The 43,790-nt window shown below is 65.5% G+C and carries 42 protein-coding genes and 1 tRNA gene (1 of these 43 cut by a window edge); 19 read left to right on the top strand and 24 right to left on the bottom strand.

The window, feature by feature from the left end; translation table 11 throughout:
- Positions 1-26 precede the first annotated feature (26 nt).
- The 4 genes from hutU to hutI are packed head-to-tail and all read right to left on the bottom strand — an operon-like array spanning position 27 to position 5,303.
- Complete coding sequence (gene hutU / locus AC5O77_RS10445) at positions 27-1,694, bottom strand: urocanate hydratase (RefSeq protein WP_478056878.1); 1,668 nt, start codon at positions 1,692-1,694, stop codon at positions 27-29.
- Positions 1,691-2,545 carry an N-formylglutamate deformylase gene (gene hutG, locus AC5O77_RS10440; RefSeq protein ID WP_478056877.1) on the bottom strand — a complete coding sequence of 285 codons (855 nt, stop codon included), beginning with the start codon at positions 2,543-2,545 and terminating at the stop codon, positions 1,691-1,693. The genes hutU and hutG overlap by 4 nt, the downstream gene beginning before the upstream one ends.
- Positions 2,542-4,083, bottom strand: coding sequence for a histidine ammonia-lyase (gene hutH, locus AC5O77_RS10435; protein WP_478056876.1), 1,542 nt, complete (start codon positions 4,081-4,083; stop codon positions 2,542-2,544). The genes hutG and hutH overlap by 4 nt, the downstream gene beginning before the upstream one ends.
- Positions 4,080-5,303, bottom strand: coding sequence for an imidazolonepropionase (gene hutI / locus AC5O77_RS10430; protein ID WP_478056875.1), 1,224 nt, complete (start codon positions 5,301-5,303; stop codon positions 4,080-4,082). Before hutI ends, hutH begins: the two co-directional genes overlap by 4 nt.
- Before the next feature lie 67 nt (positions 5,304-5,370).
- Here hutI and AC5O77_RS10425 point away from each other — a divergent pair, with 67 nt between their 5' ends.
- The 4 genes from AC5O77_RS10425 to AC5O77_RS10410 all read left to right on the top strand — a co-directional run bounded on the left by AC5O77_RS10425 (position 5,371) and on the right by AC5O77_RS10410 (position 8,155).
- Positions 5,371-6,741, top strand: coding sequence for a formimidoylglutamate deiminase (locus AC5O77_RS10425; protein ID WP_478056874.1), 1,371 nt, complete (start codon positions 5,371-5,373; stop codon positions 6,739-6,741).
- Positions 6,742-6,769: 28 nt separating this feature from the next.
- Entirely contained in the window at positions 6,770-7,498 is a 729-nt protein-coding gene (gene hutC, locus AC5O77_RS10420) for a histidine utilization transcriptional repressor HutC (RefSeq protein ID WP_253144304.1), read from the top strand.
- A gap of 73 nt (positions 7,499-7,571) precedes the next feature.
- The gene (locus tag AC5O77_RS10415) at positions 7,572-7,754 is read left to right on the top strand and encodes a type II toxin-antitoxin system HicA family toxin (RefSeq protein WP_107433137.1); all 183 of its coding nucleotides are present in this window, start codon (positions 7,572-7,574) and stop codon (positions 7,752-7,754) included.
- Positions 7,755-7,762: 8 nt separating this feature from the next.
- The gene (locus AC5O77_RS10410) at positions 7,763-8,155 is read left to right on the top strand and encodes a type II toxin-antitoxin system HicB family antitoxin (RefSeq protein WP_049399649.1); all 393 of its coding nucleotides are present in this window, start codon (positions 7,763-7,765) and stop codon (positions 8,153-8,155) included.
- A 110-nt stretch (positions 8,156-8,265) separates the two neighbouring features.
- Here the strand turns inward: AC5O77_RS10410 and AC5O77_RS10405 are convergent, their stop codons facing one another.
- The 3 genes from AC5O77_RS10405 to AC5O77_RS10395 form a co-directional block, all read right to left on the bottom strand.
- The gene (locus AC5O77_RS10405; protein ID WP_478056873.1) at positions 8,266-9,276 is read right to left on the bottom strand and encodes a restriction endonuclease; all 1,011 of its coding nucleotides are present in this window, start codon (positions 9,274-9,276) and stop codon (positions 8,266-8,268) included.
- A gap of 236 nt (positions 9,277-9,512) precedes the next feature.
- Positions 9,513-10,004, bottom strand: a complete 492-nt coding sequence (locus tag AC5O77_RS10400) for a phasin family protein (RefSeq protein WP_285302585.1) — start codon at positions 10,002-10,004, stop codon at positions 9,513-9,515.
- A gap of 80 nt (positions 10,005-10,084) precedes the next feature.
- A complete protein-coding gene (locus AC5O77_RS10395; protein ID WP_478056872.1) occupies positions 10,085-10,360 on the bottom strand; it encodes a polyhydroxyalkanoic acid system family protein in 276 nt (91 codons plus the stop codon).
- 125 nt (positions 10,361-10,485) lie between these two features.
- On the opposite strand from AC5O77_RS10395, the gene AC5O77_RS10390 reads away from it, so the two are divergent.
- The 4 genes from AC5O77_RS10390 to aroA all read left to right on the top strand — a co-directional run bounded on the left by AC5O77_RS10390 (position 10,486) and on the right by aroA (position 15,207).
- The gene (locus tag AC5O77_RS10390; RefSeq protein WP_478056871.1) at positions 10,486-11,292 is read left to right on the top strand and encodes an FHA domain-containing protein; all 807 of its coding nucleotides are present in this window, start codon (positions 10,486-10,488) and stop codon (positions 11,290-11,292) included.
- Positions 11,293-11,486: 194 nt separating this feature from the next.
- Complete coding sequence (gene serC / locus AC5O77_RS10385) at positions 11,487-12,572, top strand: 3-phosphoserine/phosphohydroxythreonine transaminase (RefSeq protein WP_478056870.1); 1,086 nt, start codon at positions 11,487-11,489, stop codon at positions 12,570-12,572.
- A gap of 51 nt (positions 12,573-12,623) precedes the next feature.
- Positions 12,624-13,823, top strand: coding sequence for a prephenate dehydratase (gene pheA, locus AC5O77_RS10380; protein WP_014037689.1), 1,200 nt, complete (start codon positions 12,624-12,626; stop codon positions 13,821-13,823).
- A 76-nt stretch (positions 13,824-13,899) separates the two neighbouring features.
- Positions 13,900-15,207, top strand: a complete 1,308-nt coding sequence (aroA, locus tag AC5O77_RS10375) for a 3-phosphoshikimate 1-carboxyvinyltransferase (protein ID WP_317217443.1) — start codon at positions 13,900-13,902, stop codon at positions 15,205-15,207.
- A gap of 158 nt (positions 15,208-15,365) precedes the next feature.
- On the opposite strand, the gene AC5O77_RS10370 is transcribed toward aroA, so the two are convergent.
- Positions 15,366-15,938, bottom strand: coding sequence for an energy transducer TonB (locus tag AC5O77_RS10370; RefSeq protein ID WP_478056869.1), 573 nt, complete (start codon positions 15,936-15,938; stop codon positions 15,366-15,368).
- A gap of 119 nt (positions 15,939-16,057) precedes the next feature.
- Entirely contained in the window at positions 16,058-16,696 is a 639-nt protein-coding gene (locus AC5O77_RS10365; protein ID WP_478056868.1) for an energy transducer TonB, read from the bottom strand.
- Between the two features lie 113 nt (positions 16,697-16,809).
- On the opposite strand from AC5O77_RS10365, the gene serS reads away from it, so the two are divergent.
- Entirely contained in the window at positions 16,810-18,090 is a 1,281-nt protein-coding gene (serS, locus tag AC5O77_RS10360; RefSeq protein WP_049422117.1) for a serine--tRNA ligase, read from the top strand.
- A 178-nt stretch (positions 18,091-18,268) separates the two neighbouring features.
- Here the strand turns inward: serS and AC5O77_RS10355 are convergent, their stop codons facing one another.
- Both AC5O77_RS10355 and AC5O77_RS10350 read right to left on the bottom strand, forming a co-directional pair.
- Entirely contained in the window at positions 18,269-18,619 is a 351-nt protein-coding gene (locus AC5O77_RS10355; protein ID WP_494506788.1) for an SH3 domain-containing protein, read from the bottom strand.
- 223 nt (positions 18,620-18,842) lie between these two features.
- On the bottom strand, positions 18,843-19,430 hold the full coding sequence (locus AC5O77_RS10350; RefSeq protein WP_494506787.1) for an FMN-dependent NADH-azoreductase: 588 nt from the start codon (positions 19,428-19,430) through the stop codon (positions 18,843-18,845).
- Positions 19,431-19,552: 122 nt separating this feature from the next.
- Here AC5O77_RS10350 and AC5O77_RS10345 point away from each other — a divergent pair, with 122 nt between their 5' ends.
- Complete coding sequence (locus AC5O77_RS10345) at positions 19,553-20,545, top strand: LysR family transcriptional regulator (RefSeq protein ID WP_005410175.1); 993 nt, start codon at positions 19,553-19,555, stop codon at positions 20,543-20,545.
- 81 nt (positions 20,546-20,626) lie between these two features.
- Here the strand turns inward: AC5O77_RS10345 and AC5O77_RS10340 are convergent, their stop codons facing one another.
- Positions 20,627-21,697, bottom strand: coding sequence for a DUF4241 domain-containing protein (locus AC5O77_RS10340; protein ID WP_494506786.1), 1,071 nt, complete (start codon positions 21,695-21,697; stop codon positions 20,627-20,629).
- 124 nt (positions 21,698-21,821) lie between these two features.
- On the opposite strand from AC5O77_RS10340, the gene AC5O77_RS10335 reads away from it, so the two are divergent.
- Both AC5O77_RS10335 and AC5O77_RS10330 read left to right on the top strand, forming a co-directional pair.
- A tRNA-Ser gene (locus tag AC5O77_RS10335) sits at positions 21,822-21,911 on the top strand.
- 253 nt (positions 21,912-22,164) lie between these two features.
- A complete protein-coding gene (locus AC5O77_RS10330) occupies positions 22,165-23,124 on the top strand; it encodes a chymotrypsin family serine protease (RefSeq protein WP_494506785.1) in 960 nt (319 codons plus the stop codon).
- Between the two features lie 545 nt (positions 23,125-23,669).
- Here the strand turns inward: AC5O77_RS10330 and AC5O77_RS10325 are convergent.
- Positions 23,670-26,423 (bottom strand): UvrD-helicase domain-containing protein, encoded by a 2,754-nt coding sequence (locus tag AC5O77_RS10325; protein ID WP_494506790.1) that lies wholly within the window; start codon positions 26,421-26,423, stop codon positions 23,670-23,672.
- Between the two features lie 179 nt (positions 26,424-26,602).
- On the opposite strand from AC5O77_RS10325, the gene AC5O77_RS10320 reads away from it, so the two are divergent.
- On the top strand, positions 26,603-27,337 hold the full coding sequence (locus AC5O77_RS10320) for a hypothetical protein (protein ID WP_494506784.1): 735 nt from the start codon (positions 26,603-26,605) through the stop codon (positions 27,335-27,337).
- Between the two features lie 68 nt (positions 27,338-27,405).
- On the opposite strand, the gene acuI is transcribed toward AC5O77_RS10320, so the two are convergent.
- Positions 27,406-28,395, bottom strand: a complete 990-nt coding sequence (acuI, locus tag AC5O77_RS10315) for an acrylyl-CoA reductase (NADPH) (RefSeq protein ID WP_494506783.1) — start codon at positions 28,393-28,395, stop codon at positions 27,406-27,408.
- 102 nt (positions 28,396-28,497) lie between these two features.
- On the opposite strand from acuI, the gene AC5O77_RS10310 reads away from it, so the two are divergent.
- From AC5O77_RS10310 to AC5O77_RS10295, 4 genes are all read left to right on the top strand, one after another.
- Positions 28,498-28,845: a winged helix-turn-helix transcriptional regulator gene (locus AC5O77_RS10310; RefSeq protein ID WP_049398249.1), complete on the top strand. Its 348-nt coding sequence runs from the start codon at positions 28,498-28,500 to the stop codon at positions 28,843-28,845.
- 499 nt (positions 28,846-29,344) lie between these two features.
- The gene (locus tag AC5O77_RS10305) at positions 29,345-29,752 is read left to right on the top strand and encodes a hypothetical protein (protein WP_049398248.1); all 408 of its coding nucleotides are present in this window, start codon (positions 29,345-29,347) and stop codon (positions 29,750-29,752) included.
- A 76-nt stretch (positions 29,753-29,828) separates the two neighbouring features.
- Entirely contained in the window at positions 29,829-30,692 is an 864-nt protein-coding gene (locus AC5O77_RS10300; protein WP_494506782.1) for a Smlt3025 familytype IV secretion system inhibitor, read from the top strand.
- 31 nt (positions 30,693-30,723) lie between these two features.
- Positions 30,724-32,046, top strand: a complete 1,323-nt coding sequence (locus AC5O77_RS10295) for a Smlt3024 family type IV secretion system effector (protein WP_478056861.1) — start codon at positions 30,724-30,726, stop codon at positions 32,044-32,046.
- Positions 32,047-32,115: 69 nt separating this feature from the next.
- Here the strand turns inward: AC5O77_RS10295 and AC5O77_RS10290 are convergent, their stop codons facing one another.
- The 8 genes from AC5O77_RS10290 to AC5O77_RS10255 form a co-directional block, all read right to left on the bottom strand.
- Positions 32,116-32,313, bottom strand: a complete 198-nt coding sequence (locus AC5O77_RS10290) for a hypothetical protein (RefSeq protein ID WP_080355030.1) — start codon at positions 32,311-32,313, stop codon at positions 32,116-32,118.
- Positions 32,314-32,428: 115 nt separating this feature from the next.
- A complete protein-coding gene (locus AC5O77_RS10285) occupies positions 32,429-32,806 on the bottom strand; it encodes an EF-hand domain-containing protein (protein ID WP_478056860.1) in 378 nt (125 codons plus the stop codon).
- Between the two features lie 26 nt (positions 32,807-32,832).
- Positions 32,833-33,228, bottom strand: a complete 396-nt coding sequence (locus tag AC5O77_RS10280; protein WP_049398244.1) for a hypothetical protein — start codon at positions 33,226-33,228, stop codon at positions 32,833-32,835.
- A gap of 90 nt (positions 33,229-33,318) precedes the next feature.
- A complete protein-coding gene (locus AC5O77_RS10275; RefSeq protein WP_478057013.1) occupies positions 33,319-35,277 on the bottom strand; it encodes a MacB family efflux pump subunit in 1,959 nt (652 codons plus the stop codon).
- 2 nt (positions 35,278-35,279) lie between these two features.
- Positions 35,280-36,470: an efflux RND transporter periplasmic adaptor subunit gene (locus AC5O77_RS10270; protein WP_494506781.1), complete on the bottom strand. Its 1,191-nt coding sequence runs from the start codon at positions 36,468-36,470 to the stop codon at positions 35,280-35,282.
- Between the two features lie 135 nt (positions 36,471-36,605).
- Positions 36,606-37,022 carry a hypothetical protein gene (locus tag AC5O77_RS10265; RefSeq protein ID WP_478056857.1) on the bottom strand — a complete coding sequence of 139 codons (417 nt, stop codon included), beginning with the start codon at positions 37,020-37,022 and terminating at the stop codon, positions 36,606-36,608.
- Positions 37,023-37,345: 323 nt separating this feature from the next.
- The gene (locus tag AC5O77_RS10260; protein WP_494506780.1) at positions 37,346-38,695 is read right to left on the bottom strand and encodes a sensor histidine kinase; all 1,350 of its coding nucleotides are present in this window, start codon (positions 38,693-38,695) and stop codon (positions 37,346-37,348) included.
- On the bottom strand, positions 38,695-39,369 hold the full coding sequence (locus tag AC5O77_RS10255) for a response regulator transcription factor (RefSeq protein WP_277778184.1): 675 nt from the start codon (positions 39,367-39,369) through the stop codon (positions 38,695-38,697). Before AC5O77_RS10255 ends, AC5O77_RS10260 begins: the two co-directional genes overlap by 1 nt.
- A gap of 209 nt (positions 39,370-39,578) precedes the next feature.
- Between AC5O77_RS10255 and AC5O77_RS10250 the strand changes: the two genes are divergently transcribed.
- Positions 39,579-39,860, top strand: coding sequence for a hypothetical protein (locus AC5O77_RS10250; protein ID WP_478056855.1), 282 nt, complete (start codon positions 39,579-39,581; stop codon positions 39,858-39,860).
- Positions 39,861-39,916: 56 nt separating this feature from the next.
- Here the strand turns inward: AC5O77_RS10250 and AC5O77_RS10245 are convergent, their stop codons facing one another.
- A complete protein-coding gene (locus tag AC5O77_RS10245) occupies positions 39,917-42,058 on the bottom strand; it encodes a TonB-dependent siderophore receptor (protein WP_494506779.1) in 2,142 nt (713 codons plus the stop codon).
- Positions 42,059-42,133: 75 nt separating this feature from the next.
- The gene (locus tag AC5O77_RS10240; RefSeq protein ID WP_494506778.1) at positions 42,134-42,778 is read right to left on the bottom strand and encodes a TetR/AcrR family transcriptional regulator; all 645 of its coding nucleotides are present in this window, start codon (positions 42,776-42,778) and stop codon (positions 42,134-42,136) included.
- Positions 42,779-42,860: 82 nt separating this feature from the next.
- Here AC5O77_RS10240 and AC5O77_RS10235 point away from each other — a divergent pair, with 82 nt between their 5' ends.
- A protein-coding gene (locus AC5O77_RS10235) for an FAD-dependent monooxygenase (protein ID WP_494506777.1) crosses the window boundary here: on the top strand, positions 42,861-43,790 show its 5' portion. Its footprint extends 600 nt past the window's final position; 930 of the gene's 1,530 nt are visible here — the first part of the coding sequence; the start codon lies at positions 42,861-42,863; its stop codon lies beyond the right edge, outside the window.

Here is a 43,790-nt window from a genome sequence, read left to right as displayed (position 1 = left end):
AGATGTGTATAAGAGACAGCCTGCGATCAGCCGAAGATGCCCGGCAGATCCAGCCCCTTTTCCTTCGCGCAGTCGATCGCGATCTCATAGCCGGCATCGGCATGGCGCATCACGCCTGTGGCCGGGTCGTTCCACAGCACGCGGCCAATCCGTTTGGCCGCCGCTTCGGTACCGTCGCAGACGATCACCATGCCGGCGTGCTGCGAGAAGCCCATGCCGACGCCGCCACCGTGGTGCAGCGACACCCAGGTCGCGCCGCTGGCGGTGTTGAGCAGGGCGTTCAGCAGCGGCCAGTCGGAGACCGCATCGGAGCCATCAGCCATCGCTTCGGTTTCGCGGTTCGGCGATGCCACGCTGCCTGAATCCAGATGGTCGCGACCAATCACCACCGGCGCCTTCAGTTCACCGTTGGCGACCATTTCGTTGAAGGCCAGGCCGAGGCGATCACGGTCACCCAGGCCGACCCAGCAGATGCGCGCCGGCAGGCCCTGGAACTTGATCTTCTCGGCAGCCATGTCCAGCCAGCGGTGCAGGTGCGGGTTGTCCGGAATCAGTTCCTTCACCTTGGCGTCGGTCTTGGCGATGTCTTCCGGGTCGCCGCTCAGTGCGGCCCAACGGAACGGGCCGATGCCACGGCAGAACAGCGGGCGGATGTAGGCCGGCACGAAACCCGGGAAGTCGAACGCGTTCTCCACGCCTTCTTCCAGCGCCATCTGCCGCAGGTTGTTGCCGTAGTCCACGGTCGGCACGCCCAGTGCGTGGAAGCCGAGCATGGCGCGGATGTGGTTGGCCATCGACGCGCGCGCGGCCTTCTCCACTTCCTTCGGTGCACTCACACGCTTCTCATCCCACTGTTCGACGGTCCAGCCCTGCGGCAGGTAGCCGTTCACCGGGTCGTGCGCGGAGGTCTGATCGGTCAGTAGGTCCGGCTTCACGCCGCGCTTGAGCAGTTCAGCCAGTACGTCGGCGACGTTGCCGAGCAGGCCCACCGACTTCGGCGTACCGGCCTTGCACGATTCGTCGATCAGGCGCAGCGCTTCATCCAGGTTGTCGGTCCAGGTGTCGAGGTAGCCGGTGCGCAGGCGCATGTCGATGCTGCTCTTGCGGCATTCGACGGCCAGGCACGAGGCGCCAGCCATCACGGCAGCCAGCGGCTGTGCGCCGCCCATGCCGCCGAGGCCGCCGGTGAACAGCCACTTGCCGGTCAGGTCGCCACCGAAATGCTGGCGGCCCATCTCCACGAAGGTCTCGTAGGTGCCCTGCACGATGCCTTGCGCGCCGATGTAGATCCAGCTGCCGGCAGTCATCTGGCCGTACATGGCCAGGCCCTTTTTATCCAGCTCGTTGAAGTGGTCCCAGTTGGCCCAGCGCGGCACCAGGTTGGAATTGGCGATCAGCACGCGCGGCGCATCGGCATGGGTGCGGAACACGCCCACCGGCTTGCCCGACTGCACCAGCAGGGTCTGGTCGTCGTCCAGGCGCTTGAGCGTCTCGACGATGGCATCGAAGCTCTCCCAGTCGCGCGCGGCGCGGCCGATGCCGCCGTACACCACCAGTTCCTGCGGGCGCTCGGCCACGTCCGGGTGCAGGTTGTTCATCAGCATGCGCAGCGGCGCTTCGGTCAGCCAGCTCTTGGCGTTGAGCGTGGTGCCGGTCGGCGCGGCAATGGTGCGGGTCGGGTCGTTGCGGGTCATGCGGCGCTCCGGTTCGTAGCGAATTCAAGGCAGGCGTTGAGCACCTGCGCCAGGGTATGGCGCAGCGGTGCGGCGTGGTCGGGGTCGAGCGGGGTGGGCCAGCTGTGTTCGTCCACCTGGTCCGGCAGGGGTTCGTGCATGTAGCCGCGGCAGGCAAGTTCCATCTGCAGGCTGTGCACGCCGCCAGCGACGTTGCTGTAGTGGCGGGTGATCCAGCCGCCCTTGAAGCGGCCGTTGCGCACCTGGCTCATGCCACTGATCTTCAGCAGGTTCTCCACCACATCGCTCAGCGCGTTGTCGCAGGAGGTGTCCGGAGCACCGGAGGGACCGGCGGTGCCGAGATTGAACTGCGGCAGCTCGCCGTCGAACAGGTGCGGGATATGCGAGCGGATCGAGTGCGCGTCGTACACCACCACGGTGCCGTGGCGTGCACGCAGGCGTGTGATCTGCGAAGCCAGCGCATCGTGGTAGGGCAGGAAATACGTGTCGCGGCGACGGGCGATTTCCGCGTCATCCGGTTCGCGCCCGGCGTGGTACAGCGGCTGGTTGTCGAAGGTGGTCAGCGGGCACAGGCCGGTGGTGTTCTGGCCTGGGTACAGCGACACACCGCTGGGATCGCGGTTGAGGTCGATCACCGAACGCGAGATCGCCGAACGCACCGTGGTCGCGCCCATGCCGCGCGCGAAGTCGTACAGCTCGTGTACCCACCAGTCGGCATCGCGGCGGGCCAGCCACGGCGAGTGGTAGTCGCCAATCAGGTCGTGCGGCAGTTCGCTGCCGGTATGCGGGAAGCTGACGATCAACGGGGCATCGCCTTCGTGTACCGTCAGCCATTCGGGATGGGCACTCATGCCTGCGGTTCCACGGTCGGCAGCAGCTCCGCCAAGCCCTGTGCCAGCGCGCCGCTGCGCACCAGGTTCGTGGCGGTCACCATGTCCGGGTGGAAGTAGCGGTCTTCTTCCAGCGTCGGCACCTGCGCACGCAGGGTGGCGCGCACGGATTCCAGCGCGGCACTGGAGCGCAGCGGCGCGTGGAAGTCGCAGCCCTGCGCGGCGGCCAGCAGCTCGATGCCGATCACGTTGGCGGCGTTCTCGGCCATCTGCATCAGGCGGCGTGCACCGTGCGCGGCCATCGACACATGGTCTTCCTGGTTGGCCGAGGTCGGGATCGAATCAACGCTGGCCGGGTAGGCGCGCTGCTTGTTTTCCGACACCAGCGCGGCCGCCGTCACCTGCGGGATCATGAAGCCGGAATTCAGGCCCGGGCGCGGGGTCAGGAACGCCGGCAGGCCGGACAGCGCCGGGTCCACCAGCATCGCCAGGCGGCGCTCGCTGATCGAACCGATCTCGCACACCGCCATCGCCAGCATGTCGGCGGCGAAGGCCACCGGTTCGGCATGGAAGTTGCCGCCGGACAGTGCTTCGCCGGTATCGGTGAACACCAGCGGATTGTCGGAGACGCCGTTGGCTTCGATTTCCAGCGTGGTCGCCGCCTGGCGCAGGATGTCCAGTGCCGCACCCATCACCTGTGGCTGGCAGCGCAGGCAGTACGGATCCTGCACGCGCACGTCGTTGTCGCGGTGCGATTCGCGGATGCCCGAGTCCTGCATCAAGCTGCGCAGGGTGGCAGCGGTTGCGATCTGACCGCGCTGCCCACGCAGGGCATGGATGCGCGGATCGAACGGCGTATCCGAGCCCTTCGCGGCTTCCACCGACAGCGCACCGGTGACCAGTGCGGCCTGGAACACGGTCTCGATCTCGAACAGACCGGCCAGCGCATAGGCGGTGGAGAACTGGGTGCCGTTGAGCAGCGCCAGGCCTTCCTTCGCACCCAGCTCGATGGGCTGCAGGCCAGCACGTGACAGTGCATCGATCGCCGGCAGGCGTTCGTCACCGATGAAGGCTTCGCCCACGCCCAGCATCACGCTGGCCAGGTGCGAGAGCGGCGCCAGATCGCCGGAGGCACCGACCGAGCCCTGTGCGGGCACCACCGGCAGCACGTCCTTGACCAGCATCGCTTCCAGCAACAGCAGGGTCTCCTCGCGGATGCCCGAAGCACCCTGCGCCAGGCTGACCAGCTTCAGCGCCATCATCAGGCGCACCACGCTGGCGGGCATCGGCTCGCCAACACCGGCAGCGTGCGAGAGCACGATGTTCCGCTGCAGGGTGGCCAGGTCTTCGCGCTCGATGCGCACGCTGGCCAGCTTGCCGAAGCCGGTGTTGATGCCATACACCGGTGCGCCCTTGGCGACGATGGCAGCCACGGTCGCGGCACTGGCACGCACGGCCGGCAGCGCGGCCGGGTCCAGTGCAAGCGGTGCACCGCGATAGGCCTGCCGCCACTGGGCGAGGGTGACATGGCCGGGGCGAAGAACCAGGGTGTTGCTCATGTGTTGCTCCAGGAGGCAGGCAGGTCGGGCTGTCCGCGCACCACGCGCGCGTGCAGCGGGTTGAATCCAATGCGATAGACCAGGTCGGCGGGGGCGTCGATGTCCCAGATCGCCAGGTCGCAGTCCATGCCGATGGCGAGGCGACCGATGCGATCGCCACGGCCCAGTGCGCGCGCTGCTTCACGGGTGAAGCCGGCGATGCACTCGTCCACGGTCAGGCGGAACAGGGTGGCGCCCATGTTCATGGCCAGCAGCGGGCTGGTCAGTGGTGATGTGCCGGGGTTGCTGTCGGTGGCCAGCGCCAGTGGCACGCCGGCCGCGCGCAGCGCGGTAATCGGCGGCAGGGTGGTATCGCGGGTGAAATAGAAGGCGCCCGGCAGCAGCACGGCGACAGTGCCGGCCGCGGCCATCGCGGCGATGCCGGCGTCGTCCAGATGTTCGATATGGTCGGCCGAGAGTGCACCGAAGCTGGCGGCCAGTTCGGCGCCATGCTGGTTGCTCAGCTGCTCGGCGTGGATCTTGATCGCCAGTCCGTGCGCGCGCGCGGCTTCGAAAACCTGCCGTGCCTGCGCGGGTGAGAACGCGATGTTCTCGCAGAACACATCCACCGCTTCGGCCAGGCCTTCGGCAGCGATGGCCGGAATCATCACATTGCACACTTCGTCGGTGTACTCCTGTGCTTCACGGCCCGGCGGAATCGCGTGCGCACCGAGGAAGGTGGTCACCACGTTGACCCGGCATTCCTCGCCCAGCGCGCGCGCCACCTGCAGCTGCTTGCGTTCGTCGGGCAGGGTCAGGCCGTAGCCGGACTTGATCTCGAGGGTGGTCACGCCCTCGGCGCGCATTGCCAGCAGGCGCGGCCGGCTTTCGCGGGCCAGCTGTTCCGGGGTGGCAGCACGGGTGGCGCGCACGGTGGAGACGATGCCGCCGCCGGCACGGGCGATGTCGGCATAGCTGACGCCCTGCAGGCGCTGCTCGAATTCGTTGGCGCGGTTGCCGGCGTAGACCAGGTGGGTGTGGCAGTCGATCAGGCCGGGCGAAATCCAGCGGCCTTCGCCGTCGATGCGGGTGGTCGGCTGCAGGTGGGCATCGCTGCCGGCCGCGCCGACATGGACGATGCGGCCGTCGGCGCAGGCCAGTACGCCATCGCGGATGACACCCAGCCCCTCGCCATCGAGGGTGATCAGGTGAACGTTGGACCAGAGGGTATCGACGTGCATGGCATCCACAACGCGGCTGTGCTTATATGTCTATACAATATAGGCGTCCATTTCGGGTTGTCCAGCCATGTCCGATTCGCGTTCCCCGCCCAGTTTCCATGCCGCCCACGCCCTGCTGGTCGAGGGTTGGGCCCGCGATGTCCGCCTGCAGGTGCAGGACGGTCGCTTCACGGCGATCAGTACGGGGCAGGGCGCGCAGGCGGGTGATACCCGTGTCGGCATCCTGGTGCCGGGCCTGCCCAACCTGCACAGCCATGCCTTCCAGCGCGGCATGGCCGGGCTGACCGAGATCGGCGGCGGCGACGGTGACAGCTTCTGGAGCTGGCGCGAGCTGATGTATCGCTTCCTGGCCCATCTGCGCCCGGACGCGGTGCAGGCCATCGCCGCCCAGGCCTACATGGAAATGCTGGAAAGCGGCTTCACCCGCGTCGGCGAATTCCATTACCTGCACCATGATGCTGACGGCCGGCCGTATGCCAACCGTGCCGAGATGAGCGCGCGGATTGCGGCGGCGGCCGACCAGACCGGCATCGGGCTGACCCTGCTGCCGGTGTTCTATGCGCATGCCGATTTCGGCGGAGCGGCACCGAACCCCGCGCAGCGACGCCTGATCCACGACGTGGACGGCTTCGCGCAGCTGCTGGACGCCGCGAAGCCGTCTTTGGCCGCGCTGCCCGATGCGGTGCTCGGCATTGCCCCGCACAGCCTGCGTGCAGTCACCGGCGAGGAATTGAGTGCTTTGCTGCCGCTTACCGACGGCCCGGTGCACATCCACATCGCCGAACAGGTGCGCGAGGTGGAGGCCTGCCTGGCCTGGAGCGGCCAGCGCCCGGTGCAGTGGCTGTACGACCATGCGCCGGTGGATGCGCGCTGGTGCCTGGTGCATGCCACCCACATCACCGACGATGAGCGCGCCGCCATCGTGGCCAGCCAGGCGGTGGCCGGCCTGTGCCCGATCACCGAAGCCAACCTTGGCGACGGCCTGTTCCCGATGCAGGCGTTCGCGCGCGAGGGTGGGCGCTTCGGTGTCGGCTCCGATTCCAATGTGCTGATCGACGCGGCCGAAGAACTGCGCCTGCTCGAGTACGGTCAGCGCCTGACCCTGCGCGGGCGCAATGTGCTGGCCCCGGATGCCACCCGCAGCACCGGCCGCTTCCTGTTCGAGGGTGCGCTGCACGGCGGTGCACAGGCGTTGGGCGTGGCCGCCGGGCTGCAGGTTGGCGCCAGTGCCGACCTGGTCGAGCTGGATGCCGCACACCCCGCGCTACAGGCGCGGCAGGATGACGCATGGCTTGACAGCTGGGTGTTCGCCGCACGTAATGGCGCGCTGCGATCGGTCTGGCGCCATGGCCGCCAGTGCGTGGCCGACGGCCGCCACCTGCAGCGCGAGGCGATCACCACCGCCTTCGCTGCCGCCCTGCGCGGCGTGCTGGGCTGATCGCCTCCCGCCACCGAGACCCCATTACGTGAAGGCCAGCAAGTCCGCCACGCTCAACCAGCGTATCCGCAGCGATCTGGAAAGCCGCATCCTCAGCGGAGAGTGGGCGCCGGGCTTCCGTATTCCGTACGAACACGAGCTGATGGAGCAGTACGGCTGCTCGCGGATGACGGTGAACAAGGTGCTGACCGCGCTGGCCGAGAGCGGCATGATCGAGCGGCGCCGCCGCGCTGGTTCGTTCGTGGCGCGGCAGCCCCCGCACCTGGAGCAGGTGGCGCTGGAGATTCCCGATATCGCGATGGAAGTGGGTTCGCGTGGCCATCAGTACGCGTATCGTCTGCTGCAGCGCGACCTGCGCCTTGCAGATGCCGGCAATGCCGGTGAAGTCGAGCTGGCCGGCAGCGAAATGCTGCTGGCGATGCGCTGCCTGCACCTGGCCGACGGCCGCCCGCTGGCGCTGGAGCATCGTCTGATCAGCCCGGTGGGCGTGCCGGAGGTGCTGGAGGTCGACTTCAGTACCACCGCGCCGGGCAGCTGGCTGCTGCAGAACGTGTCCTGGACCCGTGCCCAGCACCGCATCAGTGCCTGGGGCGCGGATACCGCCACCGCCAAGCTGCTGGAGGTGAAGCCCGGCACCGCCTGTCTGGTGATCGAGCGCCTGACCTGGCGCGGTGAGCAGCCCATTACCCGCGTGCGCCAGGTGTTCCTCGGCGACGCCTGGGACCTGGTCGCGCGCTTCGCGCCGGGCGCGCGGTAGGGGCCGGTTCGCTCAGCAGGCACTGTCGCCTTGAACTCTGCCGGGGCGTGTGTACGATGTGTATCGTCCCCGTATGAAGAGCAGGGACCTCATCCGGGATCTGGAGGCGGCAGGTTGGACCTGTCGCCGGATTCGCGGATCCCATCATGTATTCGTGCACCCGCAGCACCCTCACATCATCACCGTGCCTCACCCTAGGAAGGATCTGGGGAAGGGGCTGGTGCAGGCGTTGCGGAAGCTCGCAGGACTGACGTAGGAGGGCCCATGCGATATCCAGTCTTGATCGAGGCAGGCGATGAGCGCACCGCGTGGGGTGTGGTCGTTCCGGATCTGCCGGGGTGCTTCTCGGCGGCCGACACGCTTGAGGAGGCGCTCAGCGCTGCCGAGGAGGCTGCGCTCGCCTGGATTGATGCGGCCCTGGATGACGGGCGCTCGATTCCGACACCTTCCGCGCCACAGAAAATCGCCGCCGAGGCATCCAAGGACATCCGTTGGATTCTTGCGTACATCTGCATTGATCCGGCCCTGCTGGACGACACCATCGAGCGGGTCAACATCAGCCTGCCACGCCGGATCCTGGCGAGGCTGGATGCGCAGGCCAGAGCAGCGGGTGAATCGCGCTCCAGTTACATCGCCCATCTCGCAGCATTGGGCTGAGCAGGCGCCATGTAGAGCCGAGCCATGCTCGGCTGCTGTTGGCGCGATGCGCGATGAGTCGAGCGTGGCTCGACTCTACAAGGGCACCCACGCATCTACGGACATCCCAATCAATACGTAGCGCACTGCCGCCAGCGCACCGGCTCATCCACGCCGGGGCGGGCGTTGAGCTGGATGCGCACGTTGCGCAGGGCAGGATAGTGAAGCACTTCCTCGCAGACCCGCGGCCAGACCGCGTCCAGCTCGCCGGTGCGGTTGATCGCCAGCGTCTGCCGGGTCAGCCAGACACCGCTGGCGATGCCGGGCTTGCCGGCCAAGGCACGGGACAGATCGGCCTGGAAGCGCTCCAGCGTGGCGGCATCCGGGTTGGGATTGCTGCGCGCATCGGTTGAGGGTGTGGCCGGCGCAGGCAGCGTGGTCGGCGGCGTGGTGGCGGGGGCCGGCGCCGGTTCGGGCGCCGCTTCAACCGCAGGCACGACCGGCGCGGGGGCGACCGCCATCTCGGCAGCGGGCGGGGCGTCCTGCACATGCAGCCCTTGCAGGCTCAATCCCACCAGCAGGCCCAGCGTGACCGAGCCGAGCGCGGCAATGGCGATCCGGCGCAGGGCTTCATGACGGGCACTGGCGCGTACACGGGTTTCGATTTCCGCCGGTAGATAGGGCTGCAGCAACGGCCACAGGCGCGGGCCGTCCAGCACCTCGACCGCCTGCTTTTCGGCGGCGCTGCGGCCGTCGCGTTCCATCCGGCCTTCGGTCAGCAGCACGCCGCCCTTGGCGCCGGCCAGGCGCGCGGCCGCGCCCAGTTCGTTCACCGCGGCGGTGCCGATGCGATAGGCCAAGCCGTGCTTGCACGAGACCAGCCAGCTGTTGGGGCCGTCGCTGAGCAGGAAATCGCTGCTTGGCTCACGGGACTCCTCGCCCGGGTCATCCAGTTCGCGCAGGCCGCGCTGCTCGCGCAGCATGCGCTTGACCAGCACCGAGAACTCGCGCCAGTGCATGCCCGCCAGGGCCTGCAGGCCGAGTTGCATCTCCTTTTGCCGCCGCTTGATCCACCACAGATAGACAACAGCCAGGGAACAGGTAAGCAGGGCCGACAGCAGGGCCAGGATCCAAGGGAGCATGCAGGAGGTGCGCGGAAGGGGCGAATGCGAAGGCAACAGTGTAAAGGTCGCGCCGTGTCGCTGAGTCAGGAGGTTCCTGACAGGAAGCGTGATGGAGCACGCAATTCGGAATACCGCGGGCACGAAAAACCCGCCAATCCTGAAGCCGTGAGGGGAGGGAACAAACGGCAGCCGAAGCGATTGGCGGGTTGCTCGCGATTGTCAATCAAAATTTATTGCATTGCAACAATGGCCGGTCAGGGCACGCTGCCTGGCGACTGATGGCTGCCCGGTGCAGGTGCATCAGCGCCCGAGGCGTCGCGATTCTCCAGCTTGGCCAGGCGTGCCTGCAGTGCGTCGATGCGCGCCTCCAGCGCAGTCACCTCGTCGGCGGTGGGCACGTGGAGGCGCTTGAGTACGCCCTGCACCTGGTCGTCGAACGCTTTTTCAACCTTGTTCCAGGTGCCGGAAGCCTTCTCGCGGGCCTCGTCCAGCGACGTTTCAACGTTGTCGCGCCAGCCCGGGCCCTGTTCGCTGTTGCGTTCACGGCGGCGGGCTTCCCAGGCTTCGCCTTCCTTCACCAGGCCGTCGAAGAAACGGCTGCCTTCGGCCTGTGCACGGCCCAGGGCGCCCAGGCCGGCCAACCAGACCTGCTGCGCCGAGTCACTCAGCTTGCGCGAGAAGCGCTCGGCCTGGTCACCGAAAGAGGCGTCGTCGTTGCGGCGGTCGTCGTTCTCGTAGTGGTTCATCGCACTTCCCGTGGGAGTTGGGCCTGCCCCGAGAGTAGCGCGCGCTGGCGTTGCACGGCCGTGATGGCCGCTGCCGGGGTTCAGCCCAGCTTTTCCTTCAGCACGCGCTGGATCTCGCCTTCGACCATGCCCTTCATCGCCGACAGCAGGAAGCCCAGCTTGGCGGTCACGCGCACGGCGCCCGGCTGCAGTTCGATCGCGCCGTCCACACCGCTGCCGGAAAAGTTCAGTACGTCGGCGGACCAGGACGACTTCAGGCCGAAGCGCTCGGACAGTTTGGCGGCAACCTGTTCGATCGCGGCGCGCGCCTGCGCATGGGGCAGGGCGTGGGCGTGGCGGACATCGATGGTGGACATGCAGGCTCCTGGCGCAAAGCGGGGATGATCAATGAGGGCGAGCATTGTGCGCATCGAGGGCCTTCGCGCCAAGCACTCATCGTGGGTTCTTCTTCGTGGGCGACCAACCTGCTAGGCTGCGCCGCGTGCAGAACCTGCTTGTTCACTTCAGCCAACAACAACAGCCCGACCAGCCGCTGCGGCCCGGGGTGCAACGCATCGTGCGCCAGGCCAATGGCAGTGTGAGGCTCGGCGACGCCGGCCACGGTGCCCTGCTGCTGGCGCAGTTCTGCGTGGATGATCGCGGCCTCTGGCTGCAGGTCGGCAACGGTATCCGCGGCATTCATGTGAACGGTCGCCCGGTGCGGCGCATGGCGCTGCTGCGTGCGGGCGATGCGGTGTATGTGGACGGCGTGGAAATGGTCCTGCAGGGCGAGGTGGAGAGCCTGCTGCAGGCCCCCGCACCGAACAGCGGTGACGGCACCAATGAGCAGCAGCGCCTGCTGCGCGGTGTCGGTGGCCTGCACCATGGCCGCAGCTTCACGCTGTCGCGGTCCCGCCTGATCGGCCGCGGTGGCGACGCTGACATCGAGATCAATGAGCCGGCCTTCGCCGAACAGCACGCCCGCGTGGAAGTGCATGGCGAACGCGTGCTGCTGCGTGACCTGGGCAGTGCCGATGGCACACGGGTCAACGGCGTGGCCGTGCGCCACTGCTGGCTGCAGGCAGGCGACCAGGTGGTGTTCGATGGCCAGCACCGGTTCGTGCTGGAAGTGCCGCATGACCCGCGCCGGCGCCCGCTGCCGGATGAAGACGAGTCCAGCCAGGACGCCGAGCAGGCGCCGGTGCTGCCGGCCGCGCCGCGCAAGGTCCGGCGCTGGCCGTGGCTGCTGGTGAGTGCGCTGCTGCTGGCGGCGGTGCTCAGCCTGCTGCTCTGGTTCGGCGCGCGCTGACGATCGCACGGTGACGGTAGTGCCGGCCGCTGGCCGGCAGCCGCCGCCCCGTATCCCTGGGGTTGCCGGCCAGCGGCCGGCACTACCCGGTCGCGTCGCCAATGGATTCCAATGAAACCAAATTTCCCTTGCCGCACAAGGCCGCAAGGCTGGTGCACTGCGGCATACTAGGGGCCTTGCCCCACAGGTGTGACATGACGCGCGCGTTCAACTTCAGTGCCGGCCCTGCGACCTTGCCGGAATCGGTCCTGCGCCAGGCGCAGGCGGAAATGCTGGACTGGCACGGTAGCGGTGCCTCCATCGTCGAAATGAGCCATCGCGGTGCGGAGTTCATGTCCGTGGCCGCCGAGGCCGAGGCCGACCTGCGTCGACTGCTCGATATCCCCGAAGACTATGCGGTGCTGTTCCTGTCCGGTGGTGCCACCACCCAGCAGGCGCTGATCCCGCTCAACTTCGCCACCCCCGGCCAGCGTGCCGATTACGTGGTCAGTGGTCACTGGGGCAAGACGGCGGTCAAGCAGGCCGGTGTCTACGTCGACGTCAACATCGCCGCCAGCAGCGAGGCCGATGGTTACCGCACGCTGCCGCCGCGCGCCGACTGGCAGCTGTCGCCCGATGCCGCCTACGTGCACATCACCGCCAACGAAACCATCCACGGCGTCGAGTTCCGTGATGTGCCCGACACCGGCGGCGTCCCGCTGATCGCCGACTTCAGCTCGTCCATCGCCAGCGAACCGCTGGATGTGCGCCGTTATGGCGTGATCTACGCCGGCGCGCAGAAGAACCTGGGCCCGGTCGGCATCGCGGTGATGATCATCCGCCGCGATCTGCTCGAGCGCAGCGGCCAGCCGCGTGCGGACATCTTTGATTACCGCTCGCACGTTGCCCGCGACTCGATGCTCAACACCCCGCCCACCTGGAACTGGTATCTGGCCGGCTTGGTGTTCAAGTGGATGTTGGCCGAGGGCGGCGTGGCCGAGTTCGCCAAGCGCAATGCCGCCAAGGCGGCGCTGGTATACGGCACCATCGACGGCTCTGGCGGCTTCTACCGCAACGAGGTCGCACACGCGGCCCGTTCGCGGATGAACATCCCGTTCTTCCTGCCTGATGCCGAGCTTGATGCCCGCTTCGTCGCCGAAGCCAAGGCCGCCGGCCTGCTGGCGCTGAAGGGCCACAAGGTAGTGGGTGGCATCCGCGCCTCGCTGTACAACGCCATGCCGCTGGCCGGGGCCGAGGCGCTGGTCGCCTTCATGGCCGATTTCCAGCAGCGTCACGGTTGAGCAATGAACGGCGCGCACCGTCGGGTGCGTGCCCCGCAACAAGGAATTCCGATGGCAAGCAGCAAATCCAGCAAGAAGGCGCCGAAGAAGGCCGAACCGGCCAAGGACAGCGCGCCCACCAAGGCGAAGGGCAAGGCCAAGGCCGCGTCGAATCCGGCCCCCACCCTGGCGCCGCTGGCGCTGGCCGATGTGCGCTCGAAGATCGACCAGATCGACCGCGACATCCAGAGCCTGATCGCCGAGCGCGCGCGCTTCGCCCACCAGGTCGGCAAGGCCAAGGGCAAGCTCGCCGCCGCCGTCGACTACTACCGTCCCGAGCGCGAAGCGCAGGTGCTGCGCATGGTGGTGGACCGTAACGAAGGCCCGCTCAGCGATGAGCTGCTGGTGCACGTCTACCGCGAGATCATGTCGGCCTGCCTGGCCCAGCAGGAGCCGCTGAAAATCGGCTACCTTGGCCCGGAAGGCACCTTCAGCCAGCAGGCCGTGCTCAAGCACTTCGGCCGCTCGGCGCTGGGCCTGCCGATGGCCAGCATCGAAGAAGTGTTCCAGGAAGTGGAAGCGGGCAACGCCGATTTCGGCGTGGTGCCGGTGGAAAATTCGGGGCAGGGCACCATCCAGATCACCCTGGACATGTTCCTGACCTCCAACCTGAAGATCTGTGGCGAGGTGGAACTGCGCGTGCAGCAGTACCTGATGTCGCGCAGCGGCCGCATCGAGGACATCGAGCGCATCTACGCGCATCCGCAGTCGTTCATGCAGACCTCGGCGTGGCTGCGCGCCAACCTGCCGAAGGCCGAGAAGATTCCGGTATCCAGCAACGCCGAAGGTGCGCGCCGCGCCCGCAATGCCGACGATGCCGCCGCCATCGGTGGCGAGAGTGCCGGCCATGTTTACGGCCTGAAGAAGGTGGTCACCAAGCCGATCCAGAACGATGCCGACAACACCACCCGCTTCCTGGTGGTGGGCCGGAATATCTTCCCGACCTCCGGCCACGACCGCACCTCGGTGCTGGTGTTCATCCATGACAAGCCCGGTGCGCTGTTCGACGTGCTCAGTCCGTTCGCCCGCCACGGCATCAGCATGAACCGCATCGAGTCGCGGCCGTCGCACCACGGCAAGTGGGAATACGGCTTCTTCATCGACCTGGCCGGCCACATCGACGATGCGCCGATGCAGGCCGCGCTGGCCGAACTGGAAGCGCACTCGGCACAGATCAAGGTACTCGGCTCCTATCCGGTGGCCGTGCCCTGAGTGCTGCCGCGGCGGCCACGGCCGCCGCTCCCTGATGCATCGCCGGCGCTGCCGGCGTTTACGGAATGATCGAACGATGAGCAACGCGCAACACTGGATCGCCCGCAAGGGCCAGCCGCTGCAGGGCAGCCTGACCATTCCCGGCGACAAGTCGGTCTCGCACCGCTCGGTGATGTTCGCTGCGCTGGCCGATGGCACCTCGCATATCGAAGGCTTCCTGGAAGGCGAGGACACCCGCGCGACTGCGCGCATCTTCGGGCAGCTGGGCGTGCGCATCGAAACCCCCAGCCCGTCGCAGCGCATCGTGCACGGCGTCGGCATCGACGGCCTGAAGGCGCCGGATGCGCCGCTGGACTGCGGCAACGCCGGTACCGGCATGCGCCTGTTGGCCGGCCTGCTGGCGGGCCAGGCGTTCGACTGCACGCTGATCGGCGATGAGTCGCTGTCCGGCCGCCCGATGCGCCGTGTCACCGGCCCGCTGTCGCAGATGGGCGCGAAGATCGACACTGAAAGCGATGGCACGCCGCCGCTGCACGTGCATGGCGGCCAGACGCTGCACGGCATCGACTTCGCCTCGCCGGTGGCCAGCGCGCAGATCAAGTCGGCGGTGCTGCTGGCCGGCCTGTACGCGCAGGGCGAAACCCAGGTGACCGAACCGCACCCGACTCGTGACTACACCGAGCGCATGCTGTCCGCCTTCGGCGTGGACATCGAATTCTCACCGGGCAAGGCCCGCCTGCGTGGCGGCCAGCGCCTGCGCGCCACGGATATCGTGGTGCCGGCGGACTTCTCTTCGGCCGCGTTCTATCTGGTGGCTGCCAGCATCATTCCTGGTTCCGAGCTGCGCCTGAAGCAGGTCGGCCTGAATCCGCGCCGCACCGGCCTGCTGCACGCGCTGCGCCTGATGGGAGCGGACATCACCGAAGAGAACCCGGCCGAGCAGGGCGGTGAACCGGTGGCGGATCTGGTGGTGCGCTACGCCCCGCTGAAGGGCGCACGCATTCCGGAAGCACTGGTGCCGGACATGATCGACGAGTTCCCGGCGCTGTTCGTGGCCGCTGCGGCCGCCGAAGGCCAGACCGTGGTGAGCGGTGCGGCCGAGCTGCGGGTGAAGGAATCCGACCGCCTTGCCGCGATGGCCACCGGCCTGCGCGCGCTTGGCATGCAGGTGGATGAAACCGAAGACGGCGCCACCCTGCACGGCGGTGTGCGCCTGGGCAGTGGCACCATCGAAAGCCACGGTGACCATCGCATCGCCATGGCTTTCGCCATCGCAGGCCAGATCAGTGACGGCGAAGTGCGCATCAACGATATCGCCAACGTCGCCACCTCCTTCCCGGACTTCGATGGCCTGGCGCGCAGCGCCGGGTTCAATCTGGCCTGAAAGGCCACGCCCGGCGGATGACGTAACCCGGTGGGTGCCAACCTTGGTCGGCACGCTCACATCACCCGGTAGGTGCCGACCTTGGTCGGCACGCTTCTCCGCATAAAAGGACGGAGGCCGAAGCCTCCGTCGAAACATCACGAACCCCTCGTCCGCGATCAACGCTGCTCGGTACGGAAATCCACCGGGACCCGCACCACGCTTGCTACTGCACGGCCTTCCTGCACCGCAGGCTGGAACTTCCAGTTCTGCACGGTGTTCAGCACCGCACGATCCAGGTCGCGGCTGCGCTCGCCGCTGCGCGAAACGATCGCAGCGTTGGCGACATTGCCACGGGTATCGACATTGAGGCTGGCGATCACGCTGCCCTGCACGCCACTGCGCAGTGCAGCAGCGGGGTAGGTGGGCATGCGGTTGCTGGCCAGCGGGCGCGCTTCGCGATTACGTACCGCCGGTGCGGCCTTGTGCTGGCTGGAGGCAGGGGCAGCCTGGCGCGTTGCAGGTATTGCTGCATCAGTCACCGCAGCTTGCTCAGGGGCGGGCAACATGCGCTCACCGACCGGTGCCGGCGCCACATCCTCCTGATTGGAATGGCGCAGCCACAGCAGGGCGGCCGCAAACATCGCCACGATCAGCGCGATCCACATCCAGGGCGACGTGGGCTTGTGCTGCACGCTCGAATCCTGCTGCAGCTGCGGCGAATGAAGGTCTTCGTGGGTGGTGGCAGTCATCGCAAACTCCTTCCGTCAACTGACGACGTGGGAAGTGTTGCCCGAGCCATGGACGGGAAGTGTCAGCGCTGCGTCAACGCCACCGGCAGGGTTCAGTTTGCCTGCCGGGAAGCGTTCAGTTACTGCGCCTTGAAGTCGAACGGTACTTCAATGCTGCCGGGCACGGCCTGGCCATTGCTCTGCGCCGGGGTGAAACGCCAGCGGCGCACCGCGTCGGTGGCGGCACGGTCGAGGTCGCGTGAACCACTGCGCTGGATCACCGTGGCGTTGTTGGGATAGCCGGTGGCATCCACATCCACGCGTACCACCACGGTGCCGGTTTCGCCGGCGCGCAGGGCGGCGGCGGGGTACGACGGCGGCGGCGACTGGCCGGCAATCGGCATCGGCTGGCTGTTGCTGGTCGCAGCCGGCGCAGCGCCCGGGGCGGCCGGGGCCGGCTCGGCGATCGGGGCGGGTGGCGGCGGAGCGGTTTCGACCAGCTTCGGCGCTTCTTCCTCCACCGGTGCCGGCTTGGCGTCAGGCATGTCGCTGGAACCGGCCGCAGCGGCCAAGGGTTCCGGCAGGGGCTCGACCTGGGCGGTTTCCTGCGGGGTCTGTGCGGCCGGGTCGGCGCGGAAGAACTCCTTGTCACGGCCGGTCAGCCAGACCAGCACGAACAGCAGCACGCCCACGCCGAAGGCGATGCCGGCGATCTTCAGGGCGTTGCGCGGGATATGCACAGTGAACGACTTGGCGGACGACGAGCGGGGTGCAGACATGGACCGGACCAGTACGGAATAGCCCGATTCTGCCACGCCGGGAATGAACCGGGCGGCAGAAATCCGTATAACAAGCGATAATCCCATCCCTGATACCCACCACGACACCTGCCATGCTTGATCCAGCCCTGCTCCGCCACCAGCCCGCCGACCTCGCCGAACGCCTGCGCACCAGCCGCGGCTTCGAGCTCGACGTGTCTGCCCTGGAGTCCCTGGAGGCCGATCGCAAGCGCATCCAGGTGCGGACCCAGGAGCTGCAGAGCCTGCGTAACAGCCGTTCCAAGGCCATCGGCCAGGCCAAGGCCAAGGGCGAGGACGTCTCGGCCATCATGGCCGAGGTCGCTGCCTTCGCCGACGAGCTGAAGGCCTCGGAAGTGGCGCTGGACGAGCTGCGCGAGAGGATCGACGCCATCTCGATGGGCATTCCGAACCTGCCGGCCGATGACGTGCCGGCCGGTGCCGACGAGAACGACAACGTCGAGCAGGCGCGCTGGGGCACCCCGCGCCAGTTCGACTTCAAGGTGCTCGATCACGTCGAACTGGGCGCCCGCAACGGCTGGCTGGACGGCGAGACCGCCGCCAAGCTGTCCGGCTCGCGCTTCACCGTGCTGCGTGGCCCGATCGCGCGCCTGCACCGTGCGCTGGCCCAGTTCATGGTCGACCTGCACACCGGTGAGCACGGCTACGAGGAAACCAACGTGCCGCTGCTGGTCAACGCCGATTCGCTGCGCGGCACCAGCCAGCTGCCGAAGTTCGAGGACGACCTGTTCAAGACCGCCGTGGGCGACTCAACGCGCTACCTGATCCCGACCTCGGAAGTACCGCTGACCAACATCGTGCGCGACGAGATCGTCGATGCCGAACGCCTGCCGCTGCGCATGACCGCCCACTCGATGTGCTTCCGTGCCGAGGCCGGCAGCGGTGGCCGCGACGTGCGCGGCATGATCCGCCAGCACCAGTTCGAGAAGGTCGAGCTGGTCTCGATCAGCCGTCCGGAAGACAGCGACGCCGAACACCAGCGCATGACCCGTTGCGCCGAAGTGGTGCTGGAAAAGCTGGGCCTGCCGTACCGCAAGGTGCTGCTGTGCACCGGCGACATGGGCTTCTCGGCGGTGAAGACCTACGACCTGGAAGTCTGGCTGCCGTCGCAGGAGACCTACCGCGAGATCTCCTCGTGCTCGAACTGTGGTGACTTCCAGGCCCGCCGCATGCAGGCCCGCTGGCGCAACCCGGCCACCGGCAAGCCGGAGCTGGCGCACACGCTGAACGGCTCGGGCGTGGCCGTTGGCCGCGCGATGATCGCGGTGATGGAGAACTACCAGAACGCCGACGGCAGCATCACCGTGCCGGAGGCGCTGCGCCCGTACATGGGTGGCCTGGAAACCATCGGCTGATAGCCTGATGGGGTGGGTGCCATGCTTGCATGGCACTGCTCTGGCTCTGGTGGGTGCCATGCTTGCATGGCACCGTATCCACGCATGGCGTGGATCTACTGCAGGGTGTTGCACGCGCCCGGCATGAATTCACCGATGCACCAGTAGATCCACGCCATGCGTGGATGAACCAGCGCGATCACTCCGCAGCCCGCAACTTCTCCAACGGCACCCAGCCCGGTTCGCCTGTCTCCGGCACGCACCACGCCCAGCCATTGAGCGTGCGCTCGCCACGCAGCAGCTGCCCGGGATCCACATCCAGTTCCCGCGCGCAGTAGTCTTCCGTGGCAAATGCGCCACCCTGCGCGTCGCGGCCGATCACCGGCGCCGGCACGAATCCCGGCTGCTGGCCCTCTGCCTCGCACAGGAACCAGTCTTCCCAGCCTTCGGGCCCTTCATAACGTTCGCCCACCACCAGCGCCTGGCCACGGCGCAGGGTGATCGGGTGCGGAAATTCGCTGCGGTGTGCAGTGGTCACGATGTAATTCATGGCCCCAGCCTAACGTTCTGGTGAGCGTCGCGCATGGCAGCGTATCCACGCGCATGTGCAGTAGATCCACGCCATGCGTGGATGACGTAGCGCTCAGTCCGTACGCCACAAAAAAACGGCCCCGCAAAGCGGGGCCGCCAGGGTGGGCCGGGATGGGGGAGGGGATCCCGGCCCGCGTTCAGCGCCCAGACGAGGAGAGAGCGGCGCCGAACGCTGGAACGCGTTACGCCGCGGCGACCTCGGCCGCTTCGTGCGACGGCAGTGCAGCCAGTGCGCCGGCAATGGCGTCTTCGCGGTGCTGCGGCGAGTAGGCGATGCCTTCGGCGCGTACGAACTCGACATCGTTGATGCCCCAGAAGGCGAACGTCTGGCGCAGGAAGGGTTCCTGGAAGTCGGCCGGCGAATCGGTATAGATGCCGCCACGGCTGCTGGCGATGATCACCCGCTTGCCACCAGCCAGGCCGACCGGACCGTTCTCGGTGTACTTGAAGGTGCGCCCGGCCACGGCCACGCGGTCGATCCAGGCCTTCAGGGTGGACGGAATGCTGAAGTTGTACATCGGCGCGCCGATCACCACGATATCGGCCGAAAGGAACTGCTCGAGTACCTGTTCAGCATCGGCGGCTTCGGCAGCGTCGGTCCTGGCAAGCGATCCGCTGCGCAGATGCGGTACCGGATTGGCGTCAAGATCGCGATAATCAACCTGCAGGCCGTCGATCTGCTGCGTGAACTGGGCCACCACGGCGGCGGTCAGGTGGCGGGAGACGGAGTTGTCGCCAAGCACGCTGGCGTCGATGTGCAGAAGCTTCATGGCAGTACCTATGTTCGGGAGAGGTGGCGGACTTGCCGCCGACGGAGAGAACGATAGGTTGTTGCAAAGACGGAATAAAGGTGGTTGAATGCCACGTATTGTTCTAGATATGGAACTCGGGCATGCATGACCTGAATGATCTGTACTACTTCGCGATGGTGGTCGACCATGGCGGATTCGCCGCCGCCGAGCGCGCACTGGGTATCCCCAAGTCGCGCCTGAGCCGCCGCATCAGCCAGCTGGAAACCGACCTGGGCGTTCGCCTGCTGCAGCGCTCCACGCGTCGTTTCGCCGTCACCGATGTCGGCACCAGCGTGCACCGCCACGCGCAGACGATGCTGGCCGAGGCACAGGCCGCACGCGAAGTGGTGGACCGCCTCAGCGCGGAACCGCGCGGCGTGGTGCGCGCCAGCGTGCCGGTATCGCTGGCGCAGATGCAGCTGCCCAAGCTGCTGCCCAAGTTCCTTGAGCAGTACCCGAAGGTGCGCCTGCAGTTGAACATCAGCAACCGCCGCGTGGACATCATCAATGAAGGCTACGACGTGGCCCTGCGCGTGCGCTCGCGCCTGGACGACGATGGCAGCCTGGTGATGCGCAGCTTCGGACAGGTGCAGGAACTGCTGGTGGCCAGCCCGAAGTACCTGGATCGCGCCGGCCGGCCGAAGGATCCTGAAGAGCTGACCCAGCACGTCACCCTCAGCATCAGCGAAGACGAAGCCCGCCAGCGCTGGGAGCTGCACGGCCCGGAAGGCGAGGTTCGCCGGGTCGACCTGCAGCCGCGCGTGGCCGGTTTCGACTTCCCGCTGCTGCAGAGCATGGTGAAGGACGGCTTCGGCATCACCATGCTGCCGGAAACCGTGTGCGCCGATGCGGTGCGCAACGGCGAACTGGAAGTGGTGCTGCCGGACTGGTCGCTGCCGCAGGGTGTGTGCCATGCCGTGTTCGCCTCGCGCCGTGGCCTGCTGCCGGCGGTGCGCGTGTTCATCGACTTCCTGGCCGAGCACCTGCCGCCGCAGCTGGAGGCCTCTCGCCTGGATTGCGGTGGCGCCTGTGAAAAGGCCAAGGAGCGGATCAAGGCCAGTGCGCTGGGCGCGTTGGCAGTGGATGCGGGCTGAGGCACCTGGCCGCAACTGCACCGCCGATCTGTGAAACGGTAGCGCCGGGCCATGCCCGGCGTTGCTGCTTTCCGGCCCAGGTCAGTTCCGGCCGAACAGTCGGTCCCAGAAGCTGCGCCGCGGCGGTGCGGCTGGCTTGGGCTCGGCAATGACTGGCGCTTCCAGCACCGCCATCAGTTCCGCGCTGCGTGGCTTCTTCAGGAAGCGCGCGTAGTCCATGTAGCTGGTCACCTTGCTCATGTGCAGGCGCTCCGGCATTGCCGGCAACGCGCCACCATGCAGCAGCACCCGCAGTGCCTGTGGACGGTCCAGGCGGATCGCCTCGAACAGGGCGGTGCCGCCGCAACCGGGTTCGATCTGGTTGGCGCGTTGTGGCGCATCCTTCAACAGCTCTCGCAGCGCATCCGGGTCGTCGCGGTCCACGGCGGCAACCAGCCGTGCCAGCGCTTCAGCTTCTTCGGGTGGAAGGCTGTCGCGATAGGCCTGGTCGGAGATCTCGCGCTCGTCGCGCCCGTCACCGCTCTGGATGCACAGGAAGTCGGTGACCAGGGCGACCGGAATGCCGGAGGTATCCAGCGCCCAGTAGCTGGGATAGACGCCGTCGCCCCAGCCGCTGGTGAATACGACCAGGCCGTGTGGAGAGTCCTCGCCCCAGGGGCGGTATTCGGCGCCTTCATCCAGGCCGTCATGGTCGATCAGCGCATCCGACCATTCGCTGTCTTCGTCGCCATCGGTCTGTTCGATCAGGGCCAGCAGTGCCTGCTGAGTGTTGGTATCCATGAAGCAGCCGATGCCGGCGTCGACCGGATAGCCAATGAAACTGTCCTCATCCAGGCCGGTCAGGTCCTGCGTGGTCCAGCGTGCCATCTGCCAGTGCAGGGCAGACGCAGTGAGGGCTTCGCGGGGCTTGAACCAGACCACGGCCAGCGCCGGGCGGCCGCTGTGCACGATGATTTCGACCGGATGCCGGCCTAGGGGGGCGGTGTAGTCGGCCAGCGCCGGCGCCTCGGCCTGGACCAGCGGATCGCAGACCACCACATGCCCACTGCTGACCGGCAGGTGCCCGGCGAACGTGCGGTGCAGGGCCACTGCGGCCAGCTGGGTGTCGTCCAGCAGGGTGGTGCGCAGGTTGGCCAGATCGAGGTGGGCCATGGGGGCTCCGATTGCAGTGAAGGCCCCACCGTGCCGGATGCGAAGGGCGGGGGCAAGGGTGGTCTTGGGCAAATGCTCTTCACGTGCGAGAATACGCCGCTGCCCGGGCGACCGGGACCCGATTGGAGAGATGGCCGAGCGGTTTAAGGCACCGGTCTTGAAAACCGGCGAAGGGTTAAACCTTCCGTGGGTTCGAATCCCACTCTCTCCGCCAGTTGTTTCAAAGAGCCCCTGGAAACAGGGGCTTTTTTGTTTTTCCCGCCTTGCTGCCCGTCAGTTCATCAATTCAGCTACTTGGTTCCAGGGAGGGGCGGCAGTCGCGCAGAGCACGCATGCTGCCAAGACAACACACTGACGGTTGGAAATGGAACACTCTACTCAATAGCAATCGTAATCACGTCGTACACTCATGCTCAGTCTGCAGCAGGCTGCGCAGGATTCCTACAGCATTCATTGGAGGAGGCTAGGTGAAAACAGGCGCTATTTACGTGAGTGTGTTCGGGCTCCTCTTGGGGAGTGTTGTGTCCACCACTGCACTTGCTCAGAAGGATGTTTCTGAAAGTGAGAAACTGAAGGGACTGGATGAGGAGACTGCGGTTGCAGTCAGCTCCCTCCTTTCCAGAGTCAAGTCTCTATCGGTTGATGAGGCAATCAGACGGATTCAGCTGGAGGCGGCAGTGGCGCCCAGCATCCAGGACATTCGTCGAGAGTATGCCGGGCGCTTGACGGAAATCAGCATCGAGCAGTCGCCTGACTTTCATGTTTCGGTGAAGCTCAAGGGAGATGGTTCTGTTGCAGGGCGGCAATGGACGACGGCGGCTGGTAGAGCACGTGTCGAGTTCTCCTCTGGGCACCTCTTCACCGAGGAGGAGTTCACCAGGCAACTGAAGGAAATTCGGCTGGCAGCACAGTCAGCTATCCCGGGTTTCGTTGGATTGAGCGGATATGCCGGAGATAACGAGGCCGAGGTCAGAATACGTGGGGATGAACAGGACGCCCGGAAGTATATGGGAATTCTGTCCAAGCTCGAACGTGCCTATGGCGTAAAGCTCCGTTTCAAGGCGTCGGACGTTCCTGAAAGAAATTCCATATATGCAATCGGCGGAGCCGTGCTGCAGTCAAACAATTCATACTGCACCACGGGATTTACGGTGAAGCACACGGCTACAGGTCTAAAGGGAATCATAACGGCGGCACATTGCCCCGACGACGTCATCTATGGCAACTATGGAAATAGCCAGAACGGGACCTTGGTTACGTTCCCTTTGATATTCCAAGATCAGAGGAACTATGCGCAAACCGATGTGCAATGGCATCGAATTCCATCTCCACACATTCCTTTGTTGGAGGCGTACGCGTCGTCAACAGTGTCCACGCGATTTATTTCGAACGTTTACAATGTTCCAGCGAAAGACGGTACCATCTGATTCCGTGGTTCGCGTAGCGGATACAGCTGTGGAATAGTCACGTCGGTTGCGCATAGTCCTGGAAATATTTGTGGGCCCACCGAGTCTATGCAATGCGATGAGGTCTGGTTCAAGGTAGAGGGAAGTTCGCTCGCCTGTGGTGTTGGCGACAGCGGTGCTGCAATGTTCTTCCAGAACACCGGTTATGGCATTGTCAAGTCTGCGCGCTCGGACACACCGCTGCAGGGCGAGTGCAAGTCGCTCACCGGAATGCCGTTCAGTCGCGTCAGGGCTTGGGGGTTCCAGCCCAACTAGAGACCGACCTCAATAAGCTTCTCTGATTGGTTGAGCCGTGTATTGATCTCCATACGGTCTGTGCAGCTGGCGACGTCGCTGGTACCAGCGACGTCGGCTACATGTCCGGCGTTCTCTTCGCCAGAATCATGAAATGGCCCCTGGGAGCAGGGGCATTTTTTTTCTGCCTCCGCAGCTGCTGTCCAGCCATCGAACCATCAGGCCAGCTTGCACGGCTTGGTATGGGCGCATATGGGTTCAGCTGAACGCACTTACCCGCGTCGCCCACCCTTCGGCTTGTTGTGGCACAACGGGTAACTGGAGCACGACCGGAAAGCCCCATGCGGCCCATTGCGGTCCACAAACACGCCGACCTTGCACACTGGGCAGCGTTCTTCATTGATGGCCACGCCAGACAGGCTTGTTATTTCCACTGCCCCGTCCTTCACCAGCTCGTCCAGGAACGGCGAGTGCTTCCCCTGCAGGGTGAACATGGCCACCGACCGCCGCGCCCGCGTCAGCGCGACATAGAACAACCGCCGCTCTTCGCTCAATGGGTAGTTATCCCCATCCGGCATAGCCAGGGAAAGCACCGGGTCATCCGCGCGCAGGCTCGGGAAGCTGCGGTTGATCATGCCCGGCAGGATCACGTAGTCCGCTTCGCGCCCCTTCGATCGATGTGCGGTCAGGAATTCGACCTCCATCGTGCTGCCGAAGGCTGTCTTCCAATCCGAAGGCATCGCGCTGCGATCGGCGCGGTAGCGCCCCAGGATGAAGACCGTCACGCGTCCGTTGCGCCCTTGCGGCACCGCCCCGGACAACAACTGCTGATGCAGCTTGGCGAGGTACTGGCGAACGCCATCCTGCACCTCCTCACGCCGATTCATCTGGAACGCCTGCAGCACCGGGCCCATGGCCGTTGCACCTGAGCGAACTGCTTTGGCGATCTGCGCGGGGTTGCGGCTGATGAAGCGGCTGGACACATCGCAGAGCGCCTGTGGGCAGCGGAACGTCTGTTCCAGTTTCAGCACCTGGCCATGGCCCATCCACTCGCGGAATCCGGTCATCACCGAAACGTCGGCCCCGGCGAAGCGGTTGATCGACTGCCAGTCATCGCCCACTGCAAACAGATAGCGGCCCGGTTGGCTGACCAATGCACGGCAGAGGCGTGCGCGGGCGCGCGAAGCGTCCTGGAATTCATCGGCCATCACCAGCTCGTAAGGCGATTCGTAGCGGCCCTGTTCCAGCAGCCCGGCCGCCATGTTGAGCATGTCCTCGAAGTCGATGCCGCGCTCGTCAGCCAGTGCGTTGTCCCAGGCCTGGAAAACCGGCCCTGCGATTTCCAGGAAGCGACGGTGTCGCTCCTTGAACTGATCCTCGGGCATCTGCCGCAGGCGTGCGGCCATATCGTCCAGCGTCAGGCAGTTGCTCTTTGCGTGGGCAATGAAGGTGCGCATCAAGCCGATCAGGTCCGCATCGGGCATCGGTTTGGCGCCCTGATCGGGCAGCTCGCGGTCCGGGTTCGGGTCGAGCTCGATGTCACACTCGCCAAGCTTCTCTGCGAGATCCAGCAGGGCATGCCCGCTGCGCAGGCCAAAGGATGTCGTCTCGACAAGGGCCGTGCCGCGTGCCACATGCTGCTGGCGCTTCCAGTGCATCCCTTCGCTGTAGTTGGCAATGTGCTTCGGCGGCTGACCATCAGCATCCAGCGCAAAGTGCTCGTGATACAGCTGGGCGTCCGGATAGTAGAAGTCCGGACGATACTGGCGATGGGTGTCTGTCGCGGTGTCGAACTCGTAGCGTCGCTCGTAGTCGTACGTCACGCCGTTGTAGAAGAGCCAGTCGGCGATCACGCACTCTTCCAGGCTCTTCACCCGTTCCCCCTGCAGGGTACGGATGTAGGGCGTGCCATCGCGGTCGTAGCCATCGGCCTCCATTTCCGCGCCGAATGGCGGCAGGTCGCGCCCGAACACCAGGCGGAACATATCCCACTGGGTGCGGAAGTGGGTCGAGCGATCCTTCAGGTCGTCCACCAGTTCGGCCAGCTTGTTGAAGCCGAGCGTGGCGTCAATTGCCCATTCGGGGATGTCGGGCTTGCGTCCGGTGGCCTTGGCGACGATGGCCAGGCCGAGTGCATGGAAGGTCCGCGCTTCGACCACGGTGTCGCCCATGCCGAGCCGGTCGAAGCATCGCTGTGCGCGCTCCTCCAGCTCCTTGGCGGCGTCCTTGTTGAAGGCGAGCATCACGATCCGCTCGGGTTCGACAAAGCTGCGATCGATGGCATAAGCGGCCTTGGCGACCATCGTGGAAGTTTTGCCAGAGCCGGCCGCGGCCACGACCTGCACGCGGTTGTCGAAGCAGATGACCGCGCGGGCCTGTTCGTCGGTCAGCGGCTTGCTCTCGACCCGGTCCAGGAAGTCCTTGGCCAGTACCCGTTCGCGCGCTGTCATGGTTGCGTTGGCGTCGGCCCACGCCGCGGGCCAGTCCAGCTGCCAGTCGTGCAGGGCGTCCAGTGCTGCACGGTGGCTGGGCGAATGCAGGTCCTCGTGCACATCCTCATCCAGGAACAGTTGTTCCAGCTCGCGCGGCGGGAGCGGCAGGGCGGGGCGACCGGCCAGCAGTGCCTGCTGTTGTTCGTGCGTGATCCAGCGGCGGCCGGTGCTGCCCCGGTCGATGAGGGCATCTGCCTCGGCCAGCCACGATTGGATCTGCTCCAGGATGTCCTCGAAAAGCGCCTTGCGCCCGCGTGTGGTGCGCGCGAAGAGCACCTGCTGGACAGCAGCCGCGAGGCGGGAAGCTTGGCCGTTGGGCAGGCCGTCCACGGACAGCGTTTCAACGTCCTCGCTCTGCAGCGCAACCCTGGCCCAGAACAGGCCCGGAAGAATCCGCACACGCTGGTCATCATCGATGTGTTGGCGGTACTGCCGGCCTTCAATCAGAAGCTCGACATGCTCGCCATCCAGCCGCAGCCGCCAGTCCGGCGAGCGGGTCACACGCTGGCCCCAGCCCGAGGGGCGCCATTCCATAGACATCCAGATACTGCCTTGCGTACGTCACTGGGCGTAAAGTGCCCTTACAGCCCCATGATAAGGGGGCTTGATCAGGCGCGTGACTGTTGCCGTGTGGTCGGAGTGGGTTAGGCTGTCGCCATGCCGTAGCGGATGGCTCCGACTACTCCGTGGATGGCGCCCCGGGAAGGAATCCAATGCCTGCAGGAATGTTCTCTACATCTGGCCGCAACTGCCTTCTGGCTGTTGTACTGTCTTTGGCAGCACTGCCTGCGGCGGCGCAATCGTCCATCCCATCACTGTTCTGTGGCTTCTGGACTGAGGAAGCGGACGGAACATGGAGTGTGTCCCGGGAGGTGGACGCAGCAACGGGTGCCACGGCATCGCGCGACACCTACGAATGGACGTCAAACAGCACGCCATTCGGCATTGGCATGGCCAGCAGCTGGACCCTGAATTACTACTGGCCACAAGACGCGACGCGCCAGAAGGCTGTTCCAGAGGCTGAGGTCGTAGTGGTCATGGGTTTCCGTTTTGACGCCAAGGAAATCGGCCAGGAGCCGAAGGATCCCGGACACACCTGGATACACCTGTATCGGTCGGAAGATCCGAACAAGCAGTTTTCGGTCTACTCCACCAGCCTGACAGGCAATATGGACTGGAATCGCCTCCGAAACGGAAACCTCGGCGGAAGGGCTTTTCTGTCTTTGGATACGCTGCTGGCTTACGGTACGGGCCTGGAAAAACTGGTGTGGCACATCCGCGGTGCGCCTAACGCTCTGGGTGTGACGGAAAGTCACGCCAAGGGCGTGCTGCCCATCGCGACGATGCGCAGCAAGCTGGCGAAGATTCCGAAGCTACGTGCTGAACTGGACCGGAAAGCGGGGAAGTTCCGCAGTGAATGCAAGCTGCCGATTGAAGTTTCAGAATAGCGCTGCATTGACGCACAGCACGGCATCGGCCCCGCGGCGGCAGCGTGCCACCGCGGGACTGCCTGCCGTCACGCATTCACATCCACAACAATCCGCCCACGCACCTTGCCCGGAATGATCTGGTCGTAGACGTCCAGCACGCCGGCAAGCCCGATCAACTGCACGGTGCTTTCCAGCTTCTGCGGGTCCAGATCGGTGGCAAGACGATCCCAGGCGCGCTGGCGGACGGCCTGCGGCGCATTCACCGAATCCACGCCGGCAAGCGTCACGTTGCGGAGAATGAAGGGCAGCACCGAGCCATGCAGATCATCACTCTGCGCCAGCCCGCAGGCGGCCACTGCGCCACGGTATTTCGTCTCGGCAATGGCGTTGACGAGGGTGGGGCCGCCCGCCACATCGACCACGCCGGCCCAGCGCTCGGCACTCACCGGCCGCTCGCGCGGGGCTGAAAGCTGCGCGCGGTCGATGATCTCGGCGGCGCCCAGGCTGTGCAGATACTCGGCGTGTTCAGGTCGCCCGGTGGCAGCCACTACGCGATAGCCAAGCTTGGACAGGATCGCCACCGCAATCGAGCCGACGCCGCCGTTGGCGCCGGTCACCAGCACATCGCCCTTGTCGGGCGTCACGCCGGCTTGTTCCAGGGCCAGCACGCACAGCATGGCGGTATAGCCTGCTGTGCCGATGGCCATGGCGTCGCGGGTGCTCAGGTTGGCGGGAATCCTGTTGAGCCATTCGCCGCGAACACGGGCACGCTGTGCCAGGCCGCCATGGTGGCCCATGCTGAGATCCCAGCCGTTCAACACCACGCGGTCACCGGGTTGGAAACCGGCATTGCCCGATTCCAGTACAACGCCAGCCAGATCGATGCCAGGGATCAACGGGAACGTCCGGATCACCGGGCGCGTGCCGGTGAGGGCCAGCGCGTCCTTGTAGTTCAGCGTGGAGTACTCGACCTGCACCAGCACGTCGCCATCCATCAGGTTGGCTTCATCGAAATCGACCAGCTCCGTGGAAACGCCGTCGTTGGTCTTGCGGGTCAGCAGTGCCTTGAAACTCATGGTGCGGTCTCACGTTCAGTGGATGAGCCCATGCTAGGCTCGCACCGTTATCGCAACAAGAACGATGATTTTCCGTAGGTACTATGGTTTTCCGGAGTATGCATGCGTAGCAGGCGTTGGGACGGCAAGAGCGGTTGCGCGGTGGAAGTCACGCTGTCGGTGATGGGCGGCGTGTGGAAGCCGATCATTCTGTTTCACCTGATGACAGGCAAGCGACGCTTCATGGAGCTGACGCGGCGTGTGCCCAACGCCACCCAGTCCATGCTGACCAGCCAACTGCGGGAACTGGAGGCTGACGGCGTGGTGATCCGCCACGTGTACCCGGAGGTGCCGCCGAAGGTGGAATACGAACTGTCTGAATTCGGGCGCACGCTGGTGCCGGTACTCCTTGCCATGCGCGAGTGGGGTGAAACCTATCGCGGCCATAAGAGCGAGGACGCCAACAGCTGAAGGATGAAGGGGCCGCGTACGTGCTTTCGCTGCGCGCGCACTTCGGTTTCGCCAACGGCCGCGGTCACCAGTGGGCAGCGTGTGTCTCGATGGACGTGTCGTGTATGGCTGGATAGGGTGTCCAGATAGCGCACGCCAGCCGGGCACGTTTGCTGGCGAAGTGCATCAGTCGATGGATAACCCGCCATGCCGTGACGCTACCGGCGTAAGACCGCGTCAGCGCGGGATTTTCCTACTTCTCAGTGCAGGTTCAGTGCGGCAATCATGCCCGCGCCAAGGCACTCGCCCTGGCCGGGATTGGCGTCCCGAACTTACGTACCACTACCGGTCGTGCTTGCTGCCTTGGCGGCAGCCGCGACAATGCACCGCCTGCCAGTTCATGGCGGACGGTGCGTGGGGATCTCCTGATCCGCCGGCTTTAGTGGTACGTATCCGGCACGCCAACCCGCACCGTCCGCCACCTTGCATCTGCAGGTGGCCACACCGTGAGGTTGTCGCCATGCCTGACCGTACCCCTGACGTTCCCCGCCTGCGCGAGCTGCTCGGCACCGCAGTGCGCGATCTTCCCGCGGCCCTGGCCGAGAAGCTGGAAGGCGCGCTCTGTGAATCTGCGGAGTCCGTCGTGCCCTCAGCGTTCTTTGCGCACCTTCAAGCGCATGGCGGGAATCTGCGCGCCGACGGCCAGCCCTGGACCGAAACCCGGCTCAGCCCAGGCCGAGCCTTCGATCTGGCCCTGGCCACCCGCAGCGCGTCGGGCATCACTGCGCTTACCGCCTTGCTGCATGCCGCGCATGTGGCGCGGGAGAGCGACGATCCCGCGTGCTACCCGTCCGCAGCGCTGGTCGACGGGCTGTTCAACGCCTGCCAGGCCCTGTCGCTGCAGCTGGAATGCTGCCTGGTTCCGTGAAAGACCGCGATGCGGTTCCTGTTCCGTTGGCGCCCGCTTGCCTATAGTGGCCCAGGAGCCCTGCAATGGAATGCCCATGCACGTGATGTCCCCCCGCCGTTGTCTGCCGCTGGCACTTGCCGTCGCAGTGAGTGCCAGCGCGTGTGCACGTCCGCCGTCCACCGAACACGAAAGGAATCCCGCCATGTCCGGCGCAACCCAGACCGGCCGCACGATCAACGGTCACACCTATACCGATGCCCCCGTGGACGTGAAGCTGGGGCCGAACACCTTCCGCATTCAGGCCAACTACCTGGACAGCCAGATCGCACCGTGGCCTGGCGAGGGCGTGACGCTGGTCATCGAGTGGCCGGACATGAAGCCGACACTGCCAGGTGCCCGGGCCAATCCGCGTACGAATGATTTCCGGAAGGAGATTCCCATTCGGATCAACTACGTTGATCGCGTTCCCGTCGAAACACTGCTTTCAAGGCTGTCGTCAAATGAAGCCGTCACGGAAGAGGATTCTGTGGAAAGGGAGGATCCCAGGGACCGTCTCGATCAACGCGTTGCACAGCCGGAGACCTTGGGTCTGACGCCCTATGCAATCGATGAAGCGAAGATGGTGTTGTACGCGAAGAAGCATGAGGCGCGGTACGGGAAGCCGCCTGTCCGCAATCCGGCCTATGAGAGAGACTGGTACATCGCACGCCAGGGCGATGGCCGGATCAGCTCGTTCATCAAATGTGACGGCGAGGAATTCCGACGCGATGGCGTGCGGTTGGAGGGGGGCGAGGTGATCAGCGAGCCGGGAGAAGTGGCAGCGGGCTGCGTTCACTATTTCGTGGACATCGACAACAGGCTGTCCATCAGCCTGGACTACAAGAGAGCGTTTCTGAAGGACTGGAAGCGTATGGAAGAGGCCGTCAGGGATGTCATCGCGCGCACCCGGTCCAAGTGATCGGTGGTTCAGGGAAGAGAAGGGGTAAGGCATGAGTGGATTGACTGAACACGATCTCAGAATCCTTGGCAGCTATGCCAGAGATGGCAACCGCGAGCTTTACTGGAACTACCTGTCGCAGCTGCCGGGAGCCGATGGCTACGGGACGCTGGCACTGGGTGTTGTACGCAATGACAGCCTGCCGGGACGTGTAGCGAACACCTATGCACAGAACTACGCGAAGACCCAACAGGATGAGGGATCGCGTTTCTCGAATGCACAGTTGACCGAGCGGCAGTGGGAGTCCTTTGGGCAGACCCTGCTCGAAAGAGATCTTGAATTGCGGCAGCAGTGGATGAACGAGCGCCGCCCAGACCTGGCACTGAATCTTCCCGGCAAGGATGTGATGCTGGCGCACGATCGTGCGTTTGAACGGCATGAACTCGACCCCAATTGCTGGACCCCGCGTGTGCTGCTGGAAGCGGCCGAACAGAAGAGCGGCCCCGCGAAGCTGGAACAGATCTGGACCAACATGCTCAACAACGACTATGCCGGGGGCCCCCGCGTAGGCAACACCAGCGTCGATGCCATCAGCCAGATGGGATGGACGAAGGGTGGCCAGTACCTGACCCGGTTGAGCGTGCTGGAAGCCACCCAGGCACTGGAAGGCCGCTCAGCGGTCGATCCGAACGTCATCGGTGGCAACAGCTACTACGCGATGTACTTCGAAGCGGACAGGAAGTGGGCCAGTGTCAGCGCGGGTGGCGGCCACATGTCGCTGCGCGAGATCACCGACCCCGCCCGCATCGCCGAACTCAACGACGCTCGCGACGTCCGCCTGGAGCGACAGGAGAAACGTACCCGGTTCCACCCGGATGACCCGTATCGGACCATAACCCGCAGCCCGCTTACCGCCGCAATGGACGACATGCCTGATCCCTCACTGGCACCGACCCGCCTGGCCGATATCCGTCCAGGCCACCGTGAGTACGCACTGATGCAGCAGGTGCGCGAAGGCGTGGCCGCGATCGATGCCAGCGCCGGGCGTACCCATGATGAGGGCAGCGAGCGTCTTGTGGCGAGCGTGATGGCGTTGGCCCGCCGCAACCAGCTTGAACGTGCCGACCATGTGCTGCTGAGCGCCCAGACCGCCGACAGCCCCGCAGGGCGGAACGTGTTCGTGGTGCAGGGCGGGATGAACGATCCCGCGCACCTGCGCGTCTCGATGCCCACTGACTTGGCGGTGCAGACCCCGGTTGCGCAGTCGCTGCAGCAGATCGAGGCCGCCAGCCTGGACCGCCAACCGGCGGCTGTGCAGCGGCAGCAGGACATTGACGTGCAGGCTCGCGAGAGCCCTGCGATACGGATGGGGTGAAATCACTGCGCCGGGCCGCCAATGCCAGCCCCCGGATGGGGGCCGGCACGCATCACGGCAACGCGTGACTTACGGGATGGTGCAGCCGCTGTTTCTCAGGCAACGTGCAAACGCCGGGTAGCAGACGTTCTCACCATTGCCCGCCGCCAGACAAGCATCGTAGGCGGTGTAGCACGGGGTACAGCGGGACTGCGCGGAGGCACTGCCGATTCCCAGGGTCAGTGCAGCAGCCGCAATAGCAACAGACAGCTTGAATCCAATCTTCATGCTTCACTCCGTTGATAGCCCTCCTTGGGCACCTCGGAGGCTATCGTGGGAAACGGGTGTATTCAACCCGCACCGCGCCCGGATGGGTATCCATCTTCAGCACCCCGCCCTGGATTTACTTTGTTGGCGCGTCTGCAGTCTGAGCGGCCACCATGGCTTGTTGCATCTCTTTCAGCGACAGATAGCCATCACCATCGGTGTCCAGGCCCGCGAAGTACTTCGCGATCTCCGGCACCACGTTGGCTTCCTCCTTGCTGATCCTGCCGTCTTTGTTCCTGTCCATCGCGGAAAACGCGGCGTCGATGGAATCGGCCTGCTTGCTGAAACGTTCCTGCTGAAATTTCGCGTACTCTGTCTTGTCGACGCGTCCGTCGTTGTTGGCATCCATGGCGGTGAATGTGGCGTCGATGTAGGCCTGCTTCGGGTCGGCCGGTGAGGCCTGGGCCAGCAACGGGGCAGTGCACAGGGCGATCAACAGAGTGATCCTGGTCATGGGTGATTCTCCTTGAAAATTGCAGATCAGCGGCAGGGATAGGTGTAGCCGTCGGCGCCGCGATAGGTGTCGTTGCGACGATCGTAGTTGCCGTAGCGGTTCATGCAGTAGTCGGCGCGCTCGCGGGTCTCGCGCTCGCGTTTGGCGGCAGCGGCAATCACGCCGGCCACCACCGCTGCACCTACCACGCCCACCACGACACCGGCGGTCTTGGCATCGTGCCGGCGCTCGCGTTCGCGCTCATGATTCCGCTCACGTTCGCGCCGTTCCCATGCATCGCGCTCCCGATCGCGGTAGTCCTGGTTCCACTGCGGGTTGTAGCGGTCGCCACGCTGCGCATGGGCGTCGCCGGCGTACGGCATCAACACCAGCTGCGCAGCGACCGCCAGAATCAGCGCGGTTCTTCCTGTCTTCAGAAACATCGTCCAGCTCCTGTGCGGACATCGTTGGTAGCCGTAGTACACCCCGCAGACATTGCGCGAACCTGCCGTCAGGGCGAGCAATTGCAGCGGCTATCGAACCAGCGCCTCCACAGGATCCAGCTGTGCGGCACGGCGTGCCGGCAGGAAGCCGAAACCAACGCCGATCAGGCTGGAACACACGAATGCAGCCAGAATCGAATTGACGGAGAACACCAGGCTGAAGCCCGCATCGGCCAGCTCCATGACCGCGCCCAGCGCCAGCGCCACGCCGATGCCGAGCACGCCACCGAGCAGGCAGACCAGCACCGATTCGATCAGGAACTGCTGCAGGATGTCGCTGCGTCGCGCGCCCACCGCCATGCGCACGCCGATCTCGCGGGTTCGCTCGGTCACCGAGACCAGCATGATGTTCATGACCCCGATTCCGCCCACCACCAGTGCGATGGCAGCGATGGAGCTGATCATCATGGTCAGGATGCCGGTGGTCTGTTCAATGGATCTACGGATCTGCGCGTTGTTGCTCATGTAGAAATCGGTGCTGCCGTGGCGGCGAGTCAGCAGTCGCGCGATGGCCTGCTCAGCCGCTTCCATGCTGATCGCATCCGAGACGCGCACGGTGATGCTGGAGACGTGGCTCTGCCCCAGTACGCGCGCCATTGCGGTGGTGTAGGGCAGCCATACCCGCAGCAGCGATGCATCACCGGCCGCACCGGCGTCCTTCTTCACCACACCCACCACGCGCACTGGAACATTGCCCAGCAGCAGGGTCTGCCCGATCGGGTTGTCGGTCGCGGCGAAGAAGCGTGCGCGGGTATTGGCGTCGATCACCACCACCTGCTGGTAGCCGGCCACGCCGGGTGGACCGAAGAAGGCGCCCTCGCCGAGCTTCAGGCCATGCACGCGGAAGTACTGCTCGCTGACGCCCTGCACCTGCACACTGGCAGAGCGGTTGCCGCGCAGGGCGGTGCCGCTGGTGGCAACACCCGGGGTGGCGCTGTCCACGAATGGCTGCCGGGCCAGGGCCACGCTGTCGCCGGGGGTGAGTGTTTCCACCCGCGCCGAGTGCAGGTCGCCAAAACCGGAACCGGGATGGATCTCGATCGTGTTGGTACCCAACGAGGAGATGTTGGACAGGATGGCCTGCCGTGCACCGGTGCCCAGTGCTACCACCGCCACGACCGAAGCAATGCCGATGATGATTCCGAGCATGGTCAGGAAGGTGCGCATGCGGTGGGCGTTCATCGCGCGCAGTGCCATGCGGAAGGCTTCAGCGAACCGGTCCCGCCAGACCTGCCAGCCGCTGCTACCCACGGATTGGGGCACGGCTGGCGTCGCCACGCCCGCTGCCAGAGGAGTACCGGTTGCACGATCATCCACGATCCGCCCATCGCGGATTTCGATGATGCGCTGCGCATGCTCGGCCACGGCCATGTCATGCGTGACCAGCACCACGGTATGACCCTCCGCGTGCAGCTCGCCGAGGATCTTCATCACCTCTTTGCCGGAATGCGTATCCAGCGCACCTGTGGGTTCGTCGGCGAAGATCACCGCGCCACCATTCATCAGCGCACGCGCAATCGAAACGCGTTGCTGCTGGCCGCCCGAGAGCTCGCCAGGGAGATGCTGCATACGCTCGCCCAGACCCAGCCGCGACAGAAGGGTGGCTGCCCGTGCATGGCGTGCTTCGGCAGGCATGCCGGCGTAGATCGCAGGCACCTCCACATTGCTCAGTGCAGTCAGATCGGTCAGCAGGTGGTAGCGCTGGAAGATGAAGCCGAAGTGCTCGCGGCGTAGTTCGGCCAGTTCATCAGGCGACATCTGCGCGGTCTCGCGCCCGGCGATCTGATAGACGCCGGCGGAAGGGCGATCCAGGCAACCCAGGATGTTCATCAGCGTGGACTTGCCCGAACCGGATTGGCCTACGATGGCCACCAGTTCACCTGCGTGAATATCCAGGTCAATGCCGTCGAGTACCACCAGTGTCTGCTCGCCTGCGGCAAATTCACGGCGTACGCTGCGAACGCGCAGCAGTGGCTCGGTCATTGTCATACTCATTTGGGTTGCGCGGGTGCGCTGGTGGCTTCGTCGTTGGCCTGCGCCAGCACGACCTGTTCGCCTTCCTTCAGCCCGTCGCGTACTTCCACCTGGATCTGGTCATCCAGCCCGGTGATGATGCGCCGCGCGCTGGCGCGGCCGTCGGCACCACGGACCTGCACGCTGTAGCTGCCATCGGCGGCGCGCGCACCCAATGCGGCCGAGGGAATGGTCAGTACGTCGTTGGCGCGGCCCAGCACGATGCGAACCTGCGCGGTCATGTAGCTGCGCAGGCGGCCATCGGGGTTGTCCACGTCGAACTGGCCGTTGTAGTACATGGCCGTGCGGCTGCCACCCGACACCGCCGGTGCGGCGAGGCTGGAACTGTCTTCGTTGGTGATCGATTCCGGTGCTGGCGCTATATCCCGAAGCCTGCTGCTGTAGCGGCGGCCGGCATCACCAAGAATGGTGAAGAACGCCTCCTGCCCAACAGCGGTGTGTACGACGTCAGCCTCGGAGATCTCGGCGTACACCGTCATCACGTCCTGATTGCCCAGCATCACGATGGTCGGTGCGCTCTGCACCGCATTCACGGTCTGCCCCTGGCGCGCGACCACGGCCAGTACGGTGCCGTCGGTGGGGGCGGTGATGCGGGTGTACTCCAGATTGGTCTGCGCGACATCGACGTCGGTCTGTCGGCGTGCAACTTCACCGTCCAGCGCGGCGATCTGTTCACGGGTGGCGTCGACCTTGGCCTTGGCTGCATCGAAGTCGGCGCGGGCCACCAGTTGCACGGCAGCCAGTTGCTGCTGCCGATGCAGTGTCAACTCGAACTGGCGCAGGTCGGTGGCCAGTGCATCGCGGTTGGCGCGCGCGGTGCGCTGTGCGGCCTGCGCGCTCAGCAATGCATTGCGCTGAGTACGCGAATCGATATCGGCGATGGGATCGCCGGCTTTCACTTTGTCGCCCAGTTTCACATGCAGGGTGTCGATGCGGCCGGAGACCTGCGCACCCACGCTGACCAGCCGCGAGGGCTTCAGCGTGCCAGTGGCTTCCACCACCTGTTCGATGTTGCCTCGAACGACGGGTGCAACCTGCAGTTGCGGTGGTGGTGTCGGCCGCAACCATGCGAACAGAATCAGTGCGCTGCACAGCAGGGCGGTAGCAATCATGAGCGCGCGGCGGCGCTTGCGTGGTGCGGCGCTCATCGTCGCAGCATCCAGTAGAGACAGGTCATCGCGGGTCCTCGCGGCAGTAGATACACACGTCTGGCGTGGCAGACGTGGTTGGCCGTCGAGTCTCGATGCGCTGGGTTGCGTGAACCTTGCGGGGCTATCGCTGTGTCAGCGTGCGGCAGGAAGGGCGAGCAATGCTACGGCGATGAACTGCAGGGCGCTACCGAGAACCAGCAGTGCATTGCGCAGCCGGTGACCTGCCAATCGCGCAGCGAAGAGTTGGCTCACCGCGCCGGCCAACAACCAGAAGAATGCTGGAACAGGCAGCTTCGTCACCCCTGCACCGATGCTGATCAGCAGCGCGCTGGCAATCATTATCCCAGCGGCATGACCATCCAGGACACGCAGCAGTGGTGGCATCGGGCGCGAGGTTGCCGCGCGCCATGCCGCCAACCCATGCAGCGCGGCATGCACGGCAACGAACAGGAGCACAGCAGCGACCGCCGCTGCGCTCGCGTGCCTGTACGTTGAAGCCACCAGTGCAATGCCGGGCAGCAGTAGGAACAGGACGCCGAACAGCCGCATCAATACACCTGCGCGCTCGGTTTCGGGAACTGCCCGCAGCCAATGCGGCCAATGTTCCAGGCCGAGCGCGCGGCCACTACGCGGGCGCCGATTCCACGCGGCAGCGGTAAGGCCCGGCGAATTCCGCGGTGGCACAGCGCGCGTGGAAGAGGACGGTGGCGGAGCTCCCTGGGTCACATGCAGGCTTCCTGTCAGATCGGAACGCGGTGGCACGGCAGGTGCCACACCCCGATGCTGTGCAGCGAACATTGCCGCAACCTTGCCTGTCCTCGCTACCGGCATCGCATGGACAGGTGCCAGTTACACAGGTGCACGCGGTGTGTTCAGTGCTCCAGCGGTGGCGCGCTGGTCACGCCCGGGTGCAGTGGAAACTCGACTCGGATCAATGCACCACCGCCAGGCGCATCCAGAATCGTGACGTGGCCGCCGTGGCGGTCGATCACCTGGCGCACCAGGTTCAACCCCAGTCCTGCGCCTGTCTGCCGTGGCCGCAGCCGCTGGAAGGGTTCGAAAACCCGTTCGCGCTGGTCGACCGGTATGCCGGGGCCGTCGTCCTCGACCTCCAGGCAGCTGCCCTGAACGCGCACGATGATCTGGCGTCCGCCATGTTCGGCAGCATTCAGCACCAGGTTGGAGATTACCCGCTCCACTGCGCCGGTCTCGCCGAACACCGGGAAGTGCGATTCCACCGCCACGGCTACGGTCTTGTCCGACTGGATCAACAGCGGCGCCAGATCGGCGGCCACCCGTTTGGCCACCCGCGCCAGGTTGATGGTTTCCTTCGGCCCGTCTTCGTCCATGCGGTGCAGATCCAGCAACTGCTCTGCCAGCGTCGCCAACCGTGCCACTTCCACGGCCAGGTTGCGCGAGGTGGCGTCGTCGGCCGCATCGACCTTCACCCTCAGAATCGCAATGGGGGTGCGCAGCTCATGCGCGGCGGCGGCGATGAAGCGGCGTTGCCGCTCGTGCCCCTCGTCCAGCCGCTCCAGTGCTTCATTCACCGCCGTCACCAACGGAGCGATCTCCACCGGCACCGCGGTTTCTGTCAGGCGGACACCGCGCCGACTGGCGGAGATGTTGCGGGCTTCCTGGGCGATGCGCTCCACCCCGGCCAGAGCTCGTCTTACGATGATCGGTGTCAGGACGACGGTGGCCAGGCCCAGCAGCAGGAAGATCGGCAGGGTGATGATGTGTGCCGCCAACGCCATCTGCCAGGTCAGCGTATCGGTTTCGCCGTGGGCCATGATGGTCAGCTTGCCGGCCGGCCCGCTGTGCTGGCGGACCACGACGGCCAGGCCATCGCTGCGGTCGCGCCCGCGCAGGTCGCCAAAGGGGATGCCATCCAGTGCGCCTACCAGCGAGGCATAGGCCGGCGGCACAGGCCCGAACGTAACGTGGTGGCCGTGCTCATCCTCGGCGATGAACCATGCACCGGGAACGACCTTCAGCAGTTCGGCCAGTTCCGGCGTGTTCTGCACGTAGAGGTCGCCATTGCGGTCGCGGCGCACCGCGTCGGCCGCCACCGGTGCGAAGGTCTGGATGGTGTAGTAGCCACCGCTGTCGGCACGTATCAGCACCATCAGCAGCGCGAAGAACGCCACCAGCAACGCCAGCAGCTGATAGATCAGCGTTTTGACGATCAATGGGCGCTTCAGCGAGGGACGACGCGCCATTACTTGGCTTCCCGCATCAGATAGCCGACGCCGCGGATGGCGTGGATCTCCACCCGGGCATCGGCATCGGCCAGCTTGCGGCGAAGGCGCGAGACGTGCGAGTCGAGCGTGTTGGAATGGATGCCGTCATCGAATCCATACACCGCCATCTCAATCGATTCGCGCAGCACGGTGCGTCCCAGCCGCCGGGCCAACGCGGTCAGCACACGGATCTCGCGACGCGGCAGCTCAAGCCGTTGCCCGCCCACGCTGGCTTCACCCGATGCCGGGTCGAACACCAACCGGCCGATGCTGACCAGTTCCACCTGCATGCCGCTCGGCCGGCGCCCTGCAGCGCGGATGCGGGCGAACAGTTCCTCAAGTGCGAAGGGCTTGGTCAGATAGTCGTCCGCGCCCTCATCCAGGCCGGCGATGCGGTCCGGCAGCTGCCCCAGCGCGCTCAGCACGATGATCGGCACCCCTGGGTTGCGCTCACGCAGCAGGGAAATCAATCCCAGCCCGTCACCGTCGGGCAGGGTGCGGTCCAGCAGCACCAGATCGTGCGATCCGCACAGGGCCGCTTCGCGGGCCAGTGCCAGCGTGTTGGCCAGGTCCACCACGTAGCGCTCGCGCTGCAGGGCGGATTTCAGGGTGGCGGCCAGTTCGGCTTCGTCTTCGATCAGCAGGATGTGCATCGGCAGGGCTTGGGCAGGAAGGGGCGTGGCAGGGCGGTTCGGCACGCGCCGGCACCGTATTACAGGAACATTGCGTGAACATGGCGTGCCTTCCCGATCTTCCGCACGGCTGTGGTGACGCAGGAAACACGCTGTCGGCGCAAGGTTCGCGCAATCCAGGCACTCCAGCCTTGGCGCCCACTCGCTGCCCCCCAATCCCTGGAGTACCCATGAAGTTGTTCGTTCCGTTGTTGCTCGTGGCCGCGTTGAGTGGCTGTACCACCGCGAAGATGACCGTTACCCCTGATGGCCGGCGCGGCGTCTCCATCGACTGCAGCGGCTCCAGTTCCTGGAGTGGCTGCTACGAAAAGGCCGGGCAGATGTGCCCAGGCGGCTATGTAGTCTTCAGCAAGGATGGCGACGACGGCAACGCCATCGCGGTGGGCAACAAGAACGGCTTCACCTCCACCCAGTTGGCCACCCGCTCGATGCTAGTGGCCTGCTCGCACTGACACCAACAGGGGAGGTGGGTTGCCACCTCCCCATCATCACCGCCCCCAGCCCTGCGTCAGAAGCTGTAAGCCGCCTGCATATACACCCGCCGTGGCTCGCCCGGGAAATGCCCGTTGCGTTCGATGAAGCCACTGGCCGCGTACACCTTGTCGAACAGGTTCTTGACGTTGGCCTGGAACTGCCACTGCTTCCATGTGGTCTTCCAGCTCATGTCGAACACGGTGTAAGCCTTGACCGTCTGCCCGTCCAGGCTGACGCGCTCACCCACATGGTCAGCACCAAAGCCGATGGCCGAATTGATCGACGGCAGGTCGTAGCGCGTCCACAGACCCAGCTTGTTGCGCGGCGCATTGGCGAATCGGTCGCCGGAAGCGTTGGTGATGCCGTTCGGGCCTGCGTCCTTCACCCGCGCATCGTTGTAGGCGTAGGTCAGATTCAGCACCCAGCGCTCGGTGAGGTCGGCCAGCAGATCCAGCTCCATGCCGGTACTGCGCACCAAGCCCAGCGCGGCCAACTGGTTCACGCCACCGATCACTTCGCCGGTGGCCTGCACGATATTGCTGCGGTCGATCCGGTAGGCGGCCATGTTCAAGGTCACACGGTCGGCCAGCAGGGACTTCATGCCCACTTCCCACTGCTTGCTGCGTTCTGCATCGAACGGCCCGCCAGCGGCGGGGTTCTGGTTGGCAGCACTCTGCGGTACGAAGCCGCTGGCCACATTGGCGTAGACATTCAGGCCTTCGCGGACGGTGAACGTGCTGCCCAGCCGCCAGCTGAGGTCGTTGCCATCCACGCTGCTGCCGGCAATGCGGTCGTCGTCCTTGAAGCCATCCCAGCGCAACCCGGCCAGCACATGCCAGCGTGTGCCCAGTGCCAGCTCGTCCTGCAGATAGCCGCCATAGCGCTTGCTGCGGGTGGACGTGCTGCGCCAGGGCAGGGCCGCCAGGTTGTAGTCGTGCCAGGTACTGGCGCCGTACACGGGATTGAACAGGTCGATACCGCGCACCGGCCCCGCACCACGGGCAAGGTCGGCGCTGTTGGCGGTCTGTGCAGTGAAATCCGCATCCAGCTGGTACACATCGGCACCGAACAACACCTTGTGCTCAACCGCGCCGGTCGTCACCCGCCAGACTGCATTGCCGTTGGCAGTGAATGCTTCGTTGTCGCGGATCTGGTTTCGCAGCTGGCGGGTCATCCACTCGGCCACGCCATCGCGGTCACGATCGATCAGGCCCATCGGCTCGTGGTACATCTGGTGCTCGTTGTTGCTGAACCAGCGAGCGGCGAAGTCCACATCCAGATTGTCACGTGGTGCGAAGCGGTACTGCGCCAGCGCCACTTTGGCGCGCATGTCGAGGAAGTCGCTGGCCTCGTTGTGGTTCCAGCGGCGGTCGGTCAGGAAGGTGCCCGCATCATTCACCGGCACGCCGCGCAGGCGGTTGCCGCCGAGGTTCTGGGTGATGTCGGTGAACTGCAGCACCAGCTCGCCGGTCTGGCCGATGTCGAAGGCCAGCGAGGCGTCGCCGATCACGCTTTCGCTGTCGGTGTTCCAGCGCACGCCCTTTTCACTGTCGGCATACAGCCCGGCGCGATAGCGCGCGCTGCCGGAGGCATTCAACGGCCCGGTACCCTCGATCGATCCGGCACGGAAGTTCTTGTCGCCCAGCTGGATCTCGATGTTGCGTCCGGCACTGGCTTTCGGTTTGCGGGTTACATAGTTGATGACGCCACCTGCATCACCACCGCCATACAGCGCACCTGCCGGTCCCTTCAGCACTTCCACGCGCTCGATGTTGAACAACTGCGGGACCGAGAAACCTGCATACGGGTCGCCGCGCAGGCCGTCATACAGCACGTTCTCCTGGCGGAAGCCGCGCAGGGTCACCCCGGCATAGCTGAAGTAGCTGATGCCGCTGATGCTGCGATAGAGGTCGGTCACCTGACGCGCGGCCTGATCGTCGATCAGTTCACGCGGGATGACCTGGATCGATTGTGGGACCAGCTCCAGCGGTGTATCCGTGCGGGTGCCGACCGCAGCATCGTCCACCCGGTACAGGGTCTGTGCACGTCCGCGAACTTCGACCTTGTCCAGGTCCTTTGGCGCGGCAGTGGAGGGCTCGACAGCATGGGCAAGGGTTGCCAGGGGCAGGATCAGTGCCAGGCACAAGGCGCGTTTCAGGGGCATTGGAAAAGGCATCGGGAGAGGGGGGGTGTGTCTGCAAATGAGAAAGATTAGCATTTGCAACACTTCGTGACCTATCCCCCGAATGCGTTATGGACGCGCGCCGGGGTCCGTATACGGGGTGCCCGCCATGGCCACCAGTACCCCGGTGGCGCCGCGCACGATCAACTGCAGCATGGCCTCACGCGGGTCCTCGCCCTGCAGTTGGCTTGCCAATCCCTTCTCATAGGCCGCCACCATCGACGCCAGCAGCATGGCCGCGCCCAATCGCGCTTCGGCGTCATGTTCTGGCCGGCCGGCAGCGTCGGCCATCAATCGCGCCAGGTCGTCAGTCAACTGCGCCTGCAGCCGTCGCGCGTGCGCGACCAGTACCGGGCTCTCCGCCACGGTGCCCCAGAAGGCGGCAGCGCCGGCATTGATGCGCAGCAGCGGATGGCCAGCCTCCAGCAACTCGCGCACCAGTGACTGGAAGGCCGCCAACGGGGTCATGCCGCTGCGCGCCATCATGCCCTCGCGCAGCAGCATGCGCGCCTCCTCATCGCGATCGAACACCAGGTCTTCCTTGCTGGCGAAGTAGTTGAAGACCGTCTTGCGTGAGACGCCCGCGGCTTCGGCGATTTCGGACATGGAGACGGCCTCGAAGCCACGCCGGATGATCAGCTCGGTGGCGACGCCCGAAATCGCTTGTCGGGTCTCGGCCTTGCGTTGTTCGCGACGACCTGGAGGCGGGGTCATGGGCGGTTCACTTGTGGAAACGTACACCGAGTGTAACATTCGCTTCGTCAGAGTGCCGGCCCGGTGCTCACAAGGAATTCCGATGCTGTACGACGTCGTCATTGCCGGGGCTGGCCCGGTCGGCCTGTTCCTGTCCTGCGAGCTGGCCCTGGCCGGCTGTTCGGTGTTGGTGCTGGAGCAGGCCAGGTCCGCCGGCTCGCCGTTGAAGCGCTTGCCATTCGGGCTGCGCGGCTTGAACGCCCCTACGCTGGAGGCATTGGATCGGCGCGGCCTGTTGGACGCGGTCGCCGCGACACAGGTGCTCAAGCCCGAGAAGGGGGCGCCGCCGCCCGGCACCGCCCATTGGCTCGCGCAGCCGCGGGCGCTGGGCGGCCACTTCGCCGGAATACCGTTTGCCTTGGACGACGTCGACCGCACGCGCTGGACCTGGCGCCTGCCGTCCCCGGTGGGCAGCCAGATGGCGGTGGAGCTGCAGGCCCTGGAAACGGTCTTGGCCGAACGTGCGACCACGCTGGGCGTGCGCATCGAACGCGGGCGTGCGGTACAGGCGGTGCGCGCCGGTGCAACCGAAGTGGAGATCGAGACCGCTGACGGGGCGGTACGTGGTCGCTGGCTGGTAGGTTGCGATGGAGGCCGCAGCACAGTGCGCAAGCAATGCGGTTTCAGTTTCATCGGCACGGATCCCGAATTCACCGGTCATTCGCTGCAGGTCGATCTGGAAGATCCCGGCGTGCTGACCCCGGGCCGTCAGTACACCGCGCAGGGCATGTGCAATTTCAATCCCCCCGGTGTGCTCGCGCTTGCCGATTTCGATGGCGGTGCCGGGCATCGAAAACCTCTCGCGCTGGATGAAGCGCAATCGCTGCTGCGACGTGTGTCTGCCCGCGACGTGACCATCACCGCGCTGCATCTGCACAGCACCTGGACCGACGGTGCGCGCCAGGCCAGCGCCTATCGCAACGGCCGCGTGCTGCTGGCCGGCGATGCAGCGCACATGCATTCGCCGCTTGGC

This window comes from Stenotrophomonas sp. INTA L402-1 (genome assembly GCF_059295135.1).
The sequence above is the reverse complement of the archived record's forward strand: the minus strand, read 5'-3'. Positions and strand labels throughout refer to the sequence as shown.

Bases quoted from the DNA above. Each gene is read 5' to 3' on its own strand.
- serC (WP_478056870.1), top strand. From the start codon at position 11,487: ATGACGCGCGCGTTCAACTTCAGTGCCGGCCCTGCGACCTTGCCGGAA.
- AC5O77_RS10290 (WP_080355030.1), bottom strand. From the start codon at position 32,313: ATGAAGATTGGATTCAAGCTGTCTGTTGCTATTGCGGCTGCTGCACTG.
- AC5O77_RS10395 (WP_478056872.1), bottom strand. From the start codon at position 10,360: ATGTCCACCATCGATGTCCGCCACGCCCACGCCCTGCCCCATGCGCAG.
- AC5O77_RS10320 (WP_494506784.1), top strand. From the start codon at position 26,603: ATGCCTGCAGGAATGTTCTCTACATCTGGCCGCAACTGCCTTCTGGCT.
- AC5O77_RS10410 (WP_049399649.1), top strand. From the start codon at position 7,763: ATGCGATATCCAGTCTTGATCGAGGCAGGCGATGAGCGCACCGCGTGG.
- AC5O77_RS10400 (WP_285302585.1), bottom strand. From the start codon at position 10,004: ATGAACCACTACGAGAACGACGACCGCCGCAACGACGACGCCTCTTTC.
- AC5O77_RS10275 (WP_478057013.1), bottom strand. From the start codon at position 35,277: ATGACAATGACCGAGCCACTGCTGCGCGTTCGCAGCGTACGCCGTGAA.
- AC5O77_RS10405 (WP_478056873.1), bottom strand. From the start codon at position 9,276: ATGCTCCCTTGGATCCTGGCCCTGCTGTCGGCCCTGCTTACCTGTTCC.
- hutI (WP_478056875.1), bottom strand. From the start codon at position 5,303: ATGCACGTCGATACCCTCTGGTCCAACGTTCACCTGATCACCCTCGAT.
- AC5O77_RS10280 (WP_049398244.1), bottom strand. From the start codon at position 33,228: ATGTTTCTGAAGACAGGAAGAACCGCGCTGATTCTGGCGGTCGCTGCG.
- AC5O77_RS10285 (WP_478056860.1), bottom strand. From the start codon at position 32,806: ATGACCAGGATCACTCTGTTGATCGCCCTGTGCACTGCCCCGTTGCTG.
- AC5O77_RS10260 (WP_494506780.1), bottom strand. From the start codon at position 38,695: ATGGCGCGTCGTCCCTCGCTGAAGCGCCCATTGATCGTCAAAACGCTG.
- AC5O77_RS10240 (WP_494506778.1), bottom strand. From the start codon at position 42,778: ATGACCCCGCCTCCAGGTCGTCGCGAACAACGCAAGGCCGAGACCCGA.
- AC5O77_RS10325 (WP_494506790.1), bottom strand. From the start codon at position 26,423: ATGGAATGGCGCCCCTCGGGCTGGGGCCAGCGTGTGACCCGCTCGCCG.
- AC5O77_RS10425 (WP_478056874.1), top strand. From the start codon at position 5,371: ATGTCCGATTCGCGTTCCCCGCCCAGTTTCCATGCCGCCCACGCCCTG.
- AC5O77_RS10245 (WP_494506779.1), bottom strand. From the start codon at position 42,058: ATGCCTTTTCCAATGCCCCTGAAACGCGCCTTGTGCCTGGCACTGATC.
- AC5O77_RS10250 (WP_478056855.1), top strand. From the start codon at position 39,579: ATGAAGTTGTTCGTTCCGTTGTTGCTCGTGGCCGCGTTGAGTGGCTGT.
- AC5O77_RS10365 (WP_478056868.1), bottom strand. From the start codon at position 16,696: ATGTCTGCACCCCGCTCGTCGTCCGCCAAGTCGTTCACTGTGCATATC.
- pheA (WP_014037689.1), top strand. From the start codon at position 12,624: ATGGCAAGCAGCAAATCCAGCAAGAAGGCGCCGAAGAAGGCCGAACCG.
- AC5O77_RS10265 (WP_478056857.1), bottom strand. From the start codon at position 37,022: ATGCGGCTGTTCGGCGTCCTGTTCCTACTGCTGCCCGGCATTGCACTG.
- AC5O77_RS10310 (WP_049398249.1), top strand. From the start codon at position 28,498: ATGCGTAGCAGGCGTTGGGACGGCAAGAGCGGTTGCGCGGTGGAAGTC.
- AC5O77_RS10350 (WP_494506787.1), bottom strand. From the start codon at position 19,430: ATGAAGCTTCTGCACATCGACGCCAGCGTGCTTGGCGACAACTCCGTC.
- hutU (WP_478056878.1), bottom strand. From the start codon at position 1,694: ATGACCCGCAACGACCCGACCCGCACCATTGCCGCGCCGACCGGCACC.
- AC5O77_RS10345 (WP_005410175.1), top strand. From the start codon at position 19,553: ATGCATGACCTGAATGATCTGTACTACTTCGCGATGGTGGTCGACCAT.
- hutG (WP_478056877.1), bottom strand. From the start codon at position 2,545: ATGAGTGCCCATCCCGAATGGCTGACGGTACACGAAGGCGATGCCCCG.
- AC5O77_RS10340 (WP_494506786.1), bottom strand. From the start codon at position 21,697: ATGGCCCACCTCGATCTGGCCAACCTGCGCACCACCCTGCTGGACGAC.
- AC5O77_RS10355 (WP_494506788.1), bottom strand. From the start codon at position 18,619: ATGAATTACATCGTGACCACTGCACACCGCAGCGAATTTCCGCACCCG.
- AC5O77_RS10415 (WP_107433137.1), top strand. From the start codon at position 7,572: ATGAAGAGCAGGGACCTCATCCGGGATCTGGAGGCGGCAGGTTGGACC.
- acuI (WP_494506783.1), bottom strand. From the start codon at position 28,395: ATGAGTTTCAAGGCACTGCTGACCCGCAAGACCAACGACGGCGTTTCC.
- AC5O77_RS10305 (WP_049398248.1), top strand. From the start codon at position 29,345: ATGCCTGACCGTACCCCTGACGTTCCCCGCCTGCGCGAGCTGCTCGGC.
- AC5O77_RS10370 (WP_478056869.1), bottom strand. From the start codon at position 15,938: ATGACTGCCACCACCCACGAAGACCTTCATTCGCCGCAGCTGCAGCAG.
- AC5O77_RS10300 (WP_494506782.1), top strand. From the start codon at position 29,829: ATGCACGTGATGTCCCCCCGCCGTTGTCTGCCGCTGGCACTTGCCGTC.
- hutH (WP_478056876.1), bottom strand. From the start codon at position 4,083: ATGAGCAACACCCTGGTTCTTCGCCCCGGCCATGTCACCCTCGCCCAG.
- AC5O77_RS10295 (WP_478056861.1), top strand. From the start codon at position 30,724: ATGAGTGGATTGACTGAACACGATCTCAGAATCCTTGGCAGCTATGCC.
- AC5O77_RS10255 (WP_277778184.1), bottom strand. From the start codon at position 39,369: ATGCACATCCTGCTGATCGAAGACGAAGCCGAACTGGCCGCCACCCTG.
- serS (WP_049422117.1), top strand. From the start codon at position 16,810: ATGCTTGATCCAGCCCTGCTCCGCCACCAGCCCGCCGACCTCGCCGAA.
- aroA (WP_317217443.1), top strand. From the start codon at position 13,900: ATGAGCAACGCGCAACACTGGATCGCCCGCAAGGGCCAGCCGCTGCAG.
- AC5O77_RS10270 (WP_494506781.1), bottom strand. From the start codon at position 36,470: ATGAGCGCCGCACCACGCAAGCGCCGCCGCGCGCTCATGATTGCTACC.